The sequence below is a fragment of the Mesorhizobium sp. M0136 genome (assembly GCF_040322515.1).
In the GTDB taxonomy this organism is placed as follows: Bacteria; Pseudomonadota; Alphaproteobacteria; order Rhizobiales; family Rhizobiaceae; genus Mesorhizobium.
Genome location: NZ_JAMYTP010000001.1, coordinates 56974 through 111295, shown reverse-complemented (window position 1 = coordinate 111295; position 54322 = coordinate 56974). Strand labels below are relative to the sequence as shown.

At 61.7% G+C, this 54322-nt stretch carries 60 protein-coding genes, 2 tRNA genes and 1 pseudogene (2 of these 63 running past the window's edge); 29 read left to right on the top strand and 34 right to left on the bottom strand.

All coding sequences use genetic code 11. The features are described 5' to 3' along the window. From NKJ35_RS00570 to NKJ35_RS00560, 3 genes are all read right to left on the bottom strand, one after another. A protein-coding gene (locus NKJ35_RS00570; protein WP_352644292.1) for a sugar ABC transporter ATP-binding protein crosses the window boundary here: on the bottom strand, positions 1–361 show its beginning. Its footprint begins 1181 nt before the window's first position; the window shows 361 of its 1542 coding nt (coding positions 1–361); its start codon is at positions 359–361; its stop codon lies off the left edge, out of view. 83 nt (positions 362–444) lie between these two features. Then, positions 445–1440, bottom strand: a complete 996-nt coding sequence (rhaS, locus tag NKJ35_RS00565; RefSeq protein ID WP_254820009.1) for a rhamnose ABC transporter substrate-binding protein — start codon at positions 1438–1440, stop codon at positions 445–447. Positions 1441–1494: 54 nt separating this feature from the next. After that, positions 1495–2304: a DeoR/GlpR family DNA-binding transcription regulator gene (locus tag NKJ35_RS00560; RefSeq protein WP_352644289.1), complete on the bottom strand. Its 810-nt coding sequence runs from the start codon at positions 2302–2304 to the stop codon at positions 1495–1497. Positions 2305–2491: 187 nt separating this feature from the next. Between NKJ35_RS00560 and NKJ35_RS00555 the strand changes: the two genes are divergently transcribed. The 3 genes from NKJ35_RS00555 (at position 2492) to ggt (NKJ35_RS00545) (ending at position 8017) form a co-directional block, all read left to right on the top strand. Continuing rightward, positions 2492–4594 carry a bifunctional rhamnulose-1-phosphate aldolase/short-chain dehydrogenase gene (locus NKJ35_RS00555; RefSeq protein ID WP_352644287.1) on the top strand — a complete coding sequence of 701 codons (2103 nt, stop codon included), beginning with the start codon at positions 2492–2494 and terminating at the stop codon, positions 4592–4594. 114 nt (positions 4595–4708) lie between these two features. Then, a complete protein-coding gene (gene rhaI / locus NKJ35_RS00550) occupies positions 4709–6001 on the top strand; it encodes an L-rhamnose catabolism isomerase (RefSeq protein ID WP_352644285.1) in 1293 nt (430 codons plus the stop codon). 279 nt (positions 6002–6280) lie between these two features. Continuing rightward, positions 6281–8017, top strand: a complete 1737-nt coding sequence (gene ggt / locus NKJ35_RS00545) for a gamma-glutamyltransferase (protein ID WP_352644283.1) — start codon at positions 6281–6283, stop codon at positions 8015–8017. Between the two features lie 88 nt (positions 8018–8105). On the opposite strand, the gene NKJ35_RS00540 is transcribed toward ggt (NKJ35_RS00545), so the two are convergent. After that, on the bottom strand, positions 8106–8450 hold the full coding sequence (locus tag NKJ35_RS00540) for a hypothetical protein (protein WP_254820014.1): 345 nt from the start codon (positions 8448–8450) through the stop codon (positions 8106–8108). A 124-nt stretch (positions 8451–8574) separates the two neighbouring features. Between NKJ35_RS00540 and NKJ35_RS00535 the strand changes: the two genes are divergently transcribed. Next, entirely contained in the window at positions 8575–9078 is a 504-nt protein-coding gene (locus NKJ35_RS00535) for a hypothetical protein (protein WP_352644281.1), read from the top strand. Positions 9079–9212: 134 nt separating this feature from the next. On the opposite strand, the gene NKJ35_RS00530 is transcribed toward NKJ35_RS00535, so the two are convergent. Beyond that, a complete protein-coding gene (locus NKJ35_RS00530) occupies positions 9213–9512 on the bottom strand; it encodes a DUF1236 domain-containing protein (RefSeq protein ID WP_352644279.1) in 300 nt (99 codons plus the stop codon). A gap of 417 nt (positions 9513–9929) precedes the next feature. On the opposite strand from NKJ35_RS00530, the gene NKJ35_RS00525 reads away from it, so the two are divergent. From NKJ35_RS00525 to ggt (NKJ35_RS00490), 8 genes are all read left to right on the top strand, one after another. Next, positions 9930–10121, top strand: a complete 192-nt coding sequence (locus tag NKJ35_RS00525) for a DUF3606 domain-containing protein (protein WP_352644277.1) — start codon at positions 9930–9932, stop codon at positions 10119–10121. Between the two features lie 102 nt (positions 10122–10223). Beyond that, positions 10224–10490 carry a DUF6894 family protein gene (locus tag NKJ35_RS30855; protein ID WP_502894180.1) on the top strand — a complete coding sequence of 89 codons (267 nt, stop codon included), beginning with the start codon at positions 10224–10226 and terminating at the stop codon, positions 10488–10490. Between the two features lie 665 nt (positions 10491–11155). Beyond that, positions 11156–11506: a VanZ family protein gene (locus NKJ35_RS00515; RefSeq protein WP_352644275.1), complete on the top strand. Its 351-nt coding sequence runs from the start codon at positions 11156–11158 to the stop codon at positions 11504–11506. 507 nt (positions 11507–12013) lie between these two features. Then, a complete protein-coding gene (locus NKJ35_RS00510; RefSeq protein ID WP_352644273.1) occupies positions 12014–12721 on the top strand; it encodes a GntR family transcriptional regulator in 708 nt (235 codons plus the stop codon). An 83-nt stretch (positions 12722–12804) separates the two neighbouring features. Next, complete coding sequence (locus tag NKJ35_RS00505; RefSeq protein WP_254820023.1) at positions 12805–13650, top strand: transporter substrate-binding domain-containing protein; 846 nt, start codon at positions 12805–12807, stop codon at positions 13648–13650. A 69-nt stretch (positions 13651–13719) separates the two neighbouring features. Next, positions 13720–14433: an ABC transporter permease gene (locus tag NKJ35_RS00500; RefSeq protein WP_352644271.1), complete on the top strand. Its 714-nt coding sequence runs from the start codon at positions 13720–13722 to the stop codon at positions 14431–14433. Continuing rightward, entirely contained in the window at positions 14430–15149 is a 720-nt protein-coding gene (locus NKJ35_RS00495) for an ABC transporter permease (protein WP_352644562.1), read from the top strand. The genes NKJ35_RS00500 and NKJ35_RS00495 overlap by 4 nt, the downstream gene beginning before the upstream one ends. A 21-nt stretch (positions 15150–15170) precedes the next feature. Continuing rightward, entirely contained in the window at positions 15171–16763 is a 1593-nt protein-coding gene (gene ggt / locus NKJ35_RS00490) for a gamma-glutamyltransferase (protein WP_352644269.1), read from the top strand. Positions 16764–16912: 149 nt separating this feature from the next. Here the strand turns inward: ggt (NKJ35_RS00490) and NKJ35_RS00485 are convergent, their stop codons facing one another. Next, positions 16913–17797, bottom strand: coding sequence for a sigma-70 family RNA polymerase sigma factor (locus NKJ35_RS00485; RefSeq protein ID WP_352644267.1), 885 nt, complete (start codon positions 17795–17797; stop codon positions 16913–16915). 105 nt (positions 17798–17902) lie between these two features. Between NKJ35_RS00485 and NKJ35_RS00480 the strand changes: the two genes are divergently transcribed. After that, positions 17903–18376, top strand: a complete 474-nt coding sequence (locus NKJ35_RS00480; protein ID WP_352644265.1) for a hypothetical protein — start codon at positions 17903–17905, stop codon at positions 18374–18376. Positions 18377–18452: 76 nt separating this feature from the next. Here the strand turns inward: NKJ35_RS00480 and NKJ35_RS00475 are convergent, their stop codons facing one another. The 11 genes from NKJ35_RS00475 to NKJ35_RS00425 all read right to left on the bottom strand — a co-directional run bounded on the left by NKJ35_RS00475 (position 18453) and on the right by NKJ35_RS00425 (position 25138). Then, entirely contained in the window at positions 18453–18818 is a 366-nt protein-coding gene (locus NKJ35_RS00475) for a VOC family protein (protein ID WP_352644263.1), read from the bottom strand. Between the two features lie 343 nt (positions 18819–19161). Next, positions 19162–19237: transfer RNA gene (locus tag NKJ35_RS00470), tRNA-Phe, on the bottom strand. Positions 19238–19556: 319 nt separating this feature from the next. Continuing rightward, positions 19557–19748, bottom strand: a complete 192-nt coding sequence (gene yacG, locus NKJ35_RS00465; protein WP_352644262.1) for a DNA gyrase inhibitor YacG — start codon at positions 19746–19748, stop codon at positions 19557–19559. Then, positions 19745–20374: a Maf-like protein gene (locus tag NKJ35_RS00460; protein ID WP_352644261.1), complete on the bottom strand. Its 630-nt coding sequence runs from the start codon at positions 20372–20374 to the stop codon at positions 19745–19747. Before NKJ35_RS00460 ends, yacG begins: the two co-directional genes overlap by 4 nt. 25 nt (positions 20375–20399) lie before the next feature. After that, entirely contained in the window at positions 20400–20618 is a 219-nt protein-coding gene (infA, locus tag NKJ35_RS00455; protein WP_006200926.1) for a translation initiation factor IF-1, read from the bottom strand. An 89-nt stretch (positions 20619–20707) separates the two neighbouring features. Further along, the gene (locus NKJ35_RS00450) at positions 20708–21175 is read right to left on the bottom strand and encodes an arsenate-mycothiol transferase ArsC (RefSeq protein ID WP_352644560.1); all 468 of its coding nucleotides are present in this window, start codon (positions 21173–21175) and stop codon (positions 20708–20710) included. 1 nt (position 21176) lies between these two features. After that, positions 21177–21662, bottom strand: coding sequence for a UPF0262 family protein (locus NKJ35_RS00445; protein WP_352475885.1), 486 nt, complete (start codon positions 21660–21662; stop codon positions 21177–21179). A 2-nt stretch (positions 21663–21664) separates the two neighbouring features. Then, positions 21665–22957 (bottom strand): histidinol dehydrogenase, encoded by a 1293-nt coding sequence (gene hisD, locus NKJ35_RS00440; protein WP_352644260.1) that lies wholly within the window; start codon positions 22955–22957, stop codon positions 21665–21667. 4 nt (positions 22958–22961) lie between these two features. Further along, positions 22962–23393 carry a DUF2948 family protein gene (locus tag NKJ35_RS00435; protein WP_254820565.1) on the bottom strand — a complete coding sequence of 144 codons (432 nt, stop codon included), beginning with the start codon at positions 23391–23393 and terminating at the stop codon, positions 22962–22964. A gap of 93 nt (positions 23394–23486) precedes the next feature. After that, the gene (murA, locus tag NKJ35_RS00430; RefSeq protein WP_352475883.1) at positions 23487–24779 is read right to left on the bottom strand and encodes a UDP-N-acetylglucosamine 1-carboxyvinyltransferase; all 1293 of its coding nucleotides are present in this window, start codon (positions 24777–24779) and stop codon (positions 23487–23489) included. 158 nt (positions 24780–24937) lie between these two features. Continuing rightward, positions 24938–25138 (bottom strand): hypothetical protein, encoded by a 201-nt coding sequence (locus NKJ35_RS00425; protein ID WP_352475882.1) that lies wholly within the window; start codon positions 25136–25138, stop codon positions 24938–24940. 174 nt (positions 25139–25312) lie between these two features. Between NKJ35_RS00425 and NKJ35_RS00420 the strand changes: the two genes are divergently transcribed. Further along, positions 25313–25387 (top strand) — tRNA-Thr (locus tag NKJ35_RS00420). A 144-nt stretch (positions 25388–25531) separates the two neighbouring features. Here the strand turns inward: NKJ35_RS00420 and NKJ35_RS00415 are convergent. The 3 genes from NKJ35_RS00415 to NKJ35_RS00405 form a co-directional block, all read right to left on the bottom strand. Further along, entirely contained in the window at positions 25532–25693 is a 162-nt protein-coding gene (locus NKJ35_RS00415) for a hypothetical protein (protein WP_352644257.1), read from the bottom strand. A gap of 318 nt (positions 25694–26011) precedes the next feature. Beyond that, positions 26012–26647: a tetratricopeptide repeat protein gene (locus NKJ35_RS00410; RefSeq protein WP_352644256.1), complete on the bottom strand. Its 636-nt coding sequence runs from the start codon at positions 26645–26647 to the stop codon at positions 26012–26014. Between the two features lie 283 nt (positions 26648–26930). Next, positions 26931–27314 carry a hypothetical protein gene (locus tag NKJ35_RS00405; protein WP_352644254.1) on the bottom strand — a complete coding sequence of 128 codons (384 nt, stop codon included), beginning with the start codon at positions 27312–27314 and terminating at the stop codon, positions 26931–26933. Between the two features lie 220 nt (positions 27315–27534). Here NKJ35_RS00405 and NKJ35_RS00400 point away from each other — a divergent pair, with 220 nt between their 5' ends. Beyond that, positions 27535–27810 carry a hypothetical protein gene (locus NKJ35_RS00400; RefSeq protein ID WP_352644252.1) on the top strand — a complete coding sequence of 92 codons (276 nt, stop codon included), beginning with the start codon at positions 27535–27537 and terminating at the stop codon, positions 27808–27810. Between the two features lie 669 nt (positions 27811–28479). On the opposite strand, the gene NKJ35_RS00395 is transcribed toward NKJ35_RS00400, so the two are convergent. Beyond that, on the bottom strand, positions 28480–29097 hold the full coding sequence (locus tag NKJ35_RS00395) for a cupin domain-containing protein (RefSeq protein ID WP_352644250.1): 618 nt from the start codon (positions 29095–29097) through the stop codon (positions 28480–28482). 954 nt (positions 29098–30051) lie between these two features. On the opposite strand from NKJ35_RS00395, the gene NKJ35_RS00390 reads away from it, so the two are divergent. Both NKJ35_RS00390 and NKJ35_RS00385 read left to right on the top strand, forming a co-directional pair. Continuing rightward, positions 30052–30360 (top strand): hypothetical protein, encoded by a 309-nt coding sequence (locus tag NKJ35_RS00390; protein WP_352644248.1) that lies wholly within the window; start codon positions 30052–30054, stop codon positions 30358–30360. 188 nt (positions 30361–30548) lie between these two features. After that, positions 30549–31094, top strand: coding sequence for a group I truncated hemoglobin (locus tag NKJ35_RS00385; RefSeq protein WP_352508632.1), 546 nt, complete (start codon positions 30549–30551; stop codon positions 31092–31094). Between the two features lie 99 nt (positions 31095–31193). Here the strand turns inward: NKJ35_RS00385 and NKJ35_RS00380 are convergent, their stop codons facing one another. Next, positions 31194–31643 (bottom strand): SOS response-associated peptidase family protein, encoded by a 450-nt coding sequence (locus tag NKJ35_RS00380; RefSeq protein ID WP_502904602.1) that lies wholly within the window; start codon positions 31641–31643, stop codon positions 31194–31196. A gap of 227 nt (positions 31644–31870) precedes the next feature. Further along, positions 31871–32128, bottom strand: coding sequence for a hypothetical protein (locus tag NKJ35_RS00375; RefSeq protein WP_352475876.1), 258 nt, complete (start codon positions 32126–32128; stop codon positions 31871–31873). 364 nt (positions 32129–32492) lie between these two features. Here NKJ35_RS00375 and NKJ35_RS00370 point away from each other — a divergent pair, with 364 nt between their 5' ends. Continuing rightward, positions 32493–32702 carry a hypothetical protein gene (locus NKJ35_RS00370; RefSeq protein ID WP_352644246.1) on the top strand — a complete coding sequence of 70 codons (210 nt, stop codon included), beginning with the start codon at positions 32493–32495 and terminating at the stop codon, positions 32700–32702. A 719-nt stretch (positions 32703–33421) separates the two neighbouring features. Here NKJ35_RS00370 and NKJ35_RS00365 read toward each other — a convergent pair. Then, positions 33422–33622, bottom strand: a complete 201-nt coding sequence (locus tag NKJ35_RS00365; RefSeq protein ID WP_023677416.1) for a CsbD family protein — start codon at positions 33620–33622, stop codon at positions 33422–33424. A gap of 191 nt (positions 33623–33813) precedes the next feature. Beyond that, positions 33814–35097 (bottom strand): ROK family transcriptional regulator, encoded by a 1284-nt coding sequence (locus NKJ35_RS00360; RefSeq protein ID WP_352644244.1) that lies wholly within the window; start codon positions 35095–35097, stop codon positions 33814–33816. Positions 35098–35292: 195 nt separating this feature from the next. Here NKJ35_RS00360 and NKJ35_RS00355 point away from each other — a divergent pair, with 195 nt between their 5' ends. The 4 genes from NKJ35_RS00355 to NKJ35_RS00340 all read left to right on the top strand — a co-directional run bounded on the left by NKJ35_RS00355 (position 35293) and on the right by NKJ35_RS00340 (position 40733). After that, positions 35293–37851, top strand: coding sequence for an ATP-binding cassette domain-containing protein (locus NKJ35_RS00355; RefSeq protein WP_352644242.1), 2559 nt, complete (start codon positions 35293–35295; stop codon positions 37849–37851). Then, a complete protein-coding gene (locus NKJ35_RS00350; protein ID WP_352644240.1) occupies positions 37848–38837 on the top strand; it encodes an ABC transporter permease in 990 nt (329 codons plus the stop codon). The genes NKJ35_RS00355 and NKJ35_RS00350 overlap by 4 nt, the downstream gene beginning before the upstream one ends. Positions 38838–38883: 46 nt before the next feature. Then, complete coding sequence (locus NKJ35_RS00345; RefSeq protein ID WP_352644238.1) at positions 38884–39885, top strand: rhamnose ABC transporter substrate-binding protein; 1002 nt, start codon at positions 38884–38886, stop codon at positions 39883–39885. An 86-nt stretch (positions 39886–39971) separates the two neighbouring features. Further along, the gene (locus NKJ35_RS00340) at positions 39972–40733 is read left to right on the top strand and encodes a glutamine amidotransferase (RefSeq protein WP_352508641.1); all 762 of its coding nucleotides are present in this window, start codon (positions 39972–39974) and stop codon (positions 40731–40733) included. Positions 40734–40802: 69 nt separating this feature from the next. On the opposite strand, the gene NKJ35_RS00335 is transcribed toward NKJ35_RS00340, so the two are convergent. The 7 genes and pseudogenes from NKJ35_RS00335 to NKJ35_RS00305 all read right to left on the bottom strand — a co-directional run bounded on the left by NKJ35_RS00335 (position 40803) and on the right by NKJ35_RS00305 (position 44810). After that, the gene (locus NKJ35_RS00335; RefSeq protein WP_352644236.1) at positions 40803–41306 is read right to left on the bottom strand and encodes a DUF2314 domain-containing protein; all 504 of its coding nucleotides are present in this window, start codon (positions 41304–41306) and stop codon (positions 40803–40805) included. A gap of 117 nt (positions 41307–41423) precedes the next feature. After that, positions 41424–41564 (bottom strand): annotated as a pseudogene (locus NKJ35_RS00330) (SDR family oxidoreductase); the annotation flags it as partial. Further along, positions 41531–41662, bottom strand: a complete 132-nt coding sequence (locus NKJ35_RS00325) for a hypothetical protein (RefSeq protein WP_352508643.1) — start codon at positions 41660–41662, stop codon at positions 41531–41533. The gene NKJ35_RS00325 and the pseudogene NKJ35_RS00330, both read right to left, overlap by 34 nt. After that, positions 41652–42533, bottom strand: a complete 882-nt coding sequence (locus NKJ35_RS00320; protein ID WP_352508644.1) for a YihY/virulence factor BrkB family protein — start codon at positions 42531–42533, stop codon at positions 41652–41654. Before NKJ35_RS00320 ends, NKJ35_RS00325 begins: the two co-directional genes overlap by 11 nt. Positions 42534–42737: 204 nt before the next feature. Further along, positions 42738–43091, bottom strand: coding sequence for a TadE/TadG family type IV pilus assembly protein (locus tag NKJ35_RS00315; protein ID WP_352475868.1), 354 nt, complete (start codon positions 43089–43091; stop codon positions 42738–42740). A gap of 40 nt (positions 43092–43131) precedes the next feature. Next, complete coding sequence (locus NKJ35_RS00310; RefSeq protein WP_352644234.1) at positions 43132–43551, bottom strand: TadE/TadG family type IV pilus assembly protein; 420 nt, start codon at positions 43549–43551, stop codon at positions 43132–43134. A 26-nt stretch (positions 43552–43577) separates the two neighbouring features. After that, the gene (locus NKJ35_RS00305; RefSeq protein ID WP_352644232.1) at positions 43578–44810 is read right to left on the bottom strand and encodes a pilus assembly protein TadG-related protein; all 1233 of its coding nucleotides are present in this window, start codon (positions 44808–44810) and stop codon (positions 43578–43580) included. A 382-nt stretch (positions 44811–45192) separates the two neighbouring features. Here NKJ35_RS00305 and NKJ35_RS00300 point away from each other — a divergent pair, with 382 nt between their 5' ends. The 3 genes from NKJ35_RS00300 to NKJ35_RS00290 all read left to right on the top strand — a co-directional run bounded on the left by NKJ35_RS00300 (position 45193) and on the right by NKJ35_RS00290 (position 47243). Then, positions 45193–46506, top strand: a complete 1314-nt coding sequence (locus tag NKJ35_RS00300; RefSeq protein WP_352644230.1) for an NAD(P)H-dependent oxidoreductase — start codon at positions 45193–45195, stop codon at positions 46504–46506. A 102-nt stretch (positions 46507–46608) separates the two neighbouring features. Then, on the top strand, positions 46609–46851 hold the full coding sequence (locus NKJ35_RS00295; RefSeq protein ID WP_254820546.1) for a type II toxin-antitoxin system VapB family antitoxin: 243 nt from the start codon (positions 46609–46611) through the stop codon (positions 46849–46851). Further along, positions 46851–47243 carry a type II toxin-antitoxin system VapC family toxin gene (locus NKJ35_RS00290; RefSeq protein ID WP_352644228.1) on the top strand — a complete coding sequence of 131 codons (393 nt, stop codon included), beginning with the start codon at positions 46851–46853 and terminating at the stop codon, positions 47241–47243. Before NKJ35_RS00295 ends, NKJ35_RS00290 begins: the two co-directional genes overlap by 1 nt. Before the next feature lie 14 nt (positions 47244–47257). On the opposite strand, the gene proC is transcribed toward NKJ35_RS00290, so the two are convergent. Continuing rightward, positions 47258–48073 carry a pyrroline-5-carboxylate reductase gene (gene proC, locus NKJ35_RS00285; protein WP_352644226.1) on the bottom strand — a complete coding sequence of 272 codons (816 nt, stop codon included), beginning with the start codon at positions 48071–48073 and terminating at the stop codon, positions 47258–47260. A gap of 224 nt (positions 48074–48297) precedes the next feature. Between proC and NKJ35_RS00280 the strand changes: the two genes are divergently transcribed. From NKJ35_RS00280 to NKJ35_RS00265, 4 genes are all read left to right on the top strand, one after another. Next, complete coding sequence (locus tag NKJ35_RS00280; protein ID WP_352644224.1) at positions 48298–49035, top strand: hypothetical protein; 738 nt, start codon at positions 48298–48300, stop codon at positions 49033–49035. A 201-nt stretch (positions 49036–49236) separates the two neighbouring features. Further along, complete coding sequence (folD, locus tag NKJ35_RS00275; protein WP_352644222.1) at positions 49237–50136, top strand: bifunctional methylenetetrahydrofolate dehydrogenase/methenyltetrahydrofolate cyclohydrolase FolD; 900 nt, start codon at positions 49237–49239, stop codon at positions 50134–50136. A 16-nt stretch (positions 50137–50152) separates the two neighbouring features. Continuing rightward, positions 50153–51151: a GlxA family transcriptional regulator gene (locus NKJ35_RS00270; RefSeq protein WP_254820541.1), complete on the top strand. Its 999-nt coding sequence runs from the start codon at positions 50153–50155 to the stop codon at positions 51149–51151. Positions 51152–51262: 111 nt separating this feature from the next. Then, positions 51263–52930: a vWA domain-containing protein gene (locus tag NKJ35_RS00265; protein ID WP_352644220.1), complete on the top strand. Its 1668-nt coding sequence runs from the start codon at positions 51263–51265 to the stop codon at positions 52928–52930. 47 nt (positions 52931–52977) lie between these two features. Here NKJ35_RS00265 and edd read toward each other — a convergent pair whose 3' ends face one another. Continuing rightward, positions 52978–54322, bottom strand: the 3' portion of a protein-coding gene (gene edd / locus NKJ35_RS00260; RefSeq protein ID WP_352644218.1) for a phosphogluconate dehydratase. The gene runs 479 nt beyond the window's last position; only the last 1345 of its 1824 coding nucleotides appear in the window; its start codon lies off the right edge, out of view; it ends in the stop codon at positions 52978–52980.

Here is a 54322-nt window from a genome sequence, read left to right as displayed (position 1 = left end):
CATGGCCGAGGAAGATGTTTTCGGCCACCGTCAGATCGTCGAACAGCACTGTTTCCTGGTGGATGGCGGTGATGCCGTGCCCGAACGCGGCGTGCGCGCTGGGCAGTGTGACCGGCTGGCCGTCGATGCTGATGGTGCCAGCATCCGGCTGGTAGATGCCAGTCATTATTTTAACCAGCGTCGACTTGCCGGCGCCGTTTTCGCCGATCAGCGCGGTTACCTGGCCGGGATAGAGCGACAGGCCTACGTCGTGCAGCGCGCGCACGCCGGGAAAGCTTTTCGAGATGCCGGACAGCGTCAGGCGCGGTCCGGAAGACAAAGGCGCTTCCTTCGCCATCTCGTGTTGGGCTGTCGTGTCCATAATCGTATCAAGCCCTGAAACAAGGTTCGTTTGAAAGCGCGGCGGGACCTGAGCCCCGCCGCACGGTTTCGAAGGCTCCAGGATCAATAGATCTTGGAGAACTTTTCGATGTTCGACTTGTCGAACTGGAAGGGCGGAGCCATGGCAGCCGAGTTGGTGTCGTCAAGCGTGACCTTGCCGACGCGGCCGATCGACAGCGTAGCACCGGGCTTGGCTTCTTCCTTCTTCACCGCCAGGTCGTGGGCGAGGTAGACGGCGGAGTAGCCGAGATCGATCGGGTTCCACAGGGCAACCGCTTGGCTGGCGCCATTGTCGATGAACTTCTTGAACTCCGACGGCAGCGCCAGGCCGGTGACGTTGACTTTGCCGATCAGGCCTTCGTCGGTAACCACCTGCGCGGCGGCAACGACGCCGACCGTGGTCGGTGCGATGATCGCCTTGAGGTTCGGATAGGACTTCAAAAGACCCTTGGCTTCATCCGTGCTCTTGGCCGAGTCGTCGTCGCCATAGACGGTCGCGACGAGCTTGATCTTGGGGAACTTCTCCGGCAGCACCTTCTTGGCCGCGTCGATCCAGGCATTCTGGTTGGTCGCCGTCGACGAAGCCGACAGGATGGCGACGTCGCCGCCTTCAGGCAGGTAGTCGGCGGCAAGCTTGATGATGGTCTCGCCGATCAGGTTGGTGTCGGAGGGGTTGAGGTGAAGCTGGCGTCCTTCCGGCGCGACGCCCGAATCCCACGAGATGACGGTGATGCCGCGCTCCATCGCCTTCTTGAGCACCGGCACCAGCGCGTCGGCGTCGTTCGCCGAAATGGCGATGGCGTTGACCTTCTGTGCGATCAGCGAATTGACCACTTCGATCTGCGCTTCGGCGGTCGCCTTGGTCGGGCCGGTGTAGATGATGTCGACATCGCCTAGTTCCTTGGCCGCCTCTTCGGCGCCTTTGTTGGCGGCGTCGAAGAAGCCGTTGCCGAGCGACTTCACCACCAGCGCGATCTTGACGTTCTCGGCATAGGCGGCATTCACGAACATGGCGGCGGAGAACGCCGCCGTAACCATCAATTTCCTAAAGAAGCTCATCGAATATCCTCCCTTGAGCGTTGCATTCCATCGCCGCTGCGGGCGTGAGTTTTCTCAGGCCTGCAGCGAAGATTCTTCCTTATTGCCTGCCGTTGTGCGGGCGATGATCAGCGTCACGCCGGCGGTCTCCAGCATCTTGGCTTCGCGATCCTCGATGCCGTCGTCGGTGATCACCGTGGCGATGCGCGACAGGCCGCACAGGATCAGGCTCGAGCGTTTGCGGAACTTCGAGGAATCGACCAGCACCACCAACTCGTCTGCCTGGTCGATCAGCTTCTGCTCGGCCTGGATCAGCAGCGGGTCGCCTTCCATCAGACCGAGCGGTCCCAGTCCCTGCGCCCCCATGAACATGCGGCGCGCGTAAAAATTCCGCGTCACGTCATTGTCGAAGGGCGACAGGATGATGTTCTGCTCGCGGTAGATGGTACCGCCCGACAGCATTACCGTGTTCTTGGAATGTCTGAGCAGGTGCTCGGCGATCGGAAAGGAATTGGTGAAGATCGGCATGCGCCGGCCGGTCAGGAAGTGCACCATCTGGAAGGTGGTGGTGCCGCCATTGATGATGATCGGCTCGCCATCCTTGCAGAGTTCCACGGCTTCCCGCGCGATTGCCCGTTTCTGCGAAGCGTTGATGGTCTCGTTGACGGAAAAGGGCCGGCCGGCAAGGCCGATGAACTGCGGCGGCGAAAGCGCCTCGGCCCCGCCGCGCACGCGACGCAGCCGCTTTTGCACATGCAATGCCGCGATGTCGCGCCGGATCGTCGCCTCCGACGACTCCGTCAGGTCGACCATCTCCTGCACCGTCACCACAGGTTTTTCCTGGACGGCGGACAGAATGATCCTGTGGCGCTCTTTTTCGTGCATGGTTCCTCCCTGCTTGAGCATCTAGGCACCCAAAGCGCGCAGTGTCAATCATTTCCGATCAGATAATTTCATTGTGCAGTGCAGTATGATTGATGTTGATCGTTTGTGATTGACAAGACGGCCGCTTGCGTAGAAATTCGCATAAAAGGGACCCGCGCCGTTTGCGTGTCCCAAAGGGAGGATATTTATGCTCGACAAGCGCTCCGGCACGCGCCTCGCCAATCTTTGGGATGACGCAAAAGCGCAAGCAATGAGCGAACCGGAACGTCTGGTCTATCGCTCGAACGTCCTTGGCTCCGACAAGCGCGTCACCAATTATGGCGGCGGCAACACCTCCTCCAAGATCTGGCAAAACGATCCGCTCACCGGCGAAAGCGTGGAAGTGCTGTGGGTCAAGGGCTCGGGCGGCGACAGCGCCTCGATCAAGCTCGACGGCTTCGCCACGCTCTACATGGATAAACTGCGGGCGCTGAAGGGTCTCTATCGCGGCCTCGAACATGAAGACGAGATGGTCGGCTATCTGCCTCATTGCACCTTCAATCTCAACCCGCGCGCGGCCTCGATCGACACGCCGCTGCATGCCTTCGTGCCGAAGCCTTATGTCGATCATATGCATCCCGACGCCATCATCGCCATTGCCGCCGCCAAGGATTCGCAGGCGCTGACCAAGGAGATCTTCGGCGACACGATCGGCTGGCTGCCATGGAAACGTCCGGGCTTCGAACTCGGCCTGTGGCTGGAGAAATTCTGCCTCGAGAACCCCGACGCCAAGGGCGTCGTGCTGGCCAGCCATGGTCTGTTCAGCTGGGGCGACACGCCGAAGGAATGCTACGAGACGACGATCTCGGTGATCAACCAGGCAATCGACTGGTTCGAGCGCAAGAGCCAGGGCAAGCCGATCTTCGGCGGCGAAGTCGTCAAATCCCTCGATGCGCCGGCGCGTCGCGCCGTGGCCGCAAAACTGATGCCGAGGATCCGCGGCCTGATCTCCGAGAACAGCCACAAGCTCGGCCATTTCGATGATTCACCTGCCGTGCTCGAATTCGTCAATTCCAGGGATTTGCGGCCGCTGGCGGCACTCGGCACGTCCTGCCCGGACCATTTCCTGCGCACCAAGATCCGGCCGCTGGTCATCGAGTTCGACCCGCAAAATCCCGACGTCGATGCCGTCATTGCCCGTCTTGCCGATGACGTGGCGGAGTATCGCGTCGGCTATCAGGCTTATTATGACCGCTGCAAGCACCCGGATTCGCCGCCGGCGCGCGATCCCAACGCCGTCGTCTATCTGGTGCCCGGCGTCGGCATGTTCACCTTCGCCGGCGACAAGGCGACGGCGCGCATTTCAGGCGAATTCTACGTCAACGCCATCAACGTCATGCGCGGCGCCTCGACGGTGTCGGCCTATGTCGGCCTGCCCGACCAGGAAGCCTTCGACATCGAATACTGGCTGCTCGAAGAGGCAAAGCTGCAGCGCCTGCCGAAACCAAAGGCCCTTGCCGGCCAGATCGCGCTGGTCACCGGCGGCGCCGGCGGCATCGGCCGGGCCACCGCCAACCGGCTGCTGCGCGAAGGCGCCTGCGTCGTGCTGGCCGACATCGACGAAGCAGCCCTTGCCAGCGCCAATGACGAGCTTGCCAAGGCCTATGGCAAGGATTTCGTGCGGCCCGTCGTCATCAACGTCACGTCCGAGGACCAGGTGATCTCCGGCTTTGCCGAGACGGCTGTCGAATTCGGCGGCATCGATATCCTCGTGTCGAATGCCGGTCTGGCTTCCTCGGCGCCGATCGAGGAAACCACGCTGGCGCTGTGGAATAAGAACATGGACATCTTGTCGACCGGCTACTTCCTCGTTTCGCGCGAAGCGTTCCGGCTGTTCCGGGCGCAGAAGATCGGCGGTAACGTCGTCTTCGTCGCTTCCAAGAACGGGCTTGCCGCATCGCCCAACGCCGCCGCCTATTGCACGGCCAAGGCCGCCGAGATCCATCTGGCACGCTGTCTGGCGCTGGAAGGCGCGGAAGCACAGATCAGGGTCAATGTCGTTAATCCCGACGCCGTGCTGCGCGGCTCGAAGATCTGGAGCGGCGAGTGGAAGGAACAACGCGCCGCCGCCTACAAGATGTCGACCGACGATCTCGAGGAGCATTACCGCTCGCGTTCGATGCTGAAGCGCTCGGTATTCCCAGAGGACATCGCCGAGGCGATCTATTTCTTCGCCTCCGACATGTCGGCAAAATCGACCGGCAACATCATCAACGTCGACGCCGGCAACGCGCAGAGTTTTACGCGATAAGCGACCGTCTTTGAGGGGTTGGCGCCGAGGCCGGAGCTTTACCCTTCTCCCCGAGGAGAAGGTGCCGGCAGGCGAATAAGGGGCAGCGCCAACCGAACGCATTTGGGAGGAACCATGTCCGAAACCATCATCTCCGTCGACCTCGTCGACAAGCATAATGCCGCGCGCAACGCCGACCTCAACCGCGATTACGACTCTCTCGGCGAGCGCCTCGACCGCCGCGGCATCGCCATCGACGCTGTCAGAGACAAGGTCGAGAAATTCGCCGTGGCGATCCCGTCCTGGGGCGTCGGCACCGGCGGCACCCGCTTTGCCCGTTTTCCCGGCGCCGGCGAGCCGCGCGACATTTTCGATAAGATCGAGGACTGCGCCGTCATCCGGCAACTGACGCAGGCGACGCCGACCGTCTCGCTGCATATTCCCTGGGACAAGGCCGATCCGAACCGGCTGAAGCAGGCGGCATCCCGCTTCGGTCTCGGCTTCGACGCCATCAACTCCAACACCTTCTCCGACGCCAGCGACCAGAGGCTTTCCTATAAATTCGGCTCGCTGTCGCATGCCGATGCAGCAACACGCCGGCAGGCGGTCGAGCACAACCTCGAATGCATCGAGATCGGCAGGACGCTGGGCTCGAAAGCGCTGACGGTGTGGATCGGCGACGGCTCGAACTTCCCCGGCCAGGTCAACTTCGCCAAGGCATTCGAGCGCTATCTCGACGCGATGAAGGAGATCTATGCCGGGCTGCCGGACGACTGGAAGCTGTTCACCGAGCACAAGATGTACGAGCCGGCCTTCTATTCGACCGTCGTGCAGGATTGGGGCACCAACTACATCATCGCCAAAGAGCTTGGCGACAAGGCGTTCTGCCTGGTCGACCTCGGCCATCACGCCCCCAACGTCAATATCGAGATGATCGTGTCGCGGCTGATCCAGTTCAAAAAACTCGGAGGCTTCCACTTCAACGATTCGAAATATGGCGACGACGACCTCGACGCCGGCTCGATCGATCCCTACCGCCTGTTTCTGGTCTTCAACGAACTGGTCGATGCCGAGCTGGCCGGTGCCGAAGGTTTCGATCCGGCCCACATGCTCGACCAGAGCCATAACGTCACCGATCCGATCGAAAGCCTGATGCTTTCGGCGATAGAAGTGCAGCGCGCCTATGCGCAGGCGCTGCTGGTCGACCGCAGGGCGCTCGAAGGCTTCCAGGATACCAACGACGCGCTGATGGCGACGCAGACGCTGAAGATAGCCTACCGCACCGATGTCGAGCCGATACTTGCCACGGCACGGCTGAAGACAGGCGGCGCCATCGATCCGGTCGCCGCCTACCGCGCCGCCGGCTACCGGGCGAAGGTTGCAGCGGAACGGCCGGCGGTGGCCAGCGTCGGCGGCGGGATTGTTTGAAGGAACGGGTCGAAGAAAAACCCGCCTGAGGCGGGTCGCGGTGCGATTCAGCACCATAGTTGGATTAGTAGCATAGCTGCCGGCACAAAGCAAGAACAAAATTGCTTGTCAGCGTTGGATCGTGGCTTCATTTCAGCTTGGGTTCCTCTCCGCCATGAATGGGTGCCATGAATGGTGTCGATAGAAGGTGCAAGCCTCGCCGTGTCTTCCCATTAATGTCAGTAGACTCAACCTCTCCAAGCGCGTTTCCTAGGCCTGCCCACGCTTCGGAGAACGGCCATGAATAACACCCGCCGAACCCTAATCGCCGTCACCCTTTCCCTCACCCTGACCTTCGTGCCGTTCCTCGCCTTTGCCGCCTCGCCGCAGCCGGCGAAGGGCGAGCACGGCATGGTGGTGACCGCCCAGCATCTGGCGTCGCAAGTCGGCGTCGAGGTGCTGAAGAAGGGCGGCAACGCGGTCGATGCAGCGGTCGCTGTCGGCTACGCTCTGGCTGTCGTCTACCCGACCGCCGGCAACATCGGCGGCGGCGGCTTCATGACCATCCGCTTCAAGGACGGCCGTTCGACCTTCCTCGATTTCCGCGAGCGCGCGCCGCTCGCCGCGACCAAAACCATGTATCTCGACAAGGACGGCAAGCCGGTAAAGGGCGCCAGTCTCGACGGCTATCTGGCGGTCGGCGTGCCCGGTTCGGTGGCCGGCTTCGAGATGGCGCGGGAGAAATACGGTACGCTGACGCGGCAGGATTTGCTGGCGCCAGCCATCCGCTATGCCACGGACGGTTTCGTGCTGGAGCAGGGCGATGTGGCCTCGCTCCTGGGCGGCGCCGAGCGGCTGGCCAGGGACCCAGCGGCGGCCGCCATTTTCCTCAAGCCGGACGGCAAGCCCTATGCCGTCGGCGAGCGCCTCATCCAGGCCGATCTCGCGGCCTCGCTTGCCGCGATTTCGGAACGCGGCGTGGATGCCTTCTACAAAGGTGCGATCGCCGACGCCATCGTCAAGGCGAGCGGCGAGAAGGGCGGCATTCTGGCCAAGGCGGATTTCGAAAATTATGCCGTGCGCGAGCTCAAGCCGGTGACCTGCAATTATCGCGGCTACGAGATCATTTCCTCGCCGCCGCCAAGCTCCGGCGGCGTCATCATCTGCGAGATCCTCAACGTGCTTGAGTTCTACCCGCTGTCCTATCTAGGTGCCGGTTCGGCCGAGACGGTTCACGTCATGGTCGAGGCGATGCGCCACGCCTATGTCGACCGCAATTCGGCGCTCGGCGATCCCGGCTTCGTGGACAATCCGGTCGCAAAACTGCTCGACAAGAATTACGCCAGGGAAATCCGCGAAAAGATCGATCCGTTCCGGGCCGGGGTGTCGCAGGAACTGATGCCGAAGGGCTTTGGCGAGAGCAGCGAGACGACGCATTATTCGATCATCGACAATGACGGCAACGCCGTCGCGGTGACCTACACGCTGAACGGCTCTTTCGGCGCCGGCGTCGTCGCCGCCGGCACCGGCTTCCTGCTCAACAACGAGATGGACGACTTCACGCAGAAACCCGGCGTACCCAATCTCTATGGCCTGGTCCAGGGCGAGGCGAATGCGATCGCGCCGAAAAAGACGCCGCTGTCGTCGATGAGCCCGACCATCCTCGCCAAAGACGGCAAGCCGTTCATGGTCATCGGCAGCCCCGGCGGTTCACGCATCATCACCATCACGCTGGAGGCGATCATCAACGTCATCGATCACGGCATGAACATCCAGGAGGCGATCGACGCGCCGCGCATCCACCACCAATGGCTGCCCGACACGGTCTATATCGAACCCTTCGGCCTGTCGCCGGATACTGAAAAGCTGCTTACCGGCATGGGCTACCGCCTCGATCTTGCCGACACGACCTGGGGCCAGGCGGCCGGCATCCTTGTCGGCGGCAAGAGCCTGGCGGAAATCGAGAAGGGTGGCGGCGCCCGCTACAACGGCGCCATCGACAGCCGCGCCGCAGCCGGCGAGGCCATCGGGTATTAGACGATGATCCCGAACCGAAGGTCAGCGCAGCAAAAAGTGGAAACCGATTTCGGATAAATCATGGTCAATAGGAAGATTTCGCCTTGCTTCAGGTGACCAGCGCGATCGTCGACGCAATCAGCATCAGCGCCGCGATGCCGACGAACAGCGCGTAGATGCGCGGTCGGTCGAGCAGAAGCGCATTGCCGGAGATCCATGCCGCGGTGGCGCCGCCAAGGGCGAAAAAGAAGGTGCTGCGGCGCCCGAAGCTCAAGCCCGCAGCCATCAGGCCGCCGATGATCAGAGCGCCGAACACGATGATCACGGCGACTGCGTATTTTTCGAAATCGTTGCTGCCGGCGCTCGGGCCGATTGCGTTCAACCTCGACAGATCGTCCGGATCGAACGGGCTGGTCGACCCATATTCGTCTTGACCGACAGGCTCATGCATCATTCGTTCTCCGCAAACCGACAGCAAATCATCAAGCCTCGCCGAGCGCAACCGCTCGCCGAATGTGATTGGCACGGTGTTCAACACTTTCTGGCGGCGGCTTGCCAGAGTTTTTTGGGTGCGTGCTTTGATCGCCCCGCTGCGCGGCTTGGTCAAGCACTTTGCAGAAGTTGAATCTTCATGCCGCTCTGGCCAAAGACTGAGTTGCCTGAACGGAAGCTCCAAGCACCGCCTGTGCGGTGTCGGCCTGCCTTTCATCGACATGCGCCAGCACCAGGATCACACCCTGTTCGGCATCCGGCTTGCCTGGCTGCTTGCCGCTATCGGACAATGTGTCGAAAAGCCTGCCGGCAACGCAGCTCAAGGCTGCACCGACGAGGGCAGATGCCAGCCATCCCGCGCCGACGGGATCGATGCCTGGGATATCAAAGGCGCCGAGGCCGGCCAACAAACCCGCCGCCGCGCCAAGGGCGGCACCGCTGCCTGGACCGCGCAAGACGGCGCCGATTTCATCATCGTAGGGTCCGATGACGCTGATCTGGTGGCGCGCAATTCCTGCCGCCTGAAGCGTTTCGACGGCACGCGCCGCCTGGTCATGGGAATCGAAAAGTCTGCTGATTGTTCGCATTGAAACTGCCTGTGAGGCCCCCCGGCCGTCCATGTACGGCGGGTTCCTGCCGAGCGACGACGCCGCGGAGCCGCCTAACGCAAACGTCACCCGCCGCTCATTCTGAGCGGCGGGTGACGGCTGCCCGAGTTTTCACGTCACTCGACGATCTTGACGATCTTGCGCGTGCCGGGGTCGACGACGACGGTGCGGTTGTCGATGACGACATAGCGGTATTTGACGTTGGGGACTTCATGAAGCTCGACGGTATCGGGAAGCGTTGAGCCGATATTGAGCTCCACCCCAGGGACTTTCACCGAGGCCAGCGGCTGCTTCTTCACATACTCCTTGATGACCGTTTCCTGCTCCGGCTCGATGACGATGTCTTGCGCCGCAGCGGCGCCGACGCCTGCCAGCAGCAGAAATCCCGCTACTGCGGTGGAAAAATGCATTCTCATGGGTCGTCTCCTTTGCGAACTCGGTCCGCTCTTCGCGCCAAGGCTCACTCGAACGGAAGGCAGCTGAAAACGTTCCGTCGACGGGGCTTCGGTCCCGCCCGGCAGGGACCAACCGACGTGTTGCCGCAGGACCTAAGTCTGATCCTTGCGCGCAAAGGGTGGGTTTGCCGCGTGACCCGGAACCGTGGCGGCGCGTAGCCGTTGCTGGCTGCACGTTCCGGGAGGATTCCATGGAAAAGTCGACGGTTGCTCGCACCGATCTTGGCTGTTCCACTCCGATCCAACCGGCAGCTGCGCAGCCTGTCCCTTCCTGCGCCGATAGGTTCGCCCGTCACTTTGTGGCGAGCGAACCCTCAAATTGCTGCGTGCATCAAAGCTGACCCCCGGAAGCGAAGAGAAGGGGCGAGGAGAACAGAAATGGCCGACGACAAGAGCAAGCGAGACTTCAGCGACCGCAATCGTGTTTCGGTGGATGAGTATTACGAGGTCGAATATTTCGCGCGGGAAAATGGTGTTTCGCCCAGCCAGGTGAGCAAGCTGATCAAAAGGACCGGCGGCGACCGGATGATCCTCTCGCAGGCGGTGAAGGCATTGCGCGAGCGCAAGTGAGATGGTGGCGAAGCCAACGGTGGAGAGGCACTGATCGCGATTGGCCGAGATCGCGGCGATCTGCCGACAACGTCCCCGGATGCCGAGCTTCGGCCAAGCGCAATGCCCCACTGCTTCTTTGATTCCGATGAAGACGGAATCGTCTATTCCGACGATCAGGGAACGTTATATGACGATTTCCCGCTGGTCAGGAAAGAAGCCCTTCGCACATTGGCCGAGATGGCCAGGGATGGCCTTCCTCACCGCAGGATTGCAGTCAAGGTCCGGGACGACCGTGGCGGCCTGATCCTTGAAGTGGCTTTGACCTTTGCCGTCGAAACGCGGCATTTCGACGAGCGTATTTTCCAGATCGACTTGCGCACGAACTGACGCCTCGATCGTCATCGCGCCGACCATGAGGTTTCTGGCGCAGCCGCATCTTCCCTAGACCGGAACATTAGTAGTCTCTAATTGTTATCCTAAGCAGCGGGAACCTCCCGGGTTTCTGCTGCAGATCGGGTGCAAACCCGGTCGGCCCGCGCCCTCCGCCAGAGGCGCGGGCTTCGTTTGTTTAGCCGATGCGCAACGCCGTTCGGCAGCAGCATATTGGAGACCTGCGGGAGCATTCGTACCATCGGTCGCTACCGCGGCGCCCTGGCGCCCAGGCAACGGAGCCCGTCGTCCGACAGGGCGGCGGGCTTTTAACCCCTTTGCGCAATCGGTGGAATTCTGGCCGGCGCCGATTCGTGTGGCATGGGTAAGGTGCCCCGACGCAGCGCCGGCCAAGCGGAAATCAGGTCCGCCGCAGCCAGATAGTAGCCGGGTCAGCGCGGCAGGGAATTGCGTGATCGCGGAAGCTACCGCTGGCCTATTGCACTCGCCACGAGCCCGGCCTGTGCAGCGGCTGACCCGAGGCATTCATTCATTCTGACGATGCACCGGACGCCCGGACGGCGGAAATTGGACGCCGCGCTCGCTCTGGCCGGTGGTGTTCCCCCGCAGATTTCGGACGAAAGGCCATTTTATCCTTGTTGCGCCTGGATTCCTATCAGATCGTGGCAAGGATTGCCTTTCCGGCCGCGTTTGCCGGCGTTCTGCTGTTCGCCCTTTTGCCGGAGCAGCTCCTGCTGGGTCTTGGCCTGGCTTTCACGTTTGATCACGACAAGCTCAATCACGCCGCCGCCTTCGTCGTCCTGGCGGCTCTCGGAAGTCTCGGCTGGCCGGAACGCAAGGCGAAGCTGATCGTACTGCTCGTTATCACGGGCGCAGCGATCGAGGGGCTTCAGGCCGTGCAACTGATAGGGCGCGACCCGGATCTGTTCGACTGGGTTGCCGACTGCGTGGGAATTGCGTGTGGGCTGATGGTTGCAGGCTGGACAAAGCGGCTCGCTGGCGGATTGCCATAGGTGCTGAGAGCCTAACGGCGCTGGCGCACCCGCGCTTCAAGGTTGTGAAAATGGCCGGCGCCACTGGGGGGCGCGTTGGGGTAAGTTGCCTGATCGAGCGCCGGCCAGGCGGAAAAATCAGATCCGCCGCAAAGTAACGTAGCAGGAATGGCAATGCGCGGCAGTAGCGTGATCGCGGAAGGTCCGCGCTCGCGCCTCCGGTGCGGTGACCCGTTTTGGGTCAATGATTCTGGCACCTGAATTGCACTGGAAGCAATGCCGGGGAACACTCCGGCGATCGTCCCCGAATATGGGGCCTCGCCGCTTCGCAAATGGAGCGGCGGGCCTTTTTGTAAAGTTCGGTGGCGTTGAAGGTTTCCGACGCGTGGGCGTCGAAAAGCGGCCGATCAGCGGCTTAGCTGACCACGGTCCGCTTGCCCGATTTCCCCGATCAAGTGCTTATTCTCACAACAGAAATTCTAACTGCACAAGCTTCTGTGCTTGACACAGGTCTTGGCAACTGGATAAGTGGATACACAGATACGCTTTGACCGGACCAAGGACGTGGCAGCAGACGCAATCGAGCCGTTGGGTATCACGACCGCCGAGGAGGAGGCTTATCGCCACATTCAGCGGGCCCTGAGGATGGGGCGTTACCGGGCCGGGGACCGGCTGATCCCGGAAGAGATCGCGACGGAAATCGGCATGAGCCGCATGCCGGTTCGCGAAGCATTCCGCCAACTGGCCGCGGAAGGTCTTGTGGTCATTCGCCCGAACCGTGGCTGCATCGTCGCCGGGCTTACCCTCGATGAGATCTACGAAACCTTTGAAATACGCTCGGTGCTCGAAGGGCTGGCGGTGAGGCTTGCCATGCCGCACATCGATGCCGAAGTGCTTGAAGAACTGGAACGCCAGCTCGACCGGATGGAGCGCGCCAGCCAGACCGGCAGCAGCGACTGGGTCGTGCGCCATCAGGCCTTCCATCTGCAGATTTGCCAATTGAGCAACAGACCCAAGCTGGTCCGGCAGATTGCCAGCCTGCACGTCGTGATCGAGCCCTACCTGCGCATCTGGTTCGACTATGTCGACAAACCCGCCAGCGCGCGCGCCGAGCACGAGATCCTGATCGAGGTGTTGCGGTCAGGTGATGCCGGCAAAGCAGAGATCGTCATGCGGGATCATATCGTCGAGACAGCGCCGCTTCTGGCTAACTTTGCAAGTCCCGGCCGCCGCTAGGAATACCATCTAAATCGTTGAAGCCGGAAGATAATCCGGCACGACGGAAGGGAACTGCCATACCGGCAAAAGAGGAGATTGACATGAAAATTAGCCGCATCGCAGCCATTGCGTCGGTCCTGTTCGGCCTGGTCCAGGCCGCTGTCGCACAAGAAACGCCAAAGGCAATTACCATTGCCACCGAAGGAGCCTACGCGCCTTGGAACTTCACAACGGCCGACGGCAAACTGGACGGCTTCGAGGTCGATCTGGCCAATGATCTGTGCGGGCGAATGAAGATCGAGTGCAAGATCGTCGCACAGGACTGGGACGGCATGATCCCCGCGCTGACCGTCGGCAAGTTCGACGTGATCATGGCGAGCATGTTCATCACTGAAAAACGTCTGAAGGTCATCGATTTTACCCAGCCATATGCCGTGGATCCCTCAGGTTTCGCGGTCGCCAAGGATAGCGAACTGGGCAAGCTCGGCATTTCCAACGAGCGGTTCAAGCTGGACAATGAAGCCTCTGCGCAGGCGGCAATCGACAGGCTCAAGCCATTGCTGAAGGGAAAGATCATTGGAGTTCAGGCTGCGACGGCAAACCTCGAATTTGTGAAAAAATACTTCTCGGACGTCGCCGAGATTCGCGAATACAAGACCACCGAGCAACACGATCTCGATCTCGCCGCGGGTCGCATCGACGCGCTCTTCGCACAGCAGACAGCGCTGGCTGCCACGCTGAGCAAACCGGAGTTCAGCGACTATACGCTTGCAGGACCAGGATTTGTCGGGGGTCTCTTCGGTCTTGGCTCCGGGGCCGGTATCCGCAAAGAGGACACCAAGCTGAAAGACATGCTCAACGGCGCCATCGACGCCGCGACCGCCGACGGCACGATCAAAACCCTGTCGCTTAAATGGCTCAAGAGCGACGTCACTCCAGTCAAGTAGGCGCTTGCCGGCGAACGGCCATTCCTGACCCGTTTCGGAGCTGAGCCGTTCGTCCTGCCGGGGGTATTAATGGTTGACGCATTCCGGCTGCTTGGTTTCCAGAACGGAGGTTGGGGGGCTGCTCTTCTCATGGCGGCCTCGGTCACAGTGCTCCTGTCTGTGCTGGGCTTTGCGCTTGGCGCTGTATTTGGCGGGCTGGCAGCGGCCGGGCGTCTCCACAACTCCCAACTGCTAAGGTTCTTGGCCCTTGGCTATTGCACGGTTTTCAGGGGCGTGCCCGACCTTCTGACCATTTATCTGCTTTACTATGGAGGTAGTGTCGCCCTGACCTCGCTTGGTCATAGCCTGGGCGGGTCCGGATTCGTTGGCGTTCCGGCCTTTGCCACTGGAACCTTGGCTATCGCAATCATCTCGGGCGCCTATCAAGCCGAGGTCTATCGAGGGGCTTACGTCGCCATCGACCAGGGACAGCACGATGCCGCTTGCGCGCTTGGTCTCAACCGGCTGCAGCGGCTGCGCCAGATTATTTTTCCCCAGCTCCTGAGATACGCGCTGCCAGGCCTCGGCAATGTGTGGCAATTGGTTCTGAAGGACTCGTCGCTGATATCGGTAATCGGCCTCGTTGAACTGATGCGCCAGGCACAGATCGCCGCAGGTTCGACCCGTGAACCGTTCATCTTCTACATTGCTGCAGCCTTGCTCTATCTGGCTATCGCTTCCGTCACGGGCAATGCCTTTTACCGGCTGGAACGAAAGGCGCCGTGGCGCGTCCGGTCGGCATGATAGATTTCAGGTTTTTCCTCGAAATCCTGCCGAAACTACTCGCCGGCCTGCCGCTTACGATGGAACTGGCCCTGACTTCCATCGTTGCCGGCTTCGTTCTTGCCGTCACATTGGCGCTTGCCCAGCAATCGGAATCGCCCTTCGTCGTCCTGCCGATCCGTGGCTTCGTTGCCGTGTTCAGGGGGACGCCCCTGCTGGTGCAGATTTTTCTGACCTATTATGGCCTTGGTCAGTTCCGGCACCAACTGTCGGCAATTGGATTATGGGCCGTTTTCCGCGAACCCTCCTGGTGCGCAATCATCGCGCTGACACTCAACACCACCGCCTATGGCAGCGAAATCCTGCGCGGCGCGATTCAATCGGTGCCACACGGCCTTGTCGAAGCGGCCCGGTCTGTCGGCCTGTCCACCTGTTTGACCTATCGGCACGTTATCCTGCCGCTGGCCTTTCGCCAGGCGCTGCCGAGTTACGGCAATGAAATCATCCTGATGATCAAGGGCACGTCTCTGGCTTCCATCGTAACCTTGATGGAGGTGACTGGAATTGCCCAGGGATTGATCTCCCAGACCTACCGCGCCTTTGAAGTCTTCATCTGCGCGGGCGCCATTTATCTCACTTTGAACTTCGCGATCATCCGTGCCTTGGCGGCACTCGAATACTGGATGTCGCGGCATCTGCGGCACCGCCCCTCGACGATGAGCGACGCCGCCTCTTGAGCACGACCAGAAGGGCATAGCATGCGAAATTTTGAGAAACCAACGCGCTCGGTTGTCGTTTCACGCGAGGCCATGGCCGCCACCTCTCATCCGTCGGCGACCCTGACGGCGGTGGAGATCATGGCGGCCGGCGGCAACGCCATGGATGCCGCCATCGCAGCCTGCGCCGTGCAATGTGTCGTCGAGCCAGCCTCGACCGGCATTGGAGGCGACTGCTTCGCTCTTCTGTCGCGAAACGGATCCGGCGAGGTCATCGCCTACAACGGATCGGGCAGGACACCCGCCGCCCTGACAATTGACTGGTTCCTCGAACGTGGCATGGCCGAGGTGGTCCGCAATTCTCCTGGCTCCGTCACCATCCCGGGAGCCATCGATGCATGGACCAGATTGCACGCTGATCATGGACATATGCCCTTCGATCAAATCCTGGCCCCCGCTATACGTTTCGCCGAGGAAGGCTACGCCATTTCACCGCGGGTCCATCGTGATTGGGCGTTGGAAGAAGAACTTCTGGCCTCTGATGTTACGGCGAAACGGATTTTCCTGCCAAACGGCCGCGCGCCAGACGTTGGCGAAGTGCATCGCCAGCCTGAGTTGGCTGCAACGCTGCGGCTGATCGCCAAGAAGGGACGAGAGGCCTTCTACACTGGCCCTGTGGCCGAAGACATGGTCGCCTATCTTCGTGGGCTCGGCGGATTGCACACACTCGAAGATTTCGCCGCGGCAACAGGCGAGTACGTGACCCCGATCAGCGCGGCGTTTCGAGGCTGCGATGTGTTCGAATGTCCGCCGAATGGCCAGGGTGTGATCGCCCTGCTGATTCTAAACATCCTCTCGCGCTTCGAAGCCCACGGCGATCCGCAATCCGCGGACCGGCTTCACCTGGAAATTGAAGCAACGCGCCTCGCTTACGCCGCGCGTGACCTGCTCGTCGCCGATCCCGACATGTCCGAGGTCCCGGTGGCCGACATGTTGTCGAATGCCTGGGCCGATCGTCTGGCCGGCATGATTGACCTAAAGCGCGCCCGCGCGGATCTGCCGGCGTTCGATATGCCGCTGCACAGCGACACGGTCTATGTTGCGGTTGTCGACAAGGATCGCAATGCGGTCAGTTTCATCAACTCGGTCTTCGACAGCTTTGGCTCGGGCCTGGTCTCGCCACGCTCCGGTGTCGTCTTGCACAATCGCGGGCAAAGCTTTTCGCTTGACCCCAGGCACCCTAATGCAGTGGCGCCGAACAAGCGACCTTTGCATACCATCATACCCGGGATGCTTGCGAGAGGCGGCCGGGCAGAAATGCCTTTCGGCGTCATGGGTGGCTACTACCAGGCAATGGGCCATGCGCACCTGCTGACGAAAGTGCTCGACTTCGGGATGGATCTGCAGGAGGCGATCGATCTGCCGCGGATCGCCCCCGTCACCGGCACGATGAAGGTCCAGGCCGAACACGGGCTCGCTGGCGAAACCCTAGCTGAACTTAGCCGACGCGGTTTCGAAATCATTCCTGCCACAGACCCGATCGGCGGTGCGCAGGCCATTCGCATCGATTGGGCAAACGGGACCCTGCTGGGCGGTTCTGAACCGCGCAAGGACGGCTGCGCCCTCGGTCTGTAGGTTGTGGCCAGAGCGGGATCCGAGATGCCGAAGACGTTTTCATCGACATTTGACCGGCGTCGCTGGCGCCATGGTCCAGATAATTCTCGCACGCCATCGACAACGGCAGGCAGCTGGATGTAGCGACAAATCATAAGTCGCGACTTGTGCTAATCTGGTGAATTGAGCGTGGCAAAATCGATCTGACTCAGGCGAGCGGGATCGCCGATCACTTCGATGGCTCGGATTTTCTCCCCTGCCGCGTCTATCGTCAGTGCATATCGCGCACGTCCGGTCGGCGCCACAACAATCCCTGGCGCCCCGTTCAGAAGCATTGGCGTCGCGAATTGCGTACGTGCCGCGAAGGCAAGAGCCCCCCTCGCAACTGTTGTGGACCCATGTGCTTCCACCGCTCTTCCGACAGGAGCCGCAGACGAATCAACACGGATAACGACGTCCGGGTCGAGGAGGGCCACGATCGCATCAATGTTACCGGAACGAACTGCGTTAAGAAACTCATCCACAAGCCGCCGTCGCCTGTCCAGTTCAGCAGCGGAAACAGTGGGCTGACCCCGTATGCGACGACGAGCTCGGCTTGCCAGTTGCCGCGCCATGACCGGGGTGCGGCCGACGATAGGGGCAATCTCTTCGAAGGGCACATCAAAGACGTCGTGCAGCACAAAGGCGACACGTTCGGCAGGAGCAAGCTTTTCGAGTACGACACTCAACGCAAGGCCGACCGAATCGGCAATCGCTAATTCCATGTCGAGGTCCGCGGCGTCTCCCGAATCCGCGCCCCACGCGGAGAGCGCCTGCAGAGTCTCCGCGCGTGATTTGCGCGCCCGCAGCATGTCAAGGCAGACGCGCGCAACGACAGTAGTGAGCCAAGCGGTAAGATTGTCGACGCTTCGGGCATCTGAGCGGCTGAGGCGCAGCCACGCTTCTTGCACTGCATCGTCGGCCTCTGTCGATGAACCGAGCAGGCGGTATGCGACCTTCCGCAGACGCGTGCGGTCAGCTTCGAAGCGCTCTGCCAGCCATTCATCCGGTTCCATCTGTCACATTTTCCCATCGCTGTCCGTCACAGTGATGACGGAGGAGGCTCATCCGATGTGACAACTCCCCTTTCAACGGCCTGGGGAGACAAAGGAGATATCATCATGGAACCGATCAACCCACTGATTCCGATCTTTGTTGCCTTGCTCGGGACTTGGTTCGGCGCAGCCGTGTTTTATGTGGTGGTCATAGGCCCCGCCGTCGTTCAAGCGGGGCCGTCCGGCGTCGGATTCCTGCAGACGCTCGCGCGGCGCTACGGCACCGGCCCCTTCTATGCCGTCTTGGCCTTTCTGACGGTTGCGACCGGCATGTGGATGTACGTGGCCGGTGCCCGCGGCGTGTGGACAACGCTGAGCGTAGGCTTGGCAATACTGGCGCTGTTTCTCGGTGCATCGGCCAATCGGATCGCCGAGAGGAAGTGGGTCCACCTGGTCGGGAACATCCGGGGCTCTGCAACAGGAGACCAGGGCAGCGACGTGGCGACAGCAATCGCCAAAGCCGAAAGGGTCAACGTCGTGACAACGGTCGTGCTCGGGCTCGCGCTCCTCTGCGTGGTTCTGAGTCGAACTATGGAGTAACAACTCGCAAACGCGCGGCAATCCACATTGATCGCGGGAATTCGTATTCCCTCAACCACCGGCTATTTGTTCAAGCTCAGTCCTTCTTGAACTCGAATAGCTCGATGACGTTGCCCGATGGATCTTCGAGCAAGATGGCGCGACCGGCACCGCCGTCGCTGATGTCGCCGCGGAATCTTGCATCAGCCCGGCGCAACCGCTCAATGAGCACATCGAGTCCCTTCGTAACGATCATAAATCGGTTCCACCCGCCCGGCTTCGGAACGCCGCCCGCCTGACCACCGCTCCCCGCACCTGGGGCGCTGAGATACAGCGTCAAGTCGTCACGCAGCAGCGCGGCGAACTTGCCCGGATTGTGCATTTCGATCTTGAAATCGAGATAGTCTCGATAGAATGCGGCCGCCTCATCGACGTCCGCAACGATGTATCGCACGGAAGCCATTCAACCTTCTCCTCTGTCTTGGAGCTACAACAGTCAACTTCGGCAAAGGTTTCCCAGTCGGTGGAGCTGAGTGCAGCAGCGGGCCCTCTGGATGGCCGCTCAAAGTCGGATGAGGTTTTGGACAAAAAGATCAACCTCAGCCAGGTCTTCGCCGGCCAGACCGTCGGGCACCAAACAGGGCGAGGACCATATCTGGCTGGTCAGCTTCGTGGACATGATCTGGGCTATTTCGACGATGAGACATGTAGGCTCGAACCACTCCAAAACCCTTTCGGGCCAAAAGTGTTACCTATGTCTCCGGTATAAACCGTAACCTATGTGTCCAGAATGGACCGGAGGTGGATGGTGCCCAGAGGCGGATTCGAACCACCGACACGCGGATTTTCAGTCCGCTGCTCTACCAACTGAGCTATCTGGGCCTGCCCCAGTGGGCGGCAATCTGCACACCGGGTTCATGAAAGCGCCGTCGGCACCCCTTGAAAGCGCGTGGGTTATAGCACGGGAATCCGGCCTGTCCAGCGCTTAGAGCATGATCCCGAAAAGTGGAATCCGGTTTTCGGAAAAGATCATGCTCAGACAAAACGCCAGAACCTGTTCCGTCCGACACTACCCGGACGGAACAGGTTCTGGACAGTGATTTCAGTCGGGAAGCGACAGGCAGTCCGCAAGGCCGATCATCGGTCACGATCGCGGCTGCGAAACCGTCCCAAGCCTGTGGAAAACCGCAGGTGGACGGGGCTATTTCTGGTCGTCATTCTCATCCTCGTCGTCGCGGCCCGGGATGACGTAGACCCCCTTCAGCCAGCGGTTGAGGTCGATGTCCTTGCAGCGCGTCGAGCAGAACGGGTAGGTTTCGCGCGCCGATGGCTTGCCGCATTCGGGGCAGGGCCGCTTGGGCCGCAACGGCGTGACCTTGTCGTCCGGGGTCATATCCGTGCACCCGACAGCCAGTTGGCGTGCACCTTGAAGCCTTCGCCGCTGAGCAGCGCCACCGTCTCGTAGAGCGGCAGGCCGACGACGTTGGTATAGGAGCCGACAAGCTTGACGACGAAGGCGCCGGCAAGCCCCTGGACGGCATAGCCGCCGGCCTTGCCGCGCCATTCTCCCGACGCGATGTAGGCCTCGATCTCCTCGCGCGGCAGTCGCTTGAAGCGCACCCTGGTCTCGACCAGCCGCAAGCGCTGCTTGCCGCTTGGCGTGATCAGGCAGATGCCGGAATAGACGCGGTGCGAACGGCCGGACAAAAGCCCGAGGCAGTTGGCGGCGTCGTCGAACGTCTCGGCCTTGGGCAGGATGCGCCGCCCGACGGCGACCACGGTGTCGGCGGCCAGCACGAATGTCGGCACGTAGTCGGTCTCGGTCTTCAGCGAGGCCAGCGCCTTCTCGGCCTTCTGCGTCGCCAACCGCTTGGCCAGCGAGCGCGGATGCTCGGCACGCAGCGGCGTCTCGTCGACATCGGCCGGCAGCACGCGGTCCGGCTCGATGCCGGCCTGCTGCAGCAGCTCGATCCGGCGTGGCGAACCCGAGGCAAGCACGAGCTTCTGCAAAATGCCCATCGCGATCCCGGCCGGGTCCTTGAACTTACTTGAAGCGGTAGGTGATGCGGCCCTTGGTCAGGTCGTAGGGCGTCATCTCGACCAGGACCTTGTCGCCGGTCAGAACGCGGATGCGGTTCTTGCGCATGCGGCCGGCCGTATGGGCGATGATTTCATGTTCGTTTTCGAGCTTGACCCTGAACATCGCGTTGGGCAGCAGTTCCGTGACGACACCTGGAAACTCGAGGACTTCTTCCTTCGGCATTCGATACCTTTGCTTGGATGGGTACTTCCAGCGCCCCGGCCGGAAAGTTGCGCGGAACCTATATGATAAACGTCCGCTTGTGAACATGCTTAATCCGCGGCGTTTTCAGCCCCGTTGCCGAGAAAACGGCGGCCGATCCGCGCCTTCAGCCGCTCGCGCACGTCGCGATAGGCAGCCATGATCTGCTCGCGCGTGCCGCTGACGCCGGTCGGGTCGGGCATCGGCCAATATTCGACTTCGACGGCCAGCGAACGGGTGAGCTCGAGCGCGGTGTGGTGGGCCTCCGGCGCCAGCGTCACGATCAGGTCGAAATAATCGTCCTCGAGGTCGTCCATCGTTCTCGGGTGCCGTTCGCCCAGTGAAAGGCCCTCTTCGGCCAGCACGGCATCGACGAACGGATCGCGTTCCCCGCCGCGCACCCCGGCCGAGGCGACGAAGGTGGTGGGCGGGAGCACCTTGCGTGCCAGCAATTCGGCCATCGGCGAGCGCACTGCGTTCATGCCGCAGACAAACAGGATCGAGCGGGGCAGGATCGGGCGGGGCACCGGGGCGGCCAGTTCAGCCTCGCCAGTGCAGCACGCAAACCAGCGTGAACAGCCGGCGCGCCGTGTCGAAGTCAATCTCGATCTTGCCGGCAAGCCGGTCCATCAGCGTTTGCGAGCCTTCATTGTGCAGGCCGCGCCGGCCCATGTCGATCGCCTCGATATGGCTGGGCGTCGCGGTTCGGATGGCATCATAATAGCTTTCGCAGATCATGTAGTAATCCTTGACGATGCGCCTGAGCGGCGTCAGCGACAGGATGTGGGTGACCACGGCTGCGCCGTCCTCGCGCGTCACGGCGAAAACCAGCCGGGATTGGGCCAGCGACAGTTTTAGTCGGTACGGCCCGGCGCCATCGTCATTGACCGGTTGAAAACGGTTCTCCTCGATCAGGTCGAAGATCGCCACCGCCCGCTCATGCTCGACATCGGGCGTCGAGCGGCCGATCGTCTCGTCGAGCTCGACATCGATCAGCCTGGCGCGGGTTTGGTCGTAGTCGGACATGTCTACATGTTCAGCCGGATGCCGACGGAGCGTCCATGCGCATCGAGGCCTTCCGCCTTGGCGAGCGTAATCGCCGCCGGCGCCAGCGCCCGCAACTGCTCCGGCCCGAGCTTCAGGACCGAAGTGCGCTTGACGAAATCGAGCACCGAAAGTCCGGACGAGAAGCGCGCCGAGCGCGCTGTCGGCAGCACGTGGTTGGAGCCGGCGACATAGTCGCCGATGGCCTCCGGTGTGTGGCGGCCAAGAAACACCGCACCGGCATTGCGCATTCGCGCAAGGAAGGCTTCGGGGTCGTCGATAGCAAGCTCGACATGTTCGGCGGCGATGCGGTCGACCAGCGGCAGTGCCGCCTCGATCGTCGGCACCAGGATCACCGCGCCGAAATCGCGCCAGCTCGCCGCCGCCGTTTCTCCGCGCGGCAGGTTCTGCAACTGCCGCTCCACCGCCTGTTCGACCGCCTCGCCAAAGGCAGAATCGTCGGTGATCAGGATCGCCTGCGACGATACGTCGTGCTCGGCCTGGGCGAGCAGGTCGGCGGCGATCCAGTCCGGATCGTTGCTGCCGTCCGCCACAACCAGCACTTCCGAAGGCCCGGCGATCATGTCGATGCCGACCGTTCCGAACACCTGGCGCTTGGCCGCCGCGACATAGGCATTGCCGGGGCCGACGATCTTGGCGACAGGCTTTATCGTTTCGGTGCCAAAGGCAAGGGCGGCGATCGCCTGGGCGCCACCGACGCGGTAGATTTCTGAGACGCCGGCAAGGTCCGCCGCCACCAGAACCAGCGGCGGCACGTCGCCGCCGGAGGCCGGCACCACCATGGCGATGCGCTCGACGCCGGCGACCTTGGCCGGCACCGCGTTCATCAGCACCGAGCTCGGATAGCTCGCCGTGCCGCCCGGCACATAGAGCCCCACGGCCTCGATCGCCGTCCAGCGCGAGCCGAGCTCGACGCCGGCGGCATCGGTGTAGCGGTCGTCCTGCGGCAGCTGCCGCTGGTGATGGGCGCGGATGCGCTCGCGGGCGAATTTCAGCGCCTCGACCGTTTGCGGATCGGCTGCATCGTAAGCCTTGGCAATGTCGTTCCTGGAGACGGCGATGCCGAGCTCGGCCAGGTCGCCGCCGCCGAATTTCTGCGTGTACGCGACCAGCGCGGCGTCGCCCTCGGCGCGCACCTTGGCGATGATCTCACGCACCACGGCGTCGACATCGGCCGAGACTTCCCGCTTGGTCAGCAGGAACGCGGCAAAGCGCTGCTCGAAATCGGCGTCGGACTGGCGAAGCGTGATGGCCATCGGCTCAAACCCTGTGGGCCGGGCGCGACGTCGCTTCCCAGGCGCCGCCGACATCGGCAAGCCGCGCCTCGATGCATTCGACATCGAGCATGATCGCGCCGCCGCCCGAAAAGATCAGCTCGACGATGCCGGCCGGCTTGTCGAGCGCGAGAAAGCTGATCGCCAGCAGCGACAGCACTTCGTCGGGCTTGTCGCGGGCAATGCCGCTGGTCTTGGCGCCGAGCACCCGGTCGAAATGCAGCACAGCCTGCCGCCGCTCATTGTGCTGGCGAAAGAAGCCGGATTTGGCCTCCCAGACGAAGCGATTCATGGTCAGCACGAAGCGCTTTACCGAAGGCAGGTATTCAAGATCGCTGACCTTCATGACGGCATCCTGGACATGCGCCGAGATGATGCTCAGATCCTGATCGTCGAGCGCGACAAGCTTGAGGGCCATGCGGATTTCACACCTGAAGGTTGGACTATTCAGCCTTCTGTTAGGCGGTCTTTCCGGTCCGTGCAACCGCGCCACAAGCCCTGCGGAAAGGCTCTAGCCCGAAATGCGTTCGATCTCCGCGCCGCAGCCGGACAGCTTTTCCTCCAGCCGCTCGAAGCCGCGGTCGAGATGGTAGACGCGGTTGACCGTGGTTTCGCCTTCGGCGGCGAGGCCGGCGATGACCAGCGACACCGAGGCGCGAAGATCGGTCGCCATGACCGGCGCGCCCTTCAGCTTCGCCACCCCGTCGACGATCGCGGTCTGGCCGGACAGCGTGATGTGGGCGCCGAGCCGGGCGAGTTCCTGGACGTGCATGAAGCGGTTTTCGAAGATCGTCTCGGTGATGCGCGACTTGCCCTTGGCCATCGTCATCAGGCCCATGAACTGCGCCTGCAGATCGGTCGGGAAAGCCGGGAAGGGCGCCGTCGTCACGTCAACCGGTGAAATGCCGGCGCCATTGCGCCTGACGCGGATGCCGGAATTGGTCTGCGTGATCTCGGCGCCGGTCTGCGAAATGATGTCCAGCACCGTCTGCAACAGGTCGGGCCGCGCGCCTTCCAGCACGACGTCGCCGCCGGTCATCGCCACCGCCATCGCATAGGTGCCGGTCTCGATACGGTCGGGGATCACCCTGACGCGGGCGCCCGACAGCGCCTCGACGCCGTCGATGGTGATGGTCGCCGTGCCGGCGCCCGAGATCTTCGCGCCCATGGCGTTGAGGCATTCGGCGAGGTTGACGATCTCCGGCTCGCGGGCGGCATTTTCGAGCACCGTCTCGCCCTTGGCCAGCGAGGCCGCCATCATCAGCACATGGGTGGCGCCAACCGAGACTTTCGGGAACACATAACGGTTGCCGACAAGCCGGCCGTTCCTGGTTTTGGCGATGACGTAGCCGGTGTCGACGTCGATATCGGCGCCCAGCGCCTGCAGGCCTTCGAGGAAGAGGTCGACTGGGCGCGTGCCGATGGCGCAGCCGCCGGGCAGCGACACCTTGGCTTCGCCCATGCGGGCCAGCAGCGGCCCGATCACCCAGAACGAGGCCCGCATCTTCGACACCAGCTCGTAAGGCGCCGTCGTGTCGACAATGTTGCGGGCGGAGAAAGTGATGGTGCGCGAATAGCCTTCCTGCTGCTTTTCGCGGCGGCCATTGACCGAGTAGTCGACGCCGTGATTGCCGAGGATGCGGATGAGCTGTTCGACATCGGCCAGATGCGGCACGTTTTCCAGCGTCAGCGTGTCGTCGGTCAAAAGCGAAGCGATCATCAGCGGCAGCGCGGCGTTTTTCGCGCCCGAGATCGGGATGCTTCCGGCAAGCTTGTTGCCGCCGACAATTCTGATGCGATCCATGAAGAGCGTCCCCTCGGCTATAAGGCCGGTTTAAATCGGTTGAGTCTGTTGCCGCCCATCTAGACCATTGGCCGGCTTGGTTCAAGAAACAGGCTATTCCCCACTTTGGCCCACGCTGATTTGGCCAAAGTACCGGCGACCAACATAGCCGATTCGCGTTAATCTTTTTTCATCGCCGCCTGCAGCCCGTCCGGCCGCTGGTCGGCGTCGCCGGTCCTTCGTGAGCGCAATTGCGCCTTGCGCTTCTGCAGATTGGCGCGCAACTGCTCGGCCAGCCGGTCCTTGCGGCCAGTTCCTGCCTTTTTCGCGGAACCATCCTTCTTCGGTGGCTTGTTCGGAGAAACTGCCTTGTCGTTCATCGTTCCGTCCCCGGCCCGGCGACCCGCCGGTACGGATCAAGGGATAGCCAACATTGTGGCACGGCCATGTCCGCAACGATCGCCTGGTGCGGCCTTTCAACCCGGCCCCGTTTGGGCCCCTTGTCTTGGCCTTGCGCTTGCCGGTTCGATATGGCAGAAGCCCCGCCATCGGCGGCTGCGGTAGCTCAGTGGTAGAGCACTCCCTTGGTAAGGGAGAGGTCGAGAGTTCAATCCTCTCTCGCAGCACCAGATCACCTACCCAGCACACGTCAGGCCAACGGCGAAGGTGGGTCTTTGTCAGCAGGGAGGCGCCGTTCCTGGGCGACACGCGGCTGACCCGACCGACTTTGTTGCCACCGACAGAGCCCCGGAACATAATACCCGCAGCGCACCCTATGGAGTTACGCCCAGGGCGCGCAGTGCCTTGCTTGCCGCGACATATTCGATGAAATCGCGGGGGCAGTCGCGGACGGCTAGCCGGTAAAGTCGCAAGGCCTTGTCGGGATGGCCCTTGAGTTGGTGGAACTCCGCGGCATAAAAATCGGCCTCACACACATTTCCCCGGTTCCTGCTCGGGACCGGGTCGTCTGCTTCGGCGAGTGCCGATTCGGGCGTCTGCTCCCCAAGGAACATGCGAACGAGCGGGGCAGGCCATTTGGTCATGTCCAACTTACTGGTAGCCTCACGCAAATTGCTAACGCCGCTATTGCGCTGCTCCGCCAGATCCGCCCAAATCGCATAATAGGCATTGTTGGGTGCTAGTGCTGCCGCCGTGGCAAGATCGGCTTGCGCTTTCGCCGGATCTCGGCCGTAGAAATAGTAAATTCCCCTGCTTCCATACGGGTTGACATAGGTCGGATCGAGTGTGATCGCCTAGCTATAATCGGCGACGGCGCGCTCTGCATCACCCCTTGCGCCCCATGAAATGGCCCGGTTATTGTAAGCGTAGGGGTGTTGGGGATTGAGGCTGATCGTCTCGTCGAAATCGGCGATGGCGCGGTCGAATTCGCCCATCCTGTTGAAAACGAAGCCGCGGTTGTTGTAGGCCTCCAGATATTTCGGATCGAGCTCGATGGCGTGGCTGTAGTCGGCGATGGCGCGAGTGTCGTGGCCCTTGTGAGCCCAAGCGAGACCGCGGTTATAGATGGCCATGGCTTTTTCCGGATCGAGCTCGATCGCCCGGTCGAAGTCGCTGATGGCGCTGTCGTTCTCGCCCTTATCGAGCCAAAGAAGTCCGCGCTCGTTGTAGGCATCGGTGTCGTTCGGATCGAGGGCGATGGCGTTGTCGTAGTCCACCATGGCCAGGTCATTGTCGCCGCTGTCAGCCCAGGCGATCGCCCGGTTGTGGTAAGCATTGGCGCGACTCTTCGGGCTTCGCGCCCCGTCCTCGATGATCCGCGTGCAGGCGGCGATCCGCTGTGAGCCTGCAGCGGCGCCTCCGCAATCGTCAGTATCCTCAGCCAAGGTAGGGGCAGCGAGCGCAAGCAGCACAACAAGACCGACGAGCACCCGTTGTCCCGCTTGAACTGAACGTTCGATTGGCCGCCTTTCAAGCATCATATCAGCAGGTTTCCGATCACAATCGCGGGTTATTGGTCTCCCAAACAAATTCTGGTTCTGCGCAAGGCATCGCCGAAGAAAATGGTGGGTAAATATTGAATTGAGCTGATCGCGAGGTGTGGGCTTGCTCGCTCCCGAGTCCGCGCTCCAAAAGAGGCTAGGTCGTAAACTCATAAATGCGGAATGACCAAGATGGGTGAAATGGGAAGCTGTCCTTAAAGGTTGCGGAGGTTCAGCCGGGGATAGGGGTGCGGAAGCCGTGAGTGTCGCAAAGCTTTTTGGCCCTGCCATCGACTTTGGAGTCACTATCAATTTCTTCGACTTCGACAGCCCCATCCGTCTTATGCGCAAAGAAGAGAATGGAGGTCGACATGCTGCCACCATCCGTAAGCCCACAAAGGTAGACAACCCCACTTTCTCCCATGCGAGCCATCGCGATCCACACTGTTGGTTCCGTCGAGATGGCAAGGTGCTTCCGGATTGCAAGCTTCAAGGGAGCTACATCGCTAAGCGTAGTGTCGTGGGGAAAGGTTTTCTCGGTGGCGTCTTGAGCTAATGCCGAACTAGTCCACGCTCCGACCACAATCCATGCAAGAAGAATCAAACCTCGCGTCATCCGAACTTCACCGGTGCAGGTTGCCTTTTGTGATTAGGATGTTTGCGAAGGGAAGGTATACAAGTCGGAAAGCGTCCGCAATGCGTCGGTGAGACCACATGGCACGCGATGCTCCCAGTGAAACTCTGGCAAGAAATAGATCGCTTAGGGCACTTAGCTAGGCCTCGATACCCTGCTTACTGTCGTCTACGTGCGGAGTCAGTCCTGGTGGGGTATCAAAATGAAAGACCGTAACTCGGCGATCCTGCATCGGCTCAGTTCCATCGCAAAGAAACAGGCACTGAGCACCACGACACGGCGCCGGACCACAGGTGGACTGCTCATCGGGTTCGTGGCTGTGTTTTTCATCCCGGCCATGGGTTTGGCAGTAGCTGGCACTGCGGTCGCAATTTGGGGCTGGGTGGCTGGAGGCGTCGTGGCTATTGGAGGCTTGATCGGGAACGCCTTGGGAGCGAATAAACAGAATCGAACGCCTCATAAGGAAAAGGCCAAATAGGTCTATGGCGCAACGCCCGGCAAGGTGCTTGGCCGGTCACTTTACGGTCCGTGACAATGTTACAAACTGGGCGCTTAAGCATTTGATTTAATTGAAGTAAGCCAGAGTTCAATCCTCTCTCGCAGCACCATCGAATTCAGCATGCACCTGTTAGCGTCAACTGGTCGCTAGTATCCTGGGCAGACTCCCGCATCATTCGAACCACACTGAAGCGATCGAGGACAATCGCACCCTGGTGCGCTTCTCGTGTTTGGGCCGTACTTCACCAGACGACCGTGAATGCCGACGAGGAGTTGTCTTTGCCATTGGCTTAGGTGACCGCGACCCAGCGCAATCTCGATGCGGGGTCTGAGGCCCGGGACCCTGGCGAGGGCTGAGGCGACCAAGGCCAAGGCCGTTGTGGAGGCCAAGCAGCTCATGGCCGTCATTGGGCCGCTGAAGGGGCCGGTCGGAACCCCAGTCAGATCGCGGCAACGCTCGCTGGCATGGGGGTGGCGACGCCCCCGAGCGGCAAGTGGACGGCTGTGGGGCAGGCGAACCCAATCCGATGGCGTTGGGGCCAAAACCCAACACCCTGAAGGACCCGAGTTCGACCCCAGGGCAGACATTCTCAGCTTGTTGACCGATTGTCTGCAACAGAGCGGAAGTACCACCTTGGGAAATGTCGCCTCAGTCGAGGCTGGCCGGCGACGAGAACGGCTGATTGGCGTCGACCACGAAGATCGCCAGCTCATCGAGATCGGTTGTGCCGGCGCTGAACACCTCCATCGGCGTGTTGGCCCCGTGTCCGATCATGGCCGTACCAGCTTCAGCATAGGTCACTCCGTGGGGCGTTCTCTGGCCGAGCTTGCCGGTCAGCACATAGAAGGCCTCCGGTCCCGGATGCGTATGGATCTTCGTCTTGACGCCGGGCGCTCCACCGGCGCGGTTGACGCGCAGCAAATACTCGCTTGCGCTGATCGGAGGGACCGGTCCGATCTCGACAACCTTGGTTCCGCCGGTCGTAGAGCCATCCTTCGGTCCAAGCGTGAACAGCCAGACCTTGCCTGCGACCTCCGCCGCAAGCGAGGTCGGGCCTGCAGCGCTTTGGGCCTGCGCCAGCGTTGGCAGATTATCCAGCCGCCAGTACAACGGTCCGGAGGGCAGTTCTTTCACCCTTTTCTCAACCACCGGCTCGACGGCGAATTTGCTGTCTGCGGCCATTGAGGCTGACGTCATCAGCCCGAAAGCACACACCGAGAATATAAGCAGGCCAATACGGCGGGCGCGGAGGGAATGCGGCTTCATGGTTGGTCCTCCCTTTCATGGTCGCCCTCTCGACCAAATATTAGCTATAGCACATGTACCGAGTTACGGCACTGACCAAGTTTCGGGTCACCCTAGAGCGCCTGCCGCCAAAGAAGACTGTTCATGATGCCAAACCGTCTAAGAAGAGTTTTCAAATAGTTTTCAAATATTGGAACTCGGTCGTCGCGGTGGCACTGGCTGCGATGGCGATTGTCAGGGGCGGAAGGCGTAGCTCCTCCGCGTCGTCAAATGGGTAGCCGACGGCGCCGTTTAGGGTTCGAAGCAGTCTTGCCCCCAGGCTACTGTGTCTGACGTGAGCCCAACGGTCCAGCCGTTCGAAATCGGCCCGCGCATGGCGACCAGCCCCGTTCGGGCGGGTGTCAGAAAATGCCTGAATGCCAAGCATCTCGCCATGATAGGAAAATGCCAAGGTCGAGGCACAGTTCCGGTCGCACGCGCCATGATGCGCATGGGGAAGCGTTCTGGTCTCCCCCGCAGCAGGCGGCTTAACAACGCTTGTAGCCGGGAACAATCGCTCAATGACTCGCGTTTCTTGCGAAGACCCGCTTCTTTTGCACGGGCAGCGGCCTCGAAGGCTCGCAAATGTCGCGCCGGCGTTTCAATCGCACCCGCCTCAGCCCTCACGATTTGGCTATTTGTGAACGCGTGTTTGATCAGGTTTGCGCAGATGAGCACATTGACCCTCTAAGCCTGGCTGCCGAAGCCTTGGCGGTGATGATTGTCGCAATCTTCCGAAACGTGACTACCAATGAGCGCGAACTGCTGGAGGAAGTTAGGTCTCTTCGTGGCTCAAAAGGCACAGAGAAGGCGCACTAGCTTCGCAACGTTCTGGGGCGAATTGGCCTAGTCCCGCTTTGGCACAGCCATTTGGTATCTGAATTGCTCATTGAGAATCGCCAGAGTGTAGGCACCGAGCTTGCGAAGGGGATGGAAATGGGCTTAGCCGAAGACTTATCAGATGTCGCGCTCACATTCGAATGTCCGGATTGCTCGCATCCGGCGGTAAGAAAGGGCTCTGCACTAAGAACAATCGCGCACTTCAAATGCGACGGGTGCAACGCAAAGGTGCGGATCACCTATCCGCAGAAGCTAGCGATCTTCGAAAAGCACAGGCTATTGGCCGCAGGCGACCGCCGGCAGCAAGGCCGGGAACACTACGGTGCCCGCAACAACATCGATCGGGCCGCCGATGCGGCCGAAGTGGCTTCGCGACCTCTGCCGCGCGCGGCCACGCGTGCTTAAGCCTTCCTCATCCGCGCGACCTTTACGCATGTTGACCACGGCAATGCCGTCCATCGGAATAATTCGGGCGAAGGGTGCGTTAGTTCTTTAGACAATGCTAAAATATGGCAACGTGTCCGAATGTCACTTCATGAAGCCCGCCAGACAGGCTGCGGCTTGCTCTGGCCTAACCTCGAAGGGAACCAGGGATGAAAATTTCGACCTCTTTGACAAGACGAAGTGTTGTCGCCGGGCTGGCGCTGGCCGCCGCATCGACGTCGGTATTGCCTGCCGACAACGCACTCGCCCAGGCTAAGAAAACCACATCGGGGAAGACTCTATATGAGCGCCTGGGTGGTGTGTTCGCCATCGCAGCGGTGATCGATCATTTCAGCGACGCCGTCGTGATGAACCCGATTGTCGGCAAGAAGTCCAAGAACCCACAATTGCGCAAATGGCACACCAAGAACCTTGAAAGGTTGCCCGGCCTCAAGTTCATGCGGACGCTGTGGGTCTGCGACGTTTCTGGCGGGCCCTTCAAGTTCGTCGCCACCAAGCCCGGCACGACGCCGCTCGGCCTCGAGGAGGCGCATCGCGACCTGCGGATTTCCCCCGCGGAATTCGATGAGGTCGCAGCGGAACTCGGGCGGACCTTGGATCATTTCAAAATTCCGAAGCCTGAGAAAACCGAAGTCCTGGAAGCTTTCGCCGCTCACAAGGACGAGGTCACCGCCGGCTACGTCAAGCCGGGCTGAAGCGCTTATATATCGCGCGGGCATTCGTCCTGAGCATGGGGCGCGGCGCCGTGACTATGCGGCACAGCCGCAGCTCACCGCGCAATTTTCCGATGGTTCCTACTCCGAACCCGCCCGAGCTGTCTCCACTCTGAGCGACCCTTCCGGCAACGGGCGCAGGAGTTCAGCCTCGGACCTCGTCAGGTGGATCCAGGCCGCCCAGTCCGATGGCCGCAGCACAACCACTTGCCGGTTGTGATATGGCGCCACGTCCGGCCCCGGCTCGCTCGTCAGCATCGTGAACGTCGGCGGCTTGTTGCCGATTCCCTCGCGCCACAACCCGGCAATCGCCATGAACAAATGGCCATTCAGCGTGAACCTGTGCTTGGTTTTTGAATATTTCGTTCCAGTGAATTCGAAGAATGCCGACGCCGGAACGAGACAGCGCTTGCTGTTGCCGAACTGCCGGCCCTCCGAGCGAAAGTTGAATACAGGTCCGCCTTTTGGCCCGGCCGGGGGAAAGCCGAACGTCATCGACGCCAGTTCGATTGCGTCGCCGGCGGCGCGCATTACAGGCCCGGGGTCGTTGATGTGGATGTCATCCGCCTACGGCAGATCCAGTTCGGCTTGATGGCTGGGGATTTTGAGCGCCAGCGATTCCATCATCCGGCAGTATTCGGCCCAGGCGATGTGCTGCTCGTAGTCATTGCACATGGAAAGGCTCCGTACGCTCGACCGAGATCAGTTCAATCCATAGCGTTTGGTTGGCGCTGATTGCCGGCGGATTTGATATAAGCCTATTTGGGCCGGCGTGCGGCAGCAATGGTCTGCAACAGATTGATGCTGTTCACGTCAGGTTGACTGGATGCGGCGACGGCAAGTGCGGCGGCCTCGGCTATTTTCGCGACGTCGTCGCTGCTGATCAATCCGCGCTTTTCCAGCAGATTTACAAGCTCGACAACGAGAAGAAAGGCGTTCACACCATATCGTTCGGCTTTGAGCTCGAACTCGCCTCGGGCCAATTTCTCCCTGTCTCCTTCAGCCCGTTTATCCACGTTGGCGTCCTCTCCTATGGCTACAAGCTATTAACGCTTAGCACGAATGGTTTAATCCTTCGAACTGGCCACAACCTTCGCCAATTGCCGGGCATAGTGTCGCCGGTGGCAAGGGCATGGGTTCAGCCAAGGATGAGACCAGCCAACAGAACGGTAAGAATAAAGGACAACACGACGGTAAGTAGCCCGCATGCTTCCAAAGTGTTGGTTTGCCAAGCTTTCGTCGGGCGCCTCCGGTTTGAATTGCTGTTTCGCGAACCAAACTTCATCGGGCACCAGATCGGACGCGGAGCCGGCTTGAATTTGGCGAAGCGCTCCTCTTCATCGCCCCGGAAGGCATCTCCGCGAAACTCCGGAGCACCGTATGCGCGGCGCCGGCCTGCCTTTCATCGACCCGGGCCATCACCAGTACGACACCTTCTGCGATCTTCGGCTTGCGCGGCTTCTGGGCGAAATTGGCGAAAGTTCCGAGAAGCACGCCGGCAAAGCCGCCCCACGCCGCACCGGCCAGAGCCATGCCGGTCATCCCCGCAGGATCAACGTCTTGAGCTCCAAAAGCGCTGAAACCGGCTAACAGACCAGCCGTGGCGCCAAGTGCGGCACCGGCGACGGCGCTCCGCCAGAGAGCGCTCACCTCATCGTCGTAATATCCAGCAACGCTGATCGGTTCATCGTTGTCGTTGTAATATCCGACCACGCTGATCTGGCGGCGGCGAATCCCGGCAGCCTGAAGCGCGGCAACGGCACGTGCTGCCTGGGCATGGGAGTTGAACAGTCTGCTGATTGTTTGCATTTACGCCCAGGCCCGACGCTCGTTAGCAGCGTCGGGCCTCTCCTCCCTGGCTTTGAACTCTTCCGCCCGGACGCATCTTCGTCGCGCCAAAGCTCACCACAACGTGAGCCAGCCGGCTACGTTCCTCAGCCGAGGCTTCGGTCCAACCCCAGAGTGTCTTGCTTGGGACCTAAGTCTGACCAGCTTGGGCGTGCTGAGGCCATGCCGCGCGGGGACGGTCGCCAGCTCGAAGAGAGGGTTCAGATGCTATCGCAGACCCAAAAAACTCAAAATGGCTATTACGATCACTATCGCGCCGACCAGCCAGATAATGTTGTTCATGATTGCACTCCTTCGCCTCCGGGCGGGGCGCACGCCGGGGCGAAGCCCGCCACGCAAGTAGAACATTAGATACGGCTAAAGGTTCCTCGCCGGGCCTGCCTGTCGAAAGAGCCCACCGCACCAGTCGGCGGGCGACGCGAGTTCACCCCGGTGGGAGAAGACCGCGTTGCGTCCAAGGCTCAGCTGATGCTTCTGGACCAGTCATCAACCTGGCGCTCCGCCTCTTCCTTGGCGATGCCATATCGCTCCTGGATACGCCCCAAGAGCTGGTCCCGGTTGCCCTCGATCCGATCAAGATCATCGTCGGTTAAGTCACCCCACTGCTCTTTCGCCTTGCCTTTGAACTGCGTCCATTTTCCCTTGATTTGATCCCAGTTCATATGTTCCTCCTTGCTTCCTGGGCCCGCACTGAAGCGGAGCGCGGACCGATCGGCATTTCAATGTCGGTGACGAATGAAGATTAGCGGCCGCTAAAAGTTCCGGTGCCGGCGCAAAAAGCCTGCTGTGCCCGTGCCGGACTGCGAGCTGATGTTGATGATGCCTGGAGCTTGATGCTCCTTGCAGCGCCACCCTATCCCGTTGAAGTCGCTGAGCTTCTCCCTGGTTGGCTTTGGCTGACGAGTCTCGACAGGCTGCCCAGCAGCATCGTTCTGTCCTTGCCGATCATCAGCACGCCGCTGTCGGGCGCCAACAGTGCCGAGAACGGCAGCATCGCCGCGCCGATCGGCGAGGCCTCGGGGCCGAATTGTCCCGAGACGATTTCCGGCGCCACGATGCCGATGGCGCTGATCCTGTTGAACTGGGTCTGCACCTTTGCCAGCAGCTCGATATGGATCGGCCGCGGCAGGATGCTGTCGAGAACGATCGCCTCGATGTCGATGACGGAGGTGATGGCGATGATCGCCTCGACCAGCGCATTGGCACAATCGTCGATCCATTCGGACAGCGGTTCGCGCGCCCCCGGCGGCAAGGGGTCGAGTTCGCGCACGCGATTGATTTCGATGCCGCGCGATTTGAGATGATTGACCAGCACATAGATCGAAGCGCGATGCAGCAGGCTCTGGTAGCGCGCCGGCTTGGCCGCCACCGAATCGAGGCTTGAAGGCGAGACCGGCAAAGGACCGAGCGCGGCGCTGTTGCCGTGCGGCCCGGTGTGGACCTTGCCGCCTTGCACCAGTCCGCCGCCGACAAAGGTGTCGATCGAGATATGCATGAAGTCGCGGAACCGCGCGCCGGTCCCCTGGATGAGCTCTGCGAGTGCAGCCGATGACGCGTCGTTTTCCACGAAGACCGGGGTCTTCGGCTTTGTGGCGAAGAACGTCGTCAGATCGATTGCTTCCCAGCGGCTGCCAAGGTCATCGGGAAAGCCGAGCTCCTCGCTCCAGCCGCCGAGGAAATACGGCGAGGCGATGCCGACGCCGACGATGCTGGCATCGCCAAGCCCCTCGATCAACTTGTCGAAATTGGCCAGCGACATGTTGCCGGCCTTGAGCACCATGTCGGGATCCGGAAAGCGATATTCGTGCGACTCGCGCGAGCGGACCTCGCCGGCGAAGTCGACGAGCACGGCGTCCAGCGCGCGCCGGCCGATCTTGATGCCGACGCTGTAGATGCGCTCCGGCGCAAGTCGGTAGAGAGTGGACGGCGATCCGCGTTGTCCGAACCTTTTTCCCACTTGCTTTACAAATCCTGACGATTCCAGCCCGTCGACAATGGTGGCGACCGCGGCCGGCGTCAGATTTGCGGCGCGCGCCAGATCGGACTTGGATGCCTCCTTCAGGCGGCGAATGGCATCAAGCACGAAGCGCTCGTTATAATGCCGAACCTTGACCGAATTGCTGCCTTTTCCGGACAAAACCGGCGCCTCCCCATCATTCCCGCAGAGCCACTCCAGCCGCTTGCAGCTTTGAGGCTGCCGCGGGGTCGAGCACTCCAATCGCACCCGTGCGCGACGCGACAGTGCCCTTCGCGGCCATGGAAGTCAATTTTCCAGTTGCGGCATTCTACCATTTAATATAGCAAATTGAAAAAACAGGACCAGGGAGGAAGGGTGCTGCACTTGGGCGCATTAGGCGAAGCCGACGCCATGGTGAAGAACGACGCGGCTGTCCCCGTTGCCCTGGTTCAGGCGACAAAAGCCTTCGGCGGCACGATTGCCCTCAAGGACGCGTCCTTCGACTTGCGCTCAGGCGAGGTGCTGGCTCTGCTTGGCGAAAACGGCGCTGGCAAGAGCACCTGCGTAAAGCTGCTGGCCGGCGTGTATCTCCCGACCGGCGGCCATGTCGAAGTCGATGGCAAGCCTGTGGTCTTCCATTCACCGCACGACGCCCAGGCTGCCGGCATCTCGGTCATGCACCAGCACCCCGGTCTTTTCCCTGATCTTTCGGTGGCGGAGAACATCTATCTCGGCCATATGCCGCGCGACCGCTTCGGCGGCATCGACAACGCCGCCATGCTTACCGGCGCGCGCAGGGTGCTGGCGACAGTCGGCCTCGACGTGCCGGCCGAAACCCGGCTCGGAACGTTGCGCACCTCCGAACAGCAACTGGTCGAGATCGCCCGTGCCCTGTCGCTCGACGCGCGGGTGCTGATCATGGACGAGCCGACGGCCGCCCTGTCGCAGCGCGAGGTCGAGCGGCTGTTCACTGTCGTCGCCGACCTGCGGCTGCACGGCGTGGCGATGATGTTCGTCGGCCACCGCATGGACGAGATATTCCGCATCGCCGACCGCATCGCGGTGCTGCGCGACGGACGTCTCATTGGCGTCAAGCCGAAGGCCGAGCTTGGCCGCGCCGCCGCCATCGGCATGATGGTCGGCCGCGAGGTGACCGACCTCTATCCGCAACGAAGCCACGCCCCCGGCGCACTGGTGCTGGAGGCGAGGGGGCTTTCGCACGCCAGCGGCTTTTCCAATATCGACCTCAAGCTCCATGCCGGCGAGGTGCTCGGGCTCGGCGGCCTGGTCGGCAGCGGGCGGACCGAGATCGCGCGCGTGCTGTTCGGCATCGACCAGCCCGATGCCGGCGAAATCCTGATCGACGGAGAAGCTGTGCGCTTCGCCTCGGCACGCGACGCCATGGATGCGCGCATCGCCTATGTCTCGGAAGACCGCATGGGCCAGAGCCTGGTGATGGATTTTTCCATCCTCGACAACGCGGCGCTGCCAATCCTCGACAAGGCAGCCCGCTCCGGCTTCTACGGCACGAACCGCGCGATCAACCTGGTTTCGGACTGGCTGAAGCGCATGAAGCTTCGCTTTTCCGGCTACGCGCAGCCGGTGAAGGAACTGTCCGGCGGCAACCAGCAGAAGGTGGTGTTGGCCAAATGGCTGCGCACCGAACCGCGCGTCCTCATCCTCGACGAGCCGACGCAAGGCATCGATGTCGGCACCAAGGCGGAAGTGCATGCGATGATCGCCGACCTTGCCGCCCAGGGCATGGCCATCATCCTGATCTCCTCCGAAATGCCCGAACTCATCGGCATGTGCGACCGCATTATTGTCCTGCGCGAAGGCCATCGGACGGCCGAATTTGCCAGGGGCGAAGCCACCCAGGAAAAGGTGCTGGAAGCAGCGACGAAAGCCGGCGAAAGCGCCGATGCGGCGGCACAGGCCGCTGGCGAGGCGAAGAGAAAAGGGCCGCTCGACATACTGAAGCGGCGGGAGTTCGGCCTGCTCGCCGCGATGCTGGCGGTCGCGATCCCGGTCACCATCATCAACCCGCGCATGGTGAGCGCGGCAAACCTGACCGCCGTGTCGATGGATGCCGCGCTGCTCGTGGTTGCAGCGCTCGCGCAGATGCTGGTGCTGATCACCCGCAACATCGACCTTTCGATCGCCGCGGTGATTGGCCTGTCGGCCTACATGGCGGCCAGCATGGTCCAGGCCTATCCAGGGCTCGACATCGGCATCGGGCTGATGACCGCATGCGCCGTCGGTGGCGTCGCCGGCCTGATCAACGGCCTCGTCGTCACCAGGGGAAAGATCCCGGCGATCGTCGTCACGCTGGCCTCGATGTCTATCTTCCGCGGCTTCAACTCGATCTGGGCAGCCGGCGACCAGATCAGCGCCGACGAAGTCACGCAAGCCTGGCTCGACATGACCGGCCTGAAGATCGCCGGCGTGCCGCTGATCGTCGTCATCGCAATCGTGATCCTGTGCCTGGGCTACGTGCTGCTCTATCGCACCGCCTTCGGGCGCGAACTGTTCGCCGCCGGCTCCAATCCCGACGGCGCGCGTCTGATCGGCATCCCCGTCGACCGGCGCATTCTGCTGGCCTTTGGCATGGCCGGCCTGCTCGGCGGCCTGTGCGGCGCGCTGTGGGCATCGCGCTATGCGACTATCGACGCCCGCGTTGCGCTCGGCTTCGAACTCACGGTGATCGCGTCGGCAGTGGTCGGCGGCGTCGCCATTCGCGGTGGCTCGGGCACGCTGCTCGGTATCATCCTCGGAGCCCTCACGCTGCTGGTCATCAAGAACGGGCTGACGCTGGTGCGCGTCGATCCGCTGTGGCTGCAGGGCGTCTACGGCCTGGTGATCCTGGTCGCCATCGGGATCGACACCTTCATTGTACGGCGCGCCGAGCAGGCAAGACAGGCGAGGGCGAGATGAAGAAGTTCCTCCGTTCGATCGATTTCTGGGATCTGCTGCTGGCGACCTCCTGTGTAGCCATCTTCCTCTATGCCGCGATCTTCGTGCCTAATTTCGTTTCCGGCTTCAATCTCTCGCAACTGGCCGCCAGCGCCTCGGAAAAGGCATTGCTGATCCTGCCGATGACGCTGCTCATCATCACCCGCGAGATCGACCTGTCGATCGCCTCGGTGCTGGCGCTGACATCCGTCGTCTTTGGCTTGCTGGTCCAGGCCGGTGTGCCGACGCTTGCCGCAATCCCGCTGACACTCGTCGCCGGCGGCCTGCTCGGCGCCTTCAACGGCTATCTGGTCTCGGGCCTTGGACTGCAGTCGTTGGTTGTGACGCTCGGCACCATGGCGCTCTATCGAGGCATTGGCTACATCCTGCTCGGCACCGGCTCGGTCAACATCCTGCCGCCCGCGGTCGTCGATTTCGGCATCAACAACCTGCCTGGCACCGAGATACCGTGGACCATCGTGCCCTTCCTGGTGCTAGCGCCGGTGTTTGCGGTCGTGCTGCAGAAGACGCCGACCGGCAAGCGCATCTACGCGCTCGGCGGCAGCCCCGAAGTGGCGCGCTATTCGGGCATAAACACGCGGCGGATGGTGCTGAACCTGTTCATCGTCTCGGGCGTCGTCGCCGCCATAGCCGGCATCGTCTATACCGCGCGCCTCTCCAACGCCCGCGCCAACAATGCGCTCGGCATGGAACTCGACGTCATCACTATCGTGCTGCTCGGCGGCGTCAGCGTCTTTGGCGGCAAGGGCCGCCTGACCGGCGTCATGCTGGCACTGGTCCTCATCGCCATCATCCGCAACGTGCTGGCGCTGAACCAGATCGGTGGCGACGCCCAGGGCATGATCATCGGCCTGCTTCTGATCGGCTCGCTGCTGGTAGGCAATTACTGGCGCTCCACACAGGAGATGCTCAGCAGATCCCGCGCAATGCGCGAGACAAAGGGGTGATCTCGGGCCCCTTCCTTCAAGCCCGAATTTTGACGGAGGAGTCACAATGAAAGCGTTTAGATTAGCCCTGCTCGCATCCGCGGTTCTGCTTGCGCCAACGTCGCTGGCCTTCAGCCAGGAATGCGCCAAGGAACCCGTAACGGTCGGTTTCCTGCCCAAGCTCGACACAGATCCCTACTTCAAAGTGGCCTTCGGAGGCGCACAAGAGGCGGCCAAGGAAATTGGCGGCACCGCCACCCAGGTGGCTCCGTCGCAGGCGACTGCCGAGGCGCAGATCGAATTCATCAACAGCCTCGTCTCGCAGAAGGTCGGGGTCATCGCGATTGCAGGTAACGACGCCAATGCGGTCGCGCCTGCGCTGAAGCGCGCCGTTCAGCAGGGCGTCAGGGTGATTTCATATGACTCCGATGTGGCTGCCGATGCCCGCGCGGTGTTTGTCAATCAGGTCAAGGGCGACAGTCTGGCAGAAATGATGCTGGAAAGTGCATTCGCCCTCAGCGGCGGTGAAGGCGAATTCGCGATCCTGTCGTCGACGCCGACGGCGACCAACCAGAATGCCTGGATCGACTTCATGAAGGCGAAGATGGCGGCCGAGCCGAAGTTCTCCAAGATGAAGCTGGTGCAGGTGGCCTATGGTGAAGAAAGCGAACAGATCAACCAGCAGCAGGCATTGGCGCTGGTCCAGGCGTTTCCCGATCTCAAGGTGATCATCGTCCCGGCAGGCATTGGCCTTCCGGCGGCCGCGCGTGCACTCGAGGAAGCGGGCATGATCGGCAAGGTCAAGCTGACCGGCCTCGCGCCGGCCACTCTGATCTCGAAATACATCAAGGACAAGGCGGCTCAGGATATCTGGTGGAACGTCACCGATCTTGGCTATCTTACCTATCAGACAGCCCAGGCGCTTGCGCAGTGCAAGATCACCGGCAAGGAGGGTGAGAAGTTCACGGCAGGCAGGCTCGGCGAATACACGATTGGCGCCAGCGGCGAACTGATCCTTGGTCCGGCCAAGATCGTGACCCCCGAAAATCTGGCCGAGTTCAAGTTCTGATTCTATGGAGCTCAAGCTCCAGAGGGGCGCCGGTCGATCCGGCGCCCTTCCTAAAACATCTCGAATGAAAACAGTGCGGGGCGGCAATGAAGATCTTGCTTGCAGGCGAAACCTTTGCAGCGACGACGTCGGTTGCCATCGGCAGCGACGTGCTTACAAGTGCGGCCTCGACCAATGGCGCTATGGCCTTCAATGCCGCGCTGGCCACTGAAGGCATCGCCGTCACGCAGATCGGCGGCGAGCGTTGCAGCGCGGAGTTCCCTTATGACCTCGATGGGCTCGCCCAATATCAGGCGGTGGTGATCTCCGATGTCGGCGCCCTGACATTGCTGGTCACGCCGGATGCCCGCGCCGGGCGTGTCGGCGTCAACCGCCTCGATGTGCTCAAGGCCTATGTCGAAGCTGGCGGCGGGCTGATGCTGGCCGGCGGTTACATGGGCTTTCAGGGCATGTTCGGGACGGCGCGTTTCCACGACACCCCGGTCGAGGACGTTCTGCCCGTCCGCTGCCTACCCTACTGCGACGGCATGGAGGTGCCGCAAGGCCTGCAGGCCTCCATCCTGCAGTCGTCACATCCGATTTTTTCCGGGGTGGAGGGGCCTTTGCCGCCGATTCTCGGCATGAACAAGCTGGAATTCAGGCGCGACGGTTCGTCCCGGCTTCTGGCGACCTGCCACCATCGCGGCACCGACTGGCCGCTCCTTGCCGTCGGCAGCCATGGCCGCGGCCGCGCGATTGCCTGGGCAACCGATATCGGCCCGCATTGGCTCTCGCAGGATTTCCTCGCATGGCCGTTCTACGGAAAACTGATGGCGAACATGGTCCGTTGGCTCGCCGGCAATGAATGAGAAAGCTGGTTTGACCAGTGCGGTGCCCAATCCTCCAACGAAAGACCAGGCCATTAGGCATGCGTTGAATCAGGACGGCAGTGGCTCATAAACCGAAACCCCGATGTATCGATCGTATGAGCCGCGATCTTTCTCAGGAAGCTTGTCTCGGGTTACGCGCAATGTGAATCCCCCATGCAAGTGCCCCGCGTCGAGAACCATCCAATCGAAAATATCGTCGCCTTCAAATGCAAGTCGCTGTCCGACTTGATGCCATTTCTGAAGCTCGGGTGGCACCCCGAAAAACGTACCCGAAAATAGCCGCTCCTCAGCATGATAATGCACTGCGGCAAGCCAAAGGAAAACAAAGTTGTCCTCCCCAAGACGTTCGGACTCGTCGGGATCGCGAAACCGAAGCTTCGCGGAACAGAAGGCATCTGCATTTCTCTCGATGTGTTCGACAAATGTCGGCACACTCGCAAGTGCGCGATCGTAAGCTGCAAGGAAGGCGGGGTCTGTCTGCGAGATAGTCGTGAAGAGTGGCTCATTCCGCGGTTCGTCGAATTCACTGTTCGATTGAGATTTTTCGCCCATAAAAGACCTCTTGGACTAACCTTGAACCGCTCACGACCTGCGAAGTCCGCGCGCTTCTTCCGGTGTGGGGAGGCGGCACTCGCGAGGCGGTGTCGCACTACCAGCCAAAGAGCCCTATCACGCTAGCGACCAACCGCCATCCACCAATATATTCGCGCCGGTGATCAGTGACGCCGCCGGCAAGGCGAAGAACACCACGGTGCCGGCGACGTCGATCGGGTCGCCTATGCGGCCGAGCGGGATGTGGCCGAGCACATGCAGGCGAGTGCGCAGGCGCGGCCGATGCCGCGCGAGGCGCCGGTAACCAGCACCACCTTGCCGGCCAGGTCGAATTTCGGCGTGAATTCATTTGTCATGCGATTCCACCTTGTTCTTCAAATCGGTCCGGCTGCCGTGTCGGACCGAATAGGCTCGCGTGAATTCGGCGCCCAGCAGAAATATCTCCGCCGAATAGTAGACCCATAACAGCACGACGAGCAGAGCGCCGGCCGCGCCGTATGACGATGAGATGGCGCTGGTTCCGATATACCAGCCAATCAGCGACTTGCCGATGGTGAACAGAAACCCGGTGACCACGGCGCCGAGGCCGACATCGCGCCATTGCAGGCTGCGGTCGGGCAGCACCTTGTAGATCGCGGCAAACAGCAGCGTGATCAGGGCAAACGAGACGATCCCGTTGATGGCGCTCAGGATGATGGTGCCGAACGGCAGATAGGCGTTGATGACCTCTCCGAGCGCCGAAATTGCAGCGCTTACGACCAGCGACACCAGGAGCAGGAAACCAAGCGCGGCGACCAGGCCCAGGCTTGCAATGCGTGCCCGAACCAGCCGCGAGATCGTTGCCCCGCTCGGTTTGACTTTCCAGATCTCGTTCAGCGCCAGCTGCATTTCGCCGAACACGCCGGATGCGGCGACGAACAACGTGACCAGCCCCAGAATGCTGGCAAGGGTTCCCGCTTCCTTCTGCGAGGCGTTCTCGATCGTCGCCTGCAGCAGCTCGGCACTTTGCGGCCCCATCAGGCCGGCGATCTGTGCCGAAAGGGCGAGTTGCGCCGCCTCGTGCCCGAAGGCCATGCCGGCGATAGCGACAACGATGAGCAGGATCGGCGCAAGCGAAGTCGTGGCATAAAACGCTATCGCCGCCCCATGGCTCAGCGCATTGTCGTTGACGAAGCCGAGGATGCTTTGCCTGAGGAGTACCCAGCCCTCTGTCGCCAAGTTCCACATGTGGGCCTCGCATAATTGTCATTAAACAAGTAGCGGCGAGATAGAAGTGGGCGAGGGGTAGTGGACGACCTTGGCCGCCGGCTCTGAAAAAACCTCGCCGAGGTGCAGGTGTTGCTGGCCGAATTGCGGTAGCCCGCGGGAAAACCGACGCAGCCGCTTTCGTTGAGCCGCTCAACCCTTATTGCCTAAGGAAATTGGACGCGCTCATGATCCAACCAATGGAACTGCGACGGTCGTCCCATAATTTATCGGATACCGATCGAAGTACGGGAACTCGATAACGAAAGCATACCTGGCCGTGAGATGTGCCATTCGAAAGCCGCCGCTGGGGGCGTCGATTGCTATTGTTACGTCTACGTCTTTCAATCCCAAAGTCAGCAATTTTGCCGTGGCTATGGCTTCTATCTCGGCCTGCGTCAGCGAGTTCTTCATCTGCAGCGCACGCGCGGACGTTTCCAGCGTATACCGAACACTGGACATGGCATTCAAGGCCCAGCCGAATGCGAAGACGCCGATCAAGACCATTATCAGAACAGGGGCGATCAGCGCAAACTCCAACGCAGCTCCGCCTGATGCTCCCCGTATGAAGGCCCTCGCTTTAGCGAACACGGATCACCTGTTGGTGAGTGAGCGCGCGCGAGAGCGAAAACGCGCCGAAACTGAAGGGCGGTGACCAGGTGGCTGTCGCTTGGATTTCGACGAAAACCGCGGGAGCTTTCAAACTGTCGCACAGGACAGATGGATCGACCACGGTGGTCCCGCACATATGTTTCCGGCTCAGCGTCACCTGCGCGTCGCCGGGATGGTTTTCCCAGCCTGAAAGAGCGACAGCTTGGATAGTCGCATCCTCGGCTGCTCCTTGCATCACGAGATTCGCCGCCGTTTTGACGCCTGCACGCATCGACAACGCGTTCGACACAAAGGACCAGCCGTCAATGATGCCAAGGAGTACCAGGCAAAGGATCGGCACAATCAGCGCAAACTCTACCGCGGCAGCACCCGAATCGCTGCGGAACATCCGGACTGCTGACCCTGTCACGAAGATTACTCGACAAGCTTTATGGATTGCGTGGCCGGAATGTCTCGCATTCCAAGGCTCGTGCAGTCCTGATTGACGTTCGCGTTGCCGGACCACTGCACGGTATTGGCGACGACCTGAGTGCAACCGCCTTTGCCCGAGAAATTGCCGAGATAATTAACGTCTTGCGTTGGAAAATACAAAGCGCCGGTCAAAAGCGAATCTGCCGTGCCATTAACCGTGTTCGATCCAGTCAGGTTGGCTTTGTCGCCGTAAAACAGCACCCCCGAATAGGTGCCCGACGTTGGTGCGCTGAGCTTGACGGTGGCCGTGCCGTTCATGCTGACGCCGGAGCTGCCGGCCAGATAAATGATGACTCCGTCGCCGGAAATATTCGCGTTCGAGTTCGCTTTGAAATCACCGCCTTGAATGACGTATATCCCGGGCGAAAGCGTTACATTGCCGCTCAAGCTGAGCCCCCTGCAGTATGTTCCAGGTTGCAACACCGACTGATTGCTGTTTCGACAGGGGTTCGTGGCCGGTGGCGCCGGCAAGTCGGCAAAAGGATCGGCAGCGGGCAACGCCTGGGTTATCGGCCTGGCGCACACGGTCGTCACGGGGTTGCTCAACGAAACACCGCCTGCCGATACCAGGCAATCGACCTGAAGGCTTGCCGATCCCTGAAGCTTGATGGCGTCCGCGGCTATCGAATTCGACATCACGACGCAGCCGTTCAGTTTGAGATTCGAACTGCCGGAAAAGAGCGCCGCTTTCGGAGCGGAATGATTGAGAGCTAGAGCGCAGGCCTTTGAGGCGTCGGTGATAAGAGCCACCGCTCTTGCCTGTGCGCCGACCGCATTTTGCGTGAATATCGATGTAAAAAACCGATCGAGGGTCTGATGAACGATGACCTCGACAGCCTTTTGGGCCACATTCGGGCCGGAGGACGGGGGCGTGAAGATTTCGATTGTGCCTGTCGACGGGTCCCAGCCATTCGTTGTCGCAGACAATGTCGCGGCGGAGACTATCGTTGGTTTGTCGGATCCTGAAACCTTTTCCAAAGCGCCAGCATAGGCTGCCGCATCCGCCACCGCTTGTAGCTTCAGGCCGCTGTAATACCAGTACGAAGTCTCAACGCCGAGACCCGCGCCGCCGACGACGATCGGCAACGACAGGGCAAAAATAGTGGCAACGTTGCCACTCTTGCCGGTTCGTCGCATGCAGAAAAAACGCCTGAAGATACGGGCACGCCAGTCCATTCCTCATTTAAGCCGGGATGCATAAAGGAATAACTAAGAATTTCCGTCCATTTCTTGGCTGTGATCCATTCAAACGGCGCTTAGCGGTTCTGCTGCACCCGTTCGCCGGTTGTGCCCTGAGAGGCATTTTCTAATATCTGAGAACGCGGACGTTGGGCCCACAGGACCGTCGGTAACACTTTGGCCGGGTGCATTGTCTTCACAGAAAGCAATCCGAATTTTGGGGCCAAGCGCAAGAAAACACCGCCGGCGGCCGGTTTCGTTGGCAAACCGTTACCGTTCCCTGCTATTCCCGCATCCTGATGCATGTTGCCCAAGTGTGCCGCGGTTTTGGGACAGCGACATGCACAAAACAAAGACGTAAAGCAGTGGACGCTCTCGTATGACCAATGTCGCCTTGACCGGGCTTGCCCGCGATCTTGCCAAGCGCGCCGCACAAGGCCGCCCGGTGCGCATCGGCGTCATCGGTTCCGGCGAGATGGGAACCGACCTGGTGACGCAAGGCATGCTGATGCCGGGCATTTCGGTTTGCGCGATCTCGACGCGCCGCCCGCATACGGCGCGTGATGCCATCCGCATCGCCTATGGCGACGAGGCGATGGCACGGGAGGCCAATACGCCGTCGAAGCTCAGCCAGGCGATCGAAAGCGGCAAGATCGCCATCACCTCGAACGAAATGCTGGTCACCAATCCGCTTATCGATGTCGTCATCGATGCTACCGGCAAGCCCGGCGTCGCCGCCGATTTCGACCTGATGGCGATGCAGCACGGCAAGCATCTGGTGATGATGAATGTCGAGGCCGACGTCACTATCGGCTGTTATCTGAAGCAGCAGGCCGACCGGCTCGGCGTCGTCTATTCGGTCGGCGCCGGCGACGAGCCGTCGAGCTGCATGGAGCTGATCGAGTTCGCCTCGGCGCTCGGCTACACCATCGTCTCCGCCGGCAAGGGCAAGAACAACCCGCTCAACCACGACGCCGTTCCCGACGACTATCGCGAGGAAGCGCTACGCCGCAACATGAATCCGCGCATGCTGGTCGAGTTCGTCGACGGCTCGAAAACCATGGTTGAGATGTGCGCCATTGCCAACGCCACCGGGCTGGTGCCCGACGTTCCCGGCATGCACGGCCCCAAGGCCGATCGCGACGAGCTGGTCAAGGTGCTGATCCCGCGCGAGCAGGGCGGCATCCTGTCGAAGAACGGCGTCGTCGACTACACCGTCGGCAAGGGCGTGGCGCCCGGCGTCTTCGTAATCGTCGAGGCGACGCATCCGCGCATCATCGAGCGCATGGACGATCTGCATATCGGCCACGGCCCCTATTACAGCTTCTTCAGGCCCTACCATCTGACCTCGCTGGAAGTGCCGCTGACGGCCGCTCGCATCGCGCTTTATGGCAAGCCCGACATGGTGCCGCTGCCACGGCCGGTGGCCGAGGTCTGCGCCGTGGCCAAGCGCGATCTGGCGACGGGCGAGACGTTCGATGCGATCGGCGAGACCTGCTACCGCTCCTGGACCATGACCGTCGAAGAAGCCCGCGCCCATCGCGCCGTGCCCGTCGGCCTGCTCGAAGGCGGCAAGGTGCTGAAACAGGTGCGGCAAGGCGAATTGCTCACCGCCGACAATGCCGCGCCCGACCCGACGACCAGGCTGTTCGCCTTGCGCCGGCTGCAGGACGGGATGCTGTATGGAGCGTAAGGCTCTCGACCGGTGAGCCGTCGCAATGGCCTCCGGCCGAGCACTGGCGTTGTCATGACGAATTCTCTATATTGTAGTGACGATGAAGGCGGAGGCGATTACATGAATCTTCAGATCAGGGATCCGCGCGCACGCGAACTGGCGCGAGAGCTTGCTGCCAAACGCAAGATTTCTATGACGGAAGCGGTCATCGAAGCGCTTGAATCCGAGTTGAAGCGGGAGAGCGGACGCATTCCCTTGGCCGAGCGGCTTGCTGCCATTGCCAACGACTTCAAGGCCAAGGCAGGCCAAGATGGTCGGGCTATGACGAAGGATGAGATCGATGAGATGTGGGGCCATTCCTGATGTTCGTCGACACCTCCGTGGTTGTCGCGATTCTTTCAGGCGAAGAGGATGCCGGCGAGTGGAGCAACCGCATCGAGGCAGCGCCCGCAAGAATAACTTCGGCGTTGGTGGTGCTTGAAGCGGCGATGCGGCTTTCGACGATGCTTGCCGTGCCGCCGGTTGTCGCCGGAGATGCGATAGAGGCGTTTCTTCGCGAGGCTGAAATCGAAATTGTGCCTATCGACGCCAGCGATGCCAAGCTCGCAATCCATGCATTTTCAGATTACGGAAAGGGGCGCGGACATCCCGCCCAGCTCAACTTAGCCGACTGCCTTTCTTATGCTTGCGCAAAAAGTCATGGCTCCGCACTGCTCTACAAGGGCAACGACTTTTCGCATACCGATCCCGCGTAATCCGCAATCGGCTGTTACTTCCCCAGTTCGATCGATCGCAGCCGCGCCGCTTCCACCGCCTCAGTGAGCAGGCGCGTCAGACGGTCCTCGCCCATCAGCACGGCAAGGGCGGCAGCCGTGGTGCCGTTGGGGCTGGTCACCTGCTGTCTAAGCACGCCGGGCTCCTCGCCGCTTTCGGCGGCAAGCGAGGCGGCGCCGTAGACCGTTTGCATGGCCAGGAGCTTCGCGACCTTGCCAGGCAGGCCGGCCTTCTCGGCGGCCACGGTCAGCGCTTCGATGAAGTGGAAGATATAGGCCGGCCCCGACCCGGAGACCGCCGTCACCGCGTCCATCAGGCCCTCGTCGCCGATATCGGCCACTTGCCCGTTTGCCGAAAGCAGGTCGGCGACAAGGCGTTTGGTGTCTTCGGAAACCAGCCTGTTGGGAAACAGCACCATCATGCCCTTGCCGATCGCCGCCGGCGTGTTGGGCATGCAGCGCAGGATCGGCGCACGATCGCCGAGAATGCCTTCGAACGTAGCGACCGGCGTCCCGGCGGCGATGCTGAGGAAAGTGGTTCGGCCATCGTTGAAGCGGATATAGCCAGCGGTGACGTCGCGGATCACCTGCGGCTTGACCGCTATCACGACGAGGGCCGGCACGGCGTCCGCCGGGATGGCGCCGGCGTCCGCGGCAGCAGAGCAGCCCAGTGCTTCGGCACGCTTGCGCAACTCGGCATTGGGCTCGACCACGAACACCGCAGCCGGAGCGAGCTTGCCGGCTTTCAGCCAGCCCGAAAGCATTGCGGAGCCCATATTGCCGCAACCGGCGAGAACAAGCCTGATCGTCATCGAAAGCCTCCCATAGAGATGGCTTCCCATAGCCGTTCGCGGCAGGGCGGGGAAGCCCCGTTGGGACTGTGATCAGGCGGAAACTCGGACCGTGCGGTTGGATGCGCATGTAGCCGCGCAGGCGCGCGGCGATCACATTAACCTTTTATTTTCTATGCGTGTTTAGCATCGCTTAACCAGTGGCGGTCGCGACGTCCCAGCCCGAGGGGGAAGCTCCAGAAACCATGGCTTATAGGAATAATCGTGAACACTGGAGGAACGAGCAGTCCCTGCTGTCGTTCGTCGAGGCAGCGCGCGACGAAGACGAAGCAGCGCTGGTTTCCCTGGAGGACCGTACAGCCCCGTCATGGCGCGAGGATGCCGCCACACGCCATCGTCTGGCCCGCTCGCGCCGCGAAGCGCGTGCCAGCCCGATCCTGTTGGCAGATGCCGGCATAGGCCAGCCCCATCCTGATGAGCCAAAGGCCGGCACCATGCTGATGGAAGAGGCTACAGCTGCCGATCGGTTTTTCGACCCCGTAGGCTCCCTTGACGGCCCCGATTCCGGTTCCGCTGATCGCGCCGCATACCCGGCAGCGCCGCCTCCCGCTCTGCCGGTCGAGGTCGCGCGCACCAAACGTCCGGGTCCGATCGGTGCCGTGTTGTCGGCGCTGAGCCGGCTCATGCCCGGCAGAGCGCCGGCGCAGAGGGCATCCGGTGAAACTTCCACCGCGACAAACTCAAGCGCAGCCATGTCGCCTGCCTTCTACCCGCAGCCGCTCTATGCCGGTCGGGCATCGTATCCGCAGCAACGCACGCCGCCGCATTCGGCACATACTCAGGCCTGGTCGAGGGACGCAATTCAGGCCTCGGAAGCCGCCGATCAGCAAAGCCAGATCGAGGAAATCCGCGCCAGCCTGCGCGAATTCCGCAAGGCGGTTCGCGAGCTCACCGAAAACCGCACGCATCGCCGCTATTTCTGAGCGTCGAATAAAACATGCCGGTTTCGAGTTAACGGCATGGGACGGCGCATTGACGGGATTGCCCGGCTCGATTTTCGTGAAAATGCCGCGCTGCATGTCCGCCCGCCCGCGCATGGTTCTGGGCAACGACCTGCATAAAAACATATCTGGAGCACGCCGCATGGATGCGGCAGGCTTAGCAATAGGCGTCGAGGGTGGTTCATGGCCGAGTTGATTGACGGAAAAAGCGTCGCCGAAGACGTGGTGCGGCGGGTCAAGACACTGACCGCCGAACTAGCGGAAAAAGGTGGGCAGCAGCCCGGTCTCGCGGTGGTCATCGTCGGCGAGGATCCGGCGAGCCAGGTCTATGTCGCATCCAAATCCCGTACCGCCAAGGAATGCGGCTTCCATTCGGTTCAGCACACGCTGCCGGCCGAAACCTCCGAGCCGGACCTTTTGAAGATCATCGGCCAGCTCAATGCCGATCCGGCCATCAACGGCATCCTGGTGCAGCTTCCGCTTCCCGGCCATATCGACGCCGGCAAGATCATCCAGACCATAGCGCCGGAGAAGGATGTCGACGGCTTCCACTTCATCAATGTCGGCAAGCTCGGCACCGGCGAGCTCGAGACCGCCTTCGTGCCTTGCACGCCGGCCGGCTCGATGCTGCTGATCGAACGGGTGCGCGGCAAGGACCTGTCCGGCCTCAATGCGGTCGTCGTCGGGCGTTCGAACATCGTCGGCAAACCGATGGCCAATCTTCTGCTTGCCGCCAACTGCACCGTCACCATCGCACACAGCCGCACCAGGGACCTGCCGGCGCTTGCCCGCACCGCCGATATTCTGGTTGCAGCCGTCGGCCGGCCCGAAATGGTCCGCGGTGACTGGGTCAAGCCTGGCGCAACCGTCATCGACGTCGGCATCAACCGCATCGCCGCATCTGAGAAGGGTGAAGGCAAGACCCGCCTCGTCGGCGATGTCGCCTTTGCCGAAGCAGCGACGGCGGCCGGCGCCATCACGCCGGTGCCTGGCGGCGTCGGACCGATGACCATTGCCATGCTGATGGCCAACACGCTAGCTTCCGCCTATCTCGCGGCCGGGTTGAAACGGCCTTCCTTCTGACCAGAAAGCAGCGTCCTTGCCGAACCTCACTGTTCCCTTAGAACGGCCGGTCACCAATGATCCCGTTCAGGGCGGCCGGCAGTTCGGGTTTCTGCTGGTCGACAAGTTCTCTATGTTCTCGCTGGCAGCGGCAATCGACACGTTCCGGTCGGCGAACCGGCTGCTCGGCCGCGATTTCTATGGCTGGACGACGGTGTCGGCCGACGGCGATGCCGTCATGGCGTCCAACGGCCTGCCGCTCAAGATCGACTACGCCGTCGCCGATCTGCCGCCGGTCGATATCCTGTTCGTCTCGGTCGGGCTGACGACGGAATTTCCCGGCAAGAGCAAGGTGCTGGCGGCGCTGCGCAGCTGGGGCCGGCGCGGTAATGCGCTCGGCGCGCTTTCGGTCGGCTCCTATCTGCTTGCCGAGGCAGGCCAGCTCGATGGCTATCGCTGCACCATCCATTGGGAAAACCGCGCCGGTTTCCTCGAGCGTTTCCCGGATATCAACTGCACCGGCAACGTCTTCGAGATCGACCGCAAGCGCTACACTTGCGCAGGCGGCACCACCTCGATCGACCTGATGCTGGAGATCGTGCGCGGTGATTTCGGTTCGAGCCTCGCCAATGGCGTCGCCAACCAGTTCCAGCATGAGCGCATCCGCTCGGCCGGTGACCGCCAGCGCGTCGGCCCGGAGCGCGACCTGACCGGCAAGTCGGAGAAGCTCCGCCGAATCGTCGAGCTGATGGCCGACCATCTCGACGAGCCGCTGTCGGCGGTGCAGCTTGCCAAGTCGGCGGGCCTGTCGGTGCGCCAGGTCGAGCGCCTGTTCCTGCGCCATCTCAGCGTGACGCCCGGGCGCTACTATATGCGGCTTAGGCTCGAGCGGGCGCGCGAACTGCTGCGCCAGACCAACATGCCGATCCTCGACGTGGCGATCGCCACCGGCTTCACCTCGCATTCCTATTTTGCCCAGAGCTATCGGCTGCAGTTCGGCCGGCCGCCTTCCGAGGAACGCCGCACGACCTATTGAGGGTTTTGCACAGCGGCGGCGCAGCTTCGTGCTCCAGCCGGGCTTGTGTCGCGACGCGGCGTCAAATAGCTTTCCGGCGCCGAGCGGCGGCGACTGATGGGGAAATATTCGATGGTGGGATTTGTGCGGAGCGCCGCGGCGGCGACCCTGCTGCTGTGGATGACGGGGTTCGGCTTCGCCGCCGATCGCGTCATTATCGTTCTCGATGCCTCCGGCTCGATGTGGGCGCAGATCGACGGCAAGCCCAAGCTCGAAATCGCCCGTCAATCGCTGCGGAACGTACTGCAATCGGTCCCCGCCGACGAGGAAATCGGCCTCATGGCCTATGGCCATCGCGAGAAGGCCAGTTGTGACGACATCGAACTCATCGTGCCACCGCAGGCCGGCTCGGCCAGTGCGATCTCAGCCGCGGCCGACAGCCTGAAATTTCAGGGCAGGACGCCGCTGACCGCCGCCGTCAAACAAGCGGCGGAGGCGTTGAAATACACCGAGGGCAAGGCGACGGTCGTTCTCATCACCGATGGCATCGAGACATGCAACGGCGACCCCTGTGCGCTCGGCAAGGAACTGGAGGCTGCCGGCGTCGACTTCACCGTCAATGTCGTCGGCTTCGGCCTGACGGCGGCCGAGGGCAAGCAGGTCGCTTGCCTCGCCGAAAACACCGGCGGCAAATATATCGAAGCGTCGGATGAAAAGGCATTGCAGGACGCTCTCGTCGAGACCGTCGCGCCTCCGCCACCCGCCCCTGAACCGGCTCCCGCCCCGCAGCCTGCTCCCCAGCCGGCGCCCGCGCAGCCGGCGGAGTCCAATTTCGTGCCCACCGTCGTGCTTGCCGAGGGTGGCGATCCCGTCACCGACGGCAATGCCTGGGAGATCTACAAGGCAAATTCCGACGGCACGCGCGGCGATCCCGTCACCACTGAATATGGCGCCTACAAGGGCAATCTTGAGCCGGGCGACTATATCGTCGTCGCACGCGCCGGCGAGGCCAGGGCCGAACAGAAGATCAAGATAGAGCCTGGCCAGGCCGCCAAGCCGCACTTCAATCTGAATGCCGGCACGCTGGTCATCCACCCGCGGCCAAGCGAAGGAGCGGACGTTGACGGCGGCGCGGCTGTCGTAGTCGGCTATCCCGGCGTCGACACCCCGCCGACCTATTACGGCGACACGAAAGTCGTGCTGCCGGCCGGCGACCAGAAGGTGACCGTCACGATCGGCCAGGGCATGGTTACCGAGACGATCCCGCTTGCCGCCGGCAGGGTCATCGACAAGGACGTCATCGTCGGCGTCGGGCGTATCGTCGCCAACGCCTATTATGCTGCCGGCGGCGACAAGGCCGAGGGTTCGGGCGTCGGCTTCAAGGTGCTCCAGGCGAAAAAGAGCGTCGACGGAACCAGGCGGGAGGTGACTTATGCCTACGGTCCGGACAGCAAGTTCGATCTGCCGCCCGACGATTATGTGCTGGTCGCGACGGTCGACCTTGCGGTTGCCGAGCAGCCGTTCAGCGTCAAGGTTGGCGACGATCAGGATCTGAAGATCGCGATGAACGCCGGCATGCTGACGATAACCGCGCCAGGGGCCTCGAAGATCGAGATATTCGAGGCCAGGAAGAACATCGACGGAACCCGCAAGTCGGTGGGCTACGCCTATGACCAGAAGTATGAAGCCACCCTGTCGGCCGGTGACTACGCGGTGGTTTCGGAGAAATCGGACAACAGCTCGAAGGAAGGCACGGTAACGGTCAGGGCCGGCGCGCGAGCCGAACTGACGGTTCAATAGATCCAGGGGAGAGCCGTCAGCCGCTCTTCCTTATTGCCGAAAAAAGGTCACGCTGTACCGAAGGCGCTGGCGCCATGGTCGGCGCGGCCCACCAACTGCCGGAACCCGGCGAAAAGCTCGCGGCCGAAGCCGAATTCATTGCCTATGAGGTCGCTGTCGGCGGGCCGGCGCAGGGCAAAGTCGCCGGCCGGCACCAGCACTTCGAGAGTCCCAGCCTCGGCGTCGAGCCTGATGATATCGCCGTCATGGATCCTGGCGATCGGCCCGTCCTCCGCCGCTTCCGGAGTCACGTGGATCGCCGCCGGCACCTTGCCTGAAGCGCCCGACATGCGCCCGTCAGTGACCAGCGCCACATGCTGGCCGCGGTCCTGCAGGATGCCGAGCACGGTGGTCAGCCTGTGCAATTCTGGCATGCCGTTGGCCTTCGGACCCTGAAACCGAATGACGGCGATGAAGTCGCCGGTCAGCGACCCCGCCTTGAACGCCTCGTTCAGCCCTTGCTGGCTGTCGAACACCTTGGCCGGCGCCTCGATGATGCGCCGCTCCGGCTTGACCGCCGACGTCTTGATGACGGCGTGGCCGAGATTGCCTGAAAGCACTTTCAGCCCGCCGCTCGGCTGGAACGCCTTCTTGAACGGTGCCAGCACCTTCTCGTCGCCGCTTTGGCGCGGGGAGGCCTCGCGTACGACGCCGCCGTCCGCACCGAGCTTGGCCTCGACCGCGTAGGGGCGCAGCCCTTCGCCCCACACAGTCTGCACATCCTCATGCAAGACGCCTGCGTCGAGCAGTTCGCGGATCAGGAAGCCGAGCCCGCCGGCGGCGTGGAAATGGTTCACATCGGCAAGGCCGTTCGGATAGACCCGCGCCAGCAGCGGCACCGCTTCCGAGATATCGGAGATGTCCTGCCAGGTAATGGCGATGCCGGCCGCCGCTGCCATGGCGATCAGGTGGATGGTGTGGTTGGTCGAACCGCCGGTGGCGTGCAGGCCGACGATGCCATTGACGATCGAGCGCTCGTCGATCATCCGCCCGACTGGCGTGTAGGCGTTGCCGAGCGCGGTGATCGCCAGCGCCCGCTTCGTCGCTTCCCTGGTCAGCGCGTCGCGCAACGGCGTGCCGGGATTGACGAAGGAAGCGCCAGGCGTGTGCAGGCCCATGATCTCCATCAGCATCTGGTTGGAATTGGCGGTACCGTAGAAAGTGCAGGTTCCCGGCCCGTGATAGGATTTTGATTCCGCTTCGAGCAGTTCGGCCCGCCCCGCCTTGCCCTCGGCATAGAGCTGGCGGATCTTGGCTTTTTCGTCGTTCGGAATGCCGGTCGTCATCGGCCCGGCCGGGATGAAGACCGCCGGCAGATGGCCGAAGGTCAGCGCCGCGATCACCAGCCCCGGC

What these genes read in the sequence shown, in the direction of transcription:
- NKJ35_RS00280 (WP_352644224.1), top strand. Translation starts at nt 48,298, where the DNA reads ATGGCTTATAGGAATAATCGTGAACACTGGAGGAACGAGCAGTCCCTG.
- NKJ35_RS00555 (WP_352644287.1), top strand. Translation starts at nt 2,492, where the DNA reads ATGCTCGACAAGCGCTCCGGCACGCGCCTCGCCAATCTTTGGGATGAC.
- NKJ35_RS00480 (WP_352644265.1), top strand. Translation starts at nt 17,903, where the DNA reads ATGGAACCGATCAACCCACTGATTCCGATCTTTGTTGCCTTGCTCGGG.
- NKJ35_RS00370 (WP_352644246.1), top strand. Translation starts at nt 32,493, where the DNA reads ATGCGCGGCGCCGGCCTGCCTTTCATCGACCCGGGCCATCACCAGTAC.
- rhaS (WP_254820009.1), bottom strand. Translation starts at nt 1,440, where the DNA reads ATGAGCTTCTTTAGGAAATTGATGGTTACGGCGGCGTTCTCCGCCGCC.
- NKJ35_RS00400 (WP_352644252.1), top strand. Translation starts at nt 27,535, where the DNA reads ATGAAAGACCGTAACTCGGCGATCCTGCATCGGCTCAGTTCCATCGCA.
- NKJ35_RS00425 (WP_352475882.1), bottom strand. Translation starts at nt 25,138, where the DNA reads ATGAACGACAAGGCAGTTTCTCCGAACAAGCCACCGAAGAAGGATGGT.
- NKJ35_RS00310 (WP_352644234.1), bottom strand. Translation starts at nt 43,551, where the DNA reads ATGTTCCGCAGCGATTCGGGTGCTGCCGCGGTAGAGTTTGCGCTGATT.
- ggt (WP_352644283.1), top strand. Translation starts at nt 6,281, where the DNA reads ATGAATAACACCCGCCGAACCCTAATCGCCGTCACCCTTTCCCTCACC.
- NKJ35_RS00540 (WP_254820014.1), bottom strand. Translation starts at nt 8,450, where the DNA reads ATGATGCATGAGCCTGTCGGTCAAGACGAATATGGGTCGACCAGCCCG.
- NKJ35_RS00390 (WP_352644248.1), top strand. Translation starts at nt 30,052, where the DNA reads ATGGGCTTAGCCGAAGACTTATCAGATGTCGCGCTCACATTCGAATGT.
- NKJ35_RS00435 (WP_254820565.1), bottom strand. Translation starts at nt 23,393, where the DNA reads ATGGCCCTCAAGCTTGTCGCGCTCGACGATCAGGATCTGAGCATCATC.
- NKJ35_RS00290 (WP_352644228.1), top strand. Translation starts at nt 46,851, where the DNA reads ATGTTCGTCGACACCTCCGTGGTTGTCGCGATTCTTTCAGGCGAAGAG.
- NKJ35_RS00345 (WP_352644238.1), top strand. Translation starts at nt 38,884, where the DNA reads ATGAAAGCGTTTAGATTAGCCCTGCTCGCATCCGCGGTTCTGCTTGCG.
- NKJ35_RS30855 (WP_502894180.1), top strand. Translation starts at nt 10,224, where the DNA reads ATGCCCCACTGCTTCTTTGATTCCGATGAAGACGGAATCGTCTATTCC.
- NKJ35_RS00320 (WP_352508644.1), bottom strand. Translation starts at nt 42,533, where the DNA reads ATGTGGAACTTGGCGACAGAGGGCTGGGTACTCCTCAGGCAAAGCATC.
- NKJ35_RS00335 (WP_352644236.1), bottom strand. Translation starts at nt 41,306, where the DNA reads ATGGGCGAAAAATCTCAATCGAACAGTGAATTCGACGAACCGCGGAAT.
- NKJ35_RS00350 (WP_352644240.1), top strand. Translation starts at nt 37,848, where the DNA reads ATGAAGAAGTTCCTCCGTTCGATCGATTTCTGGGATCTGCTGCTGGCG.
- murA (WP_352475883.1), bottom strand. Translation starts at nt 24,779, where the DNA reads ATGGATCGCATCAGAATTGTCGGCGGCAACAAGCTTGCCGGAAGCATC.
- proC (WP_352644226.1), bottom strand. Translation starts at nt 48,073, where the DNA reads ATGACGATCAGGCTTGTTCTCGCCGGTTGCGGCAATATGGGCTCCGCA.
- NKJ35_RS00300 (WP_352644230.1), top strand. Translation starts at nt 45,193, where the DNA reads ATGACCAATGTCGCCTTGACCGGGCTTGCCCGCGATCTTGCCAAGCGC.
- NKJ35_RS00460 (WP_352644261.1), bottom strand. Translation starts at nt 20,374, where the DNA reads ATGGGCATTTTGCAGAAGCTCGTGCTTGCCTCGGGTTCGCCACGCCGG.
- infA (WP_006200926.1), bottom strand. Translation starts at nt 20,618, where the DNA reads ATGCCGAAGGAAGAAGTCCTCGAGTTTCCAGGTGTCGTCACGGAACTG.
- NKJ35_RS00325 (WP_352508643.1), bottom strand. Translation starts at nt 41,662, where the DNA reads ATGACAAATGAATTCACGCCGAAATTCGACCTGGCCGGCAAGGTGGTG.
- NKJ35_RS00305 (WP_352644232.1), bottom strand. Translation starts at nt 44,810, where the DNA reads ATGGACTGGCGTGCCCGTATCTTCAGGCGTTTTTTCTGCATGCGACGA.
- NKJ35_RS00530 (WP_352644279.1), bottom strand. Translation starts at nt 9,512, where the DNA reads ATGAGAATGCATTTTTCCACCGCAGTAGCGGGATTTCTGCTGCTGGCA.
- NKJ35_RS00560 (WP_352644289.1), bottom strand. Translation starts at nt 2,304, where the DNA reads ATGCACGAAAAAGAGCGCCACAGGATCATTCTGTCCGCCGTCCAGGAA.
- NKJ35_RS00405 (WP_352644254.1), bottom strand. Translation starts at nt 27,314, where the DNA reads ATGACGCGAGGTTTGATTCTTCTTGCATGGATTGTGGTCGGAGCGTGG.
- NKJ35_RS00385 (WP_352508632.1), top strand. Translation starts at nt 30,549, where the DNA reads ATGAAAATTTCGACCTCTTTGACAAGACGAAGTGTTGTCGCCGGGCTG.
- NKJ35_RS00445 (WP_352475885.1), bottom strand. Translation starts at nt 21,662, where the DNA reads ATGTCCGACTACGACCAAACCCGCGCCAGGCTGATCGATGTCGAGCTC.
- ggt (WP_352644269.1), top strand. Translation starts at nt 15,171, where the DNA reads ATGCGAAATTTTGAGAAACCAACGCGCTCGGTTGTCGTTTCACGCGAG.
- NKJ35_RS00495 (WP_352644562.1), top strand. Translation starts at nt 14,430, where the DNA reads ATGATAGATTTCAGGTTTTTCCTCGAAATCCTGCCGAAACTACTCGCC.
- NKJ35_RS00380 (WP_502904602.1), bottom strand. Translation starts at nt 31,643, where the DNA reads ATGCGCGCCGCCGGCGACGCAATCGAACTGGCGTCGATGACGTTCGGC.
- NKJ35_RS00505 (WP_254820023.1), top strand. Translation starts at nt 12,805, where the DNA reads ATGAAAATTAGCCGCATCGCAGCCATTGCGTCGGTCCTGTTCGGCCTG.
- NKJ35_RS00475 (WP_352644263.1), bottom strand. Translation starts at nt 18,818, where the DNA reads ATGGCTTCCGTGCGATACATCGTTGCGGACGTCGATGAGGCGGCCGCA.
- NKJ35_RS00395 (WP_352644250.1), bottom strand. Translation starts at nt 29,097, where the DNA reads ATGAAGCCGCATTCCCTCCGCGCCCGCCGTATTGGCCTGCTTATATTC.
- NKJ35_RS00365 (WP_023677416.1), bottom strand. Translation starts at nt 33,622, where the DNA reads ATGAACTGGGATCAAATCAAGGGAAAATGGACGCAGTTCAAAGGCAAG.
- NKJ35_RS00295 (WP_254820546.1), top strand. Translation starts at nt 46,609, where the DNA reads ATGAATCTTCAGATCAGGGATCCGCGCGCACGCGAACTGGCGCGAGAG.
- yacG (WP_352644262.1), bottom strand. Translation starts at nt 19,748, where the DNA reads ATGACCCCGGACGACAAGGTCACGCCGTTGCGGCCCAAGCGGCCCTGC.
- rhaI (WP_352644285.1), top strand. Translation starts at nt 4,709, where the DNA reads ATGTCCGAAACCATCATCTCCGTCGACCTCGTCGACAAGCATAATGCC.
- NKJ35_RS00485 (WP_352644267.1), bottom strand. Translation starts at nt 17,797, where the DNA reads ATGGAACCGGATGAATGGCTGGCAGAGCGCTTCGAAGCTGACCGCACG.
- NKJ35_RS00340 (WP_352508641.1), top strand. Translation starts at nt 39,972, where the DNA reads ATGAAGATCTTGCTTGCAGGCGAAACCTTTGCAGCGACGACGTCGGTT.
- NKJ35_RS00265 (WP_352644220.1), top strand. Translation starts at nt 51,263, where the DNA reads ATGGTGGGATTTGTGCGGAGCGCCGCGGCGGCGACCCTGCTGCTGTGG.
- hisD (WP_352644260.1), bottom strand. Translation starts at nt 22,957, where the DNA reads ATGGCCATCACGCTTCGCCAGTCCGACGCCGATTTCGAGCAGCGCTTT.
- NKJ35_RS00500 (WP_352644271.1), top strand. Translation starts at nt 13,720, where the DNA reads ATGGTTGACGCATTCCGGCTGCTTGGTTTCCAGAACGGAGGTTGGGGG.
- NKJ35_RS00525 (WP_352644277.1), top strand. Translation starts at nt 9,930, where the DNA reads ATGGCCGACGACAAGAGCAAGCGAGACTTCAGCGACCGCAATCGTGTT.
- folD (WP_352644222.1), top strand. Translation starts at nt 49,237, where the DNA reads ATGGCCGAGTTGATTGACGGAAAAAGCGTCGCCGAAGACGTGGTGCGG.